Origin of the sequence: Streptomyces humi, from assembly GCF_001005085.2 — a bacterium.
In the GTDB taxonomy this organism is placed as follows: domain Bacteria; phylum Actinomycetota; class Actinomycetes; order Streptomycetales; family Streptomycetaceae; genus Streptomyces; species Streptomyces humi.
On record NZ_LBMU02000069.1, the window covers coordinates 1 to 56363 of the forward strand.

The 56363-nt window shown below is 72.7% G+C and carries 51 protein-coding genes and 2 pseudogenes (1 of these 53 running past the window's edge); 24 read left to right on the forward strand and 29 right to left on the reverse strand.

Features of this window, described 5'->3' with window-relative positions; translation table 11 throughout:
* The coding region (locus AAW13_RS27540) for a TerD family protein (RefSeq protein WP_167391739.1) at window positions 1–760 on the reverse strand (760 nt) is incomplete at its 3' end.
* Window positions 761–1038: 278 nt separating this feature from the next.
* On the opposite strand from AAW13_RS27540, the gene AAW13_RS27545 reads away from it, so the two are divergent.
* From AAW13_RS27545 to AAW13_RS27555, 3 genes are all read left to right on the forward strand, one after another.
* Entirely contained in the window at window positions 1039–1494 is a 456-nt protein-coding gene (locus tag AAW13_RS27545) for a DUF6643 family protein (RefSeq protein ID WP_046729273.1), read from the forward strand.
* Between the two features lie 890 nt (window positions 1495–2384).
* Window positions 2385–2990 (forward strand): Rv1733c family protein, encoded by a 606-nt coding sequence (locus tag AAW13_RS27550; RefSeq protein WP_046729274.1) that lies wholly within the window; start codon window positions 2385–2387, stop codon window positions 2988–2990.
* 172 nt (window positions 2991–3162) lie between these two features.
* Complete coding sequence (locus AAW13_RS27555) at window positions 3163–5601, forward strand: right-handed parallel beta-helix repeat-containing protein (RefSeq protein ID WP_046729275.1); 2439 nt, start codon at window positions 3163–3165, stop codon at window positions 5599–5601.
* Here AAW13_RS27555 and AAW13_RS27560 read toward each other — a convergent pair whose 3' ends face one another.
* Window positions 5602–7851 (reverse strand): hypothetical protein, encoded by a 2250-nt coding sequence (locus AAW13_RS27560; RefSeq protein WP_046729376.1) that lies wholly within the window; start codon window positions 7849–7851, stop codon window positions 5602–5604.
* A gap of 399 nt (window positions 7852–8250) precedes the next feature.
* On the opposite strand from AAW13_RS27560, the gene AAW13_RS27565 reads away from it, so the two are divergent.
* Together AAW13_RS27565 and AAW13_RS27570 are read left to right on the forward strand one after the other, a co-directional pair.
* Window positions 8251–9069: a DeoR/GlpR family DNA-binding transcription regulator gene (locus AAW13_RS27565; protein ID WP_046729276.1), complete on the forward strand. Its 819-nt coding sequence runs from the start codon at window positions 8251–8253 to the stop codon at window positions 9067–9069.
* 87 nt (window positions 9070–9156) lie between these two features.
* Window positions 9157–9633 carry an SRPBCC family protein gene (locus AAW13_RS27570; protein ID WP_046729277.1) on the forward strand — a complete coding sequence of 159 codons (477 nt, stop codon included), beginning with the start codon at window positions 9157–9159 and terminating at the stop codon, window positions 9631–9633.
* 3 nt (window positions 9634–9636) lie between these two features.
* Here AAW13_RS27570 and cds1 read toward each other — a convergent pair whose 3' ends face one another.
* Entirely contained in the window at window positions 9637–10761 is a 1125-nt protein-coding gene (gene cds1, locus AAW13_RS27575) for an L-cysteine desulfhydrase Cds1 (protein WP_046729278.1), read from the reverse strand.
* A gap of 389 nt (window positions 10762–11150) precedes the next feature.
* On the opposite strand from cds1, the gene AAW13_RS27580 reads away from it, so the two are divergent.
* Window positions 11151–11474, forward strand: a complete 324-nt coding sequence (locus AAW13_RS27580) for a hypothetical protein (RefSeq protein WP_046729279.1) — start codon at window positions 11151–11153, stop codon at window positions 11472–11474.
* Between the two features lie 181 nt (window positions 11475–11655).
* Window positions 11656–12091 (forward strand): annotated as a pseudogene (locus AAW13_RS47035) (ATP-binding protein); the annotation flags it as partial.
* Between the two features lie 335 nt (window positions 12092–12426).
* Here AAW13_RS47035 and AAW13_RS47665 read toward each other — a convergent pair.
* From AAW13_RS47665 to AAW13_RS27600, 3 genes and pseudogenes are all read right to left on the reverse strand, one after another.
* Window positions 12427–12792 (reverse strand): annotated as a pseudogene (locus AAW13_RS47665) (FtsX-like permease family protein); the annotation flags it as partial.
* A 277-nt stretch (window positions 12793–13069) separates the two neighbouring features.
* Window positions 13070–13996 carry an ABC transporter ATP-binding protein gene (locus AAW13_RS27595; RefSeq protein WP_240528756.1) on the reverse strand — a complete coding sequence of 309 codons (927 nt, stop codon included), beginning with the start codon at window positions 13994–13996 and terminating at the stop codon, window positions 13070–13072.
* Entirely contained in the window at window positions 13993–14283 is a 291-nt protein-coding gene (locus AAW13_RS27600; RefSeq protein ID WP_046729281.1) for an SHOCT domain-containing protein, read from the reverse strand. Before AAW13_RS27600 ends, AAW13_RS27595 begins: the two co-directional genes overlap by 4 nt.
* 164 nt (window positions 14284–14447) lie before the next feature.
* On the opposite strand from AAW13_RS27600, the gene AAW13_RS27605 reads away from it, so the two are divergent.
* Window positions 14448–15017 carry a TetR/AcrR family transcriptional regulator gene (locus AAW13_RS27605; RefSeq protein ID WP_046729282.1) on the forward strand — a complete coding sequence of 190 codons (570 nt, stop codon included), beginning with the start codon at window positions 14448–14450 and terminating at the stop codon, window positions 15015–15017.
* A 30-nt stretch (window positions 15018–15047) separates the two neighbouring features.
* Window positions 15048–15632, forward strand: a complete 585-nt coding sequence (locus AAW13_RS27610) for a DUF4865 family protein (protein ID WP_046729283.1) — start codon at window positions 15048–15050, stop codon at window positions 15630–15632.
* A 7-nt stretch (window positions 15633–15639) separates the two neighbouring features.
* On the opposite strand, the gene AAW13_RS27615 is transcribed toward AAW13_RS27610, so the two are convergent.
* Together AAW13_RS27615 and AAW13_RS27620 are read right to left on the reverse strand one after the other, a co-directional pair.
* Window positions 15640–16875 (reverse strand): ROK family protein, encoded by a 1236-nt coding sequence (locus tag AAW13_RS27615; RefSeq protein ID WP_046729284.1) that lies wholly within the window; start codon window positions 16873–16875, stop codon window positions 15640–15642.
* Window positions 16876–16987: 112 nt separating this feature from the next.
* Complete coding sequence (locus AAW13_RS27620; protein WP_046729285.1) at window positions 16988–17638, reverse strand: alpha-ketoglutarate-dependent dioxygenase AlkB family protein; 651 nt, start codon at window positions 17636–17638, stop codon at window positions 16988–16990.
* Window positions 17639–17705: 67 nt separating this feature from the next.
* Between AAW13_RS27620 and AAW13_RS27625 the strand changes: the two genes are divergently transcribed.
* Both AAW13_RS27625 and AAW13_RS27630 read left to right on the forward strand, forming a co-directional pair.
* Window positions 17706–18836 (forward strand): methyltransferase, encoded by a 1131-nt coding sequence (locus AAW13_RS27625; protein WP_046729286.1) that lies wholly within the window; start codon window positions 17706–17708, stop codon window positions 18834–18836.
* Between the two features lie 190 nt (window positions 18837–19026).
* Window positions 19027–19806 (forward strand): DeoR/GlpR family DNA-binding transcription regulator, encoded by a 780-nt coding sequence (locus AAW13_RS27630; RefSeq protein WP_046729287.1) that lies wholly within the window; start codon window positions 19027–19029, stop codon window positions 19804–19806.
* Window positions 19807–19821: 15 nt separating this feature from the next.
* Here AAW13_RS27630 and AAW13_RS27635 read toward each other — a convergent pair whose 3' ends face one another.
* From AAW13_RS27635 to AAW13_RS27645, 3 genes are all read right to left on the reverse strand, one after another.
* Window positions 19822–20217, reverse strand: coding sequence for a luciferase domain-containing protein (locus AAW13_RS27635; RefSeq protein ID WP_046729288.1), 396 nt, complete (start codon window positions 20215–20217; stop codon window positions 19822–19824).
* 183 nt (window positions 20218–20400) lie between these two features.
* Window positions 20401–21330 (reverse strand): carbohydrate kinase family protein, encoded by a 930-nt coding sequence (locus AAW13_RS27640; protein ID WP_046729289.1) that lies wholly within the window; start codon window positions 21328–21330, stop codon window positions 20401–20403.
* Window positions 21327–22004: a class II aldolase/adducin family protein gene (locus tag AAW13_RS27645; RefSeq protein ID WP_079178991.1), complete on the reverse strand. Its 678-nt coding sequence runs from the start codon at window positions 22002–22004 to the stop codon at window positions 21327–21329. The genes AAW13_RS27640 and AAW13_RS27645 overlap by 4 nt, the downstream gene beginning before the upstream one ends.
* Window positions 22005–22061: 57 nt before the next feature.
* Between AAW13_RS27645 and AAW13_RS27650 the strand changes: the two genes are divergently transcribed.
* Window positions 22062–22715: a TetR/AcrR family transcriptional regulator gene (locus AAW13_RS27650; RefSeq protein ID WP_046729290.1), complete on the forward strand. Its 654-nt coding sequence runs from the start codon at window positions 22062–22064 to the stop codon at window positions 22713–22715.
* Window positions 22716–22811: 96 nt separating this feature from the next.
* Window positions 22812–23963 carry an MFS transporter gene (locus AAW13_RS27655; RefSeq protein ID WP_046729291.1) on the forward strand — a complete coding sequence of 384 codons (1152 nt, stop codon included), beginning with the start codon at window positions 22812–22814 and terminating at the stop codon, window positions 23961–23963.
* Between the two features lie 178 nt (window positions 23964–24141).
* Here AAW13_RS27655 and AAW13_RS27660 read toward each other — a convergent pair whose 3' ends face one another.
* A complete protein-coding gene (locus tag AAW13_RS27660; protein ID WP_046729292.1) occupies window positions 24142–25845 on the reverse strand; it encodes an alpha/beta hydrolase in 1704 nt (567 codons plus the stop codon).
* A 328-nt stretch (window positions 25846–26173) separates the two neighbouring features.
* On the opposite strand from AAW13_RS27660, the gene AAW13_RS27665 reads away from it, so the two are divergent.
* Both AAW13_RS27665 and AAW13_RS27670 read left to right on the forward strand, forming a co-directional pair.
* Window positions 26174–26878, forward strand: coding sequence for a CPBP family intramembrane glutamic endopeptidase (locus AAW13_RS27665; RefSeq protein WP_046729293.1), 705 nt, complete (start codon window positions 26174–26176; stop codon window positions 26876–26878).
* 28 nt (window positions 26879–26906) lie between these two features.
* On the forward strand, window positions 26907–27641 hold the full coding sequence (locus tag AAW13_RS27670) for a maleylpyruvate isomerase family mycothiol-dependent enzyme (protein WP_046729294.1): 735 nt from the start codon (window positions 26907–26909) through the stop codon (window positions 27639–27641).
* Between the two features lie 9 nt (window positions 27642–27650).
* Here the strand turns inward: AAW13_RS27670 and AAW13_RS27675 are convergent, their stop codons facing one another.
* Window positions 27651–28043, reverse strand: coding sequence for a MarR family winged helix-turn-helix transcriptional regulator (locus AAW13_RS27675; protein WP_046729295.1), 393 nt, complete (start codon window positions 28041–28043; stop codon window positions 27651–27653).
* 86 nt (window positions 28044–28129) lie between these two features.
* Between AAW13_RS27675 and AAW13_RS27680 the strand changes: the two genes are divergently transcribed.
* On the forward strand, window positions 28130–29614 hold the full coding sequence (locus AAW13_RS27680; RefSeq protein ID WP_046729296.1) for an MFS transporter: 1485 nt from the start codon (window positions 28130–28132) through the stop codon (window positions 29612–29614).
* Window positions 29615–29804: 190 nt separating this feature from the next.
* Here the strand turns inward: AAW13_RS27680 and AAW13_RS27685 are convergent, their stop codons facing one another.
* The 3 genes from AAW13_RS27685 to AAW13_RS27695 all read right to left on the reverse strand — a co-directional run bounded on the left by AAW13_RS27685 (window position 29805) and on the right by AAW13_RS27695 (window position 32711).
* Entirely contained in the window at window positions 29805–30470 is a 666-nt protein-coding gene (locus tag AAW13_RS27685; RefSeq protein ID WP_046729297.1) for a response regulator transcription factor, read from the reverse strand.
* Window positions 30467–31801: a sensor histidine kinase gene (locus tag AAW13_RS27690; protein ID WP_107483423.1), complete on the reverse strand. Its 1335-nt coding sequence runs from the start codon at window positions 31799–31801 to the stop codon at window positions 30467–30469. Before AAW13_RS27690 ends, AAW13_RS27685 begins: the two co-directional genes overlap by 4 nt.
* 223 nt (window positions 31802–32024) lie before the next feature.
* Window positions 32025–32711: a TetR/AcrR family transcriptional regulator gene (locus tag AAW13_RS27695; RefSeq protein WP_046729298.1), complete on the reverse strand. Its 687-nt coding sequence runs from the start codon at window positions 32709–32711 to the stop codon at window positions 32025–32027.
* A 187-nt stretch (window positions 32712–32898) separates the two neighbouring features.
* Here AAW13_RS27695 and AAW13_RS27700 point away from each other — a divergent pair, with 187 nt between their 5' ends.
* Complete coding sequence (locus tag AAW13_RS27700; protein WP_046729299.1) at window positions 32899–33993, forward strand: medium chain dehydrogenase/reductase family protein; 1095 nt, start codon at window positions 32899–32901, stop codon at window positions 33991–33993.
* Window positions 33994–34091: 98 nt separating this feature from the next.
* Here AAW13_RS27700 and AAW13_RS27705 read toward each other — a convergent pair whose 3' ends face one another.
* Window positions 34092–35297 (reverse strand): GDSL-type esterase/lipase family protein, encoded by a 1206-nt coding sequence (locus AAW13_RS27705; RefSeq protein WP_046729300.1) that lies wholly within the window; start codon window positions 35295–35297, stop codon window positions 34092–34094.
* Between the two features lie 110 nt (window positions 35298–35407).
* Entirely contained in the window at window positions 35408–35980 is a 573-nt protein-coding gene (locus AAW13_RS27710; RefSeq protein ID WP_046729301.1) for a TetR/AcrR family transcriptional regulator, read from the reverse strand.
* 88 nt (window positions 35981–36068) lie between these two features.
* On the opposite strand from AAW13_RS27710, the gene AAW13_RS27715 reads away from it, so the two are divergent.
* Complete coding sequence (locus AAW13_RS27715; RefSeq protein ID WP_046729302.1) at window positions 36069–36569, forward strand: FBP domain-containing protein; 501 nt, start codon at window positions 36069–36071, stop codon at window positions 36567–36569.
* Window positions 36570–36635: 66 nt separating this feature from the next.
* Here the strand turns inward: AAW13_RS27715 and AAW13_RS27720 are convergent, their stop codons facing one another.
* Complete coding sequence (locus AAW13_RS27720; protein WP_046729303.1) at window positions 36636–37955, reverse strand: geranylgeranyl reductase family protein; 1320 nt, start codon at window positions 37953–37955, stop codon at window positions 36636–36638.
* Window positions 37956–38167: 212 nt separating this feature from the next.
* Between AAW13_RS27720 and AAW13_RS27725 the strand changes: the two genes are divergently transcribed.
* Genes AAW13_RS27725 through AAW13_RS27735 form a run of 3 tightly spaced genes read left to right on the forward strand, consistent with a single transcriptional unit; the run spans window position 38168 to window position 41111 of the window.
* Window positions 38168–39523 carry a dipeptidase gene (locus tag AAW13_RS27725; protein ID WP_046729304.1) on the forward strand — a complete coding sequence of 452 codons (1356 nt, stop codon included), beginning with the start codon at window positions 38168–38170 and terminating at the stop codon, window positions 39521–39523.
* Window positions 39524–39562: 39 nt separating this feature from the next.
* A complete protein-coding gene (locus AAW13_RS27730; RefSeq protein ID WP_079178993.1) occupies window positions 39563–40051 on the forward strand; it encodes an MBL fold metallo-hydrolase in 489 nt (162 codons plus the stop codon).
* 4 nt (window positions 40052–40055) lie between these two features.
* Window positions 40056–41111 carry a BUD32 family EKC/KEOPS complex subunit gene (locus tag AAW13_RS27735; protein WP_046729305.1) on the forward strand — a complete coding sequence of 352 codons (1056 nt, stop codon included), beginning with the start codon at window positions 40056–40058 and terminating at the stop codon, window positions 41109–41111.
* On the opposite strand, the gene AAW13_RS27740 is transcribed toward AAW13_RS27735, so the two are convergent.
* From AAW13_RS27740 to AAW13_RS27770, 7 genes are all read right to left on the reverse strand, one after another.
* Window positions 41084–42145, reverse strand: a complete 1062-nt coding sequence (locus AAW13_RS27740; protein ID WP_046729306.1) for an ABC transporter ATP-binding protein — start codon at window positions 42143–42145, stop codon at window positions 41084–41086. The genes AAW13_RS27735 and AAW13_RS27740 overlap by 28 nt on opposite strands.
* Window positions 42142–43257: an ABC transporter ATP-binding protein gene (locus AAW13_RS27745; protein ID WP_240528757.1), complete on the reverse strand. Its 1116-nt coding sequence runs from the start codon at window positions 43255–43257 to the stop codon at window positions 42142–42144. Before AAW13_RS27745 ends, AAW13_RS27740 begins: the two co-directional genes overlap by 4 nt.
* Complete coding sequence (locus AAW13_RS27750; protein ID WP_046729307.1) at window positions 43254–44174, reverse strand: ABC transporter permease; 921 nt, start codon at window positions 44172–44174, stop codon at window positions 43254–43256. Before AAW13_RS27750 ends, AAW13_RS27745 begins: the two co-directional genes overlap by 4 nt.
* Window positions 44167–45153 carry an ABC transporter permease gene (locus AAW13_RS27755; RefSeq protein ID WP_046729308.1) on the reverse strand — a complete coding sequence of 329 codons (987 nt, stop codon included), beginning with the start codon at window positions 45151–45153 and terminating at the stop codon, window positions 44167–44169. Before AAW13_RS27755 ends, AAW13_RS27750 begins: the two co-directional genes overlap by 8 nt.
* Before the next feature lie 73 nt (window positions 45154–45226).
* On the reverse strand, window positions 45227–47041 hold the full coding sequence (locus AAW13_RS27760) for an ABC transporter family substrate-binding protein (RefSeq protein WP_046729309.1): 1815 nt from the start codon (window positions 47039–47041) through the stop codon (window positions 45227–45229).
* Window positions 47042–47298: 257 nt separating this feature from the next.
* Entirely contained in the window at window positions 47299–48339 is a 1041-nt protein-coding gene (locus AAW13_RS27765) for an NUDIX hydrolase (RefSeq protein ID WP_046729310.1), read from the reverse strand.
* A gap of 145 nt (window positions 48340–48484) precedes the next feature.
* A complete protein-coding gene (locus AAW13_RS27770) occupies window positions 48485–48676 on the reverse strand; it encodes a hypothetical protein (RefSeq protein ID WP_046729311.1) in 192 nt (63 codons plus the stop codon).
* Window positions 48677–48946: 270 nt separating this feature from the next.
* On the opposite strand from AAW13_RS27770, the gene AAW13_RS27775 reads away from it, so the two are divergent.
* Complete coding sequence (locus AAW13_RS27775) at window positions 48947–50965, forward strand: NPCBM/NEW2 domain-containing protein (protein ID WP_206306286.1); 2019 nt, start codon at window positions 48947–48949, stop codon at window positions 50963–50965.
* 156 nt (window positions 50966–51121) lie between these two features.
* Here AAW13_RS27775 and AAW13_RS27780 read toward each other — a convergent pair whose 3' ends face one another.
* Window positions 51122–52075 (reverse strand): ROK family protein, encoded by a 954-nt coding sequence (locus AAW13_RS27780; protein WP_046729313.1) that lies wholly within the window; start codon window positions 52073–52075, stop codon window positions 51122–51124.
* 229 nt (window positions 52076–52304) lie between these two features.
* On the opposite strand from AAW13_RS27780, the gene AAW13_RS27785 reads away from it, so the two are divergent.
* Window positions 52305–53390 carry a LacI family DNA-binding transcriptional regulator gene (locus tag AAW13_RS27785; RefSeq protein ID WP_206306287.1) on the forward strand — a complete coding sequence of 362 codons (1086 nt, stop codon included), beginning with the start codon at window positions 52305–52307 and terminating at the stop codon, window positions 53388–53390.
* Between the two features lie 7 nt (window positions 53391–53397).
* Window positions 53398–54195: a hypothetical protein gene (locus AAW13_RS27790; protein ID WP_046729315.1), complete on the forward strand. Its 798-nt coding sequence runs from the start codon at window positions 53398–53400 to the stop codon at window positions 54193–54195.
* Here AAW13_RS27790 and AAW13_RS27795 read toward each other — a convergent pair.
* Window positions 54141–56144 carry a serine/threonine-protein kinase gene (locus AAW13_RS27795; RefSeq protein ID WP_046729316.1) on the reverse strand — a complete coding sequence of 668 codons (2004 nt, stop codon included), beginning with the start codon at window positions 56142–56144 and terminating at the stop codon, window positions 54141–54143. The two genes, AAW13_RS27790 and AAW13_RS27795, sit on opposite strands and share 55 nt — an antisense overlap.
* Window positions 56145–56247: 103 nt before the next feature.
* Window positions 56248–56363 carry the 3' portion of a DUF6986 family protein gene (locus tag AAW13_RS27800; protein WP_046729317.1) on the reverse strand. Its footprint extends 1189 nt past the window's final position, so 116 of the gene's 1305 nt are visible here — the last part of the coding sequence; its start codon lies off the right edge, out of view; its stop codon occupies window positions 56248–56250.

Genomic DNA, 56363 nt, shown 5'->3' on the forward strand with positions numbered 1-56363 from the left:
GTACGGGGGCGGCCGAGGGGGACGGCGGGACGGGCAGCCCCGCCGAGGTCGGCGCCGGGGACTGCGGGAAAGGGAGCCCTCCGGGCGGCGGCGGAACCGGGGCGGGGGCCGGGGGGACCGGAGCCGGGGGGACCGGGCTCGGGGCGACCGGGGTCGACGGGAGCGGGGCGGGAGCGGGGGCCGGTGGGGCGGCCCGGGAAACGGGGGGCTGCTGCGCATGCTGCGGCTCGTCCACCGTGATCCCGAAGTCGGTCGCGAGCCCTTCGAGTCCGCTGCCGTAACCCTGCCCCACCGCGCGGAACTTCCAGCCGCCCTGACGGCGGTACAACTCACCGAATACGAAAGCGGTTTCTACGGTCGCGCCGGAGCTGTCGAATCTGGCGGCCACATTTCCGGACGCCGCGTCCCGTACCTCGATGTAGAGACCGGGAACCTGCCCGAAGGTCCCGCCGTCGGCGGAGGCCGCGAGGACGATCTGCTCGATCGGGGCCTCCACGCGCGCGAGGTCGACGAAAAGCGTGTCGGTGACCTGGTCGCCGGAGCGCCGCTTGCCCTCGTGCCGGACCGCGCCGGAGGCGTGCGACGGCTGGTTGTAGAAGACGAAGTCCCCGTCGGAGCGCACTTTCCCGGCGACCAGCAGCAGCGCCGAGGCGTCCGCGTCGGGCACGCCCGGACCGGAGCGCCAGCCCAATTCGACACGCAGCGCCGTGGTCGGCACCGGCGTATTGGATCCTTTCGACATTGACATGTCCGCCCCCATCAGTGTCGGCATGCCGGGCGCACCCCGGCGGTCCCAGGTCATCCCTACCCGCACAACCTATTCCGGGGGACAGGGAACGCCCACGAACGGCACAGGAAGATCCCCCGCCAACTGCCGGTAACGGCCCCGGAACTCGGCCTTTACACGATCAAGACGCCGATTGCCGTCCTTTTTTGCCGAGTTCGCTCGGATTGGGGATCCGGCGTCACCGCCGACACGGAAAACAACCCTCTTATCGGTCTCCCCAACCAGCACATCGTGGGCTTACCTTATGTGCCATGACCTCCCCCCGCTCCACCTATGGCGGCGGCTACTACTCCGCCTCCTTCCCGGACACCCCGATCTACGACTCGCTCGTGGCCGAACGGGGCACCCCTCAGATCGCCCCGATCCGGGTCCCTCCCGCCTACGACACGAGCGGCGGCCTGAACCTGCCTGCCCTGCCGTCGGCACTGCCCGCCCTTCCGGCAGGCCCCTCCCAGGCCGCCCCGGGCTACGGCTACCCGCAGCAGATGCAGCAGCCCGCCCCGCTGCAACAGGCGCCCGCCGCGTACATCCCCCAGCAGGCGACTGGCCCGCGCGGCTACCCGGCGCAGCAGCCCCAGCAGCCCCGTCCCATGATGGGCGGCACGGGCTACGAGGCGATGCGCCCGGCGGCTCCGCGCCCCGCGCAGCCCGCTCCGTACCAGGACCCGTACAACAACCAGCAACAGCAGCAGTACCGCGGCTACTGACCGGCGACCCCCGGATGTCGGTGCCGGCCGGCACGACGACGTCATGGGGACGCCGGGCCGCGGTTCGTCCACGCTCACCTTGGTCAAGGCGCTCCGGGGCCGCCCGCCCCGGCAGGCCGTCCTGAGACCGTCGGCGCCGGCCGGTGAGCAGCGCCGGGCTCTGATCGACGACGGGGGAAGGGTCGTCAGTCGGCGCCGCCGGCCATGCCGTGCCGTCACGCCGCCGAACCGCTGTCCGGCGGCGATGTTCGTGTGCCCGCGTCCGGACGGCCGCCCCTGACGGTGCCCGTCCCGGAGCCGACACCCGCCCCGGAGCCGCCCCGGACCACGGCTCGGGCCCCCGGACACTCTTGACCGGGCAGCAACGCAGGGCGGTCACCCCCGCGAGGGCCCGCCGACCGCGCACCTTCTCGGACCGCATGCCGCAGCGCACCGCGCCGACGGCCGCGTACCGCAGCGCCCCCGCGCAGCGCTTACGGCCGCATGCCGCAGCGCCCCGCCGCTTACGGCCGCATGCCGCAGCGCCCCGCCGCTTACGGCCGCGTGCCGCGGCGCGCCCGCCCGCTCGCCTCGGCCCTCCGCCCCGCCCACCATCGGCGTCCTCGGGGACGGTCGGCGCCTTCTGGCCGCGCGCCGTCCGTCCCTGCTCCCACCCCTGCTCCCACCCCTGCTCCCGCCCCGGCCACCGCCCCGCCCTGCCTCGAACCCGCCGGTGACCCGGTCCGAGTGATCTCCGTCGCGACGGGAACCCGGGCCCACGGTCCGGTCGTTGACCGTCGTGAGAAGTCGACGAAAGTCCCGCCGGGGTGATTTCCCTCTCTCTTCGGCAGGGGTCCGCGGGTGAACGGTCCGGGTGGGGTTATCACGGAGCGGGAAGGGGGTGGTGGCCGATGCGAGCGATCCGCGGCCTGTGGCGCTGGCGGCGCAATCCGCTGCGCCGCTCGACCGACCTGATCGAGGCCTGGGTGGCCCTGGTGACACTGGTGCTGATCGCGGTGGCCGCACCGCTGTTGGGCGCGGTCGTCGGCGCCGCCGCCCAGGGCGCCCTCCAGCGGTCCGTCCGGCAGCAGCAGCACGACCGGCACCTCGTCGTGGCCACGGTGGTGCGCAGACTGGGCGGTGCCCCGGTGGAGCCCGATCCCGACACCACCAGCGCCCACGACACCCGCAGCCGGGTCCTCGCCGACTGGACCGGACCGGACGGCAGCCATCGGCACGGCCCGGTCCTCACGACTCTCAAGTCCCCCCACAAGGGCGACCACTTCGACGTCTGGACGGACCCGCACGGCCTGATAACGGCCCGCCCGCTGGACTCCACGACGGCGACGACACACGCCGTGCTGGCCGGCTTCGGCGCCGCCCTGCTCACCGCGGGGCTGGTCGACAGTGCCCGACGGCTGATCGTCTGGCGCATGGTCCGCCGCAGGTACGCGCGCTGGGACCAGGCCTGGGACCGGGCGGGTCCGGACTGGGGCAAGGCCGGCACGGGCAGCTGACGGCCTTTTGTCTCTGGTCAACCCATCGCCTCGGCGCACGCTACGGTGGACCGGCCGAAGCGCATTCGGCATCGACCCGCGCGCGAGCGAACCACAGGGGCGAGCACCGTCCGCGGTACCGCCCCGAGACGAGCGAGCGATCTGTACGACGAGGTGGGGGCACGGCAACGCCATGGCACAGGGCACGGTCCAGGTGACGCACACCGGCACATCGCGGTGGCGACGCCGCACGGGTGAGTACGCATCGCTCGCCGCCGCCCTGGAGGCCGCCGCCGACGGCGACGTCCTCACGGTCGCGCCCGGCACCTACCGCGAGAACCTCGTCGTCCAGCGCGCCGTGACGCTGCGCGGACCGGAGGGCTCGCCCGGCTCGGTCCGGATCGCGCCCGCGGACGGGGTGCCGCTGACCGTGCGCGCCTCGGCGGTCGTACAGGACCTGCACGTCGAGGGCCAGGACGCGGCGGCACCCGCACTGCTGGTCGAGGAGGGCACGCCCGAGCTGCTGGACGTACGGATCGTCACCCGGTCCGCCGCCGGGATCGAGGTCCGCGGCGGTGCCCGGCCGACCGTGCGGCGGTGCACCGTGGACAACCCGGCCGGCATCGGCATCGCGGTACTCGACGGCGGCGGTGGGGTGTTCGAGGAGTGCGAGGTGGTGGCGGCGGGCCAGGCGGGCGTGGCGGTGCGCGGCGGCGGCCACCCGCGGCTGGACCGCTGCCGGATCCACCACGCCTCGGGCACCGGTGTGACGGCCACCGGGGAGGGCTCCGCGCTGGAGGCGGTGGGGTGCGAGATCTACGAGGTGCGCGGCTCCGGCGTGCAGGTCACCGCGCGGGCCACGGCGCATCTGACCGACTGCGACGTGCACCGCACCACTGGCGACGGCGTCACGCTCGACACCGACGCGGTGCTCACCCTCGCCGACTGCCGTATCCACGACATCCCGGAGAACGCGGTCGACCTTCGTTCGCGTTCGGTGCTCACGCTGACCCGCACGACGGTGCGTCAGTTCGGCCGCAACGGGCTGTCGGTGTGGGACCCCGGGACCCGTGTCGACGCCAACCAGTGCGAGATCTTCGACAGCACCGGTGACTACCCGGCGGTGTGGGTGAGCGACGGCGCCACCGCCGTCCTGGACTCCTGCCGGGTGCACGACGTGCCGGACGCGCTGTTCGTGCTGGACCGCGGCTCCCGCGCGGACGTCGTCGACAGCGATCTGTCGCAGGTGCGCAACACGGCCGTGTCGGTGAGCGACGGGGCGACCGCGCAGCTGGACGACTGCCGGATCCGGGACGCGGCCACCGGTGCCTGGTTCCGCGACCACGGCAGCGGCGGCACCCTCAACAACTGCACGGTGGACGGCACCCAGACCGGGGTGATCGTCACCAAGGGCGCCGATCCCACCATCGAGCGGTGCTCGGTGGACTCCCCCGCGGAGGCCGGTTTCTACGTGTCGGCGGGCGGCCGGGGCTCCTTCCTGAACTGCCGGGTCACGGGCAGCGGCGGCTACGGCTTCCACGTGATCGACGGCTGCCGTACGACACTGCGCAAGTGCCGCACGGAGCGGTGCGCGCGCGGGGGTTACGAGTTCGCGGAGGGCGGGCCGGACGCGGACTCGGGCACCGGACCCGTGGTGGAGGACTGCACCAGCGACGAGAGCGGCAGCCTGCGGCCGTCCACCGCGCGGGAGACGGCCGTGCAGACGTCGTACCAGTCCTCCGGCCTGCTGGGGGCGATCCCCGGTCAGCGCAGCACCGAGCAGGAACCCCTGCTCACCCCGGCGGCCCCCGAGGAGCCGGCCCGGACCTCCACGGCCGTGCTCGGTGAACTCGACGCGCTGGTCGGTCTGGACAGCGTCAAGCGCGAGGTGCGGGCGCTGACCGACATGATCGAGGTCGGCCGCCGCCGCCGGCAAGCCGGGCTGAAGGCCGCGTCGGTCAAGCGGCACCTCGTCTTCACGGGCTCCCCCGGCACCGGGAAGACCACGGTCGCCCGGCTCTACGGTGAGATCCTCGCCTCCCTCGGCGTGCTCGAGAAGGGCCATCTGGTCGAGGTGTCCCGGGTCGACCTGGTCGGCGAGCACATCGGTTCCACGGCGATCCGCACCCAGGAGGCCTTCCAGCGGGCGCACGGCGGTGTGCTGTTCATCGACGAGGCGTACGCCCTGTCGCCGGAGGACGCCGGGCGGGACTTCGGCAAGGAGGCCATCGACACGCTGGTGAAGCTGATGGAGGACCACCGGGACGCGGTGGTGGTGATCGTCGCGGGGTACACCGCGGAGATGGAGCGCTTCCTCTCGGTCAACCCCGGTGTGGCGTCGCGTTTCTCCCGGACCATCACCTTCAGCGACTACGGCCCCGAGGAGCTGCTGCGGATCGTGGGGCAGCAGGCCGACGAGCACGAGTACCGACTGGCGCCGGGTGCGTCCGAGGCGCTGCTGAAGTACTTCACGGCGATCCCGAAGGGCCCCGCGTTCGGCAACGGCCGTACCGCGCGGCAGACCTTCGAGGCGATGGTGGAACGGCACGCGAGCCGGGTGGCCCAGCTCGCCGACCCGACCACCGACGACCTCACCCTGCTGTACGCCGAGGACCTGCCCGGACTCGCCTGATCACGTGGTCGGTCGCGGCCGTGGTCCGGGCAGGTCCGGACGCAGGCGCGCCAGCAGCCGTTCCCGTTCCTCGGCGAAGGCCGGGTCCGCCTGGTAGTCGGAGTGCCCCAGGATGGGGGCGGGCAGCGGATGGCCCGGCGTGCGTCCGTAGGCGAGCGGGTCCTTGAGGGGCGGGTGGTCGACCTCGGGGCCGTCGCCGTCGGCGATCCGGACGGGGCCGCCGATGGGGTCGGTGGGCCGGTAGAGGTTGCGCCAGCAGGCGACGTCGCGGTGCAGGGCATCGAGCTGGGCCGGGCCGAAGTGGGCCGGGAACCAGCGGCCGTACAACCGCTCCAGTGGGGAACCGTACGTCAGCAGGGCGACCCGCGCGCGTACCGGCGGGGTCAGCTGCCAGGCCGCGGCGGCCGCGAGGACGCTGCCCTGGGAGTGGCCGGAGAGGACCAGCCGGCCGCCGGTGCGCCGGGTCCAGGTGTCCATCCGCCAGGTCAGGTCGGGCACCGCGCGCTCGGCGTAGCAGGGCGGGGCGAAGGGGTGGGCGGCACGCGGCCAGAAGGTGCCGACGTCCCAGAGGATGCCGATGGTGCGCCGGGCGGCGGCGTCCTTGTAGGCGCGCCGGCCCCAGGTGACGAAGAGTATGAAGCCGAGGCCCACCAGCCAGGAGCCGAGCGCCTGTGAGGCCTCGGCCGCGCCGTGCACCGGCGCGTACATGCGGTCGGCGGCCCCGTCCGGTGTCTTCCCGGTGGTCAGGGCGCCCGCCAGCGCCCCGGCGCCCAGCACCAGCGTGGTCGCGCACAGCACGGTGACCACGGACGGCGTCCGGTCGGTGAGGGCGGCCATGGCCCGGACCCGGGCGATCCGGCGGGTGCGCGCGATGTCCTCCGGCTCACCGGGATGCTCCCGGTCCACGGCGGCCCGGTCGGCGCGGCTGAGCCGTGACGTGAGCCAGGACAGCCGGGCGACGGCGGCGAGGAGCACCACGAGGACGGGCGGGATCACCGAGGCCTGCCAGGTCAGCAGCACCGGCGGCCCGGGGATGGAGGCGCCCGTGCCGTCCAGCCAGTCGGCGACCCGCTGGGCGACCCCGCCCGACATCACCCCGCCCAGCGCGCAGGCCAGCAGGGCGACCGCGGGGCCGCCCAGGCCGCGCATCGCGGCGCGCGGGTCGGGGAGCCTGCGGTGCAGGTCGAGGGCGACGAGGCCGAGGGCGACCACCAGCGCGCCCTGGGCCAGGGCCAGGCCGCCGAAGGTGGTGTCCCCGGCGAGCCGCCCCGTGGAACGCCATCCCGGCCGGGACCAGGCGGCGTACAACGTGACCAGCACCAGCAGGGTGAGCGCGACCAGGGGCAGGCGTCGTACGAGGTGCCGGTCGAGTTCCTGGTCGGGGAGGTTCTCGGTGCGGCCCCGGCGGCAGACCACCCACACCACGGCCACCGCGCCGACGGCCAGCGCGCCGGTCAGCAGCCGGCCGAGCGCGTCCAGTACGGCGGCTCCGCCCGGCCGGCGGTCGAAGGCGGCCGCCGGTGCGAGGACGGCGGCGGCGACGGTGAGCAGGCCGGCGGTGGTGTGGGCGGCGCGCAGCCGGGCGACCAGCCGGCGCCCGTACCAGAAGCCCGGGCTGCCCAGCGAGGTGTGGCCGGGTTCGGCGTCGAGGGTGATGGGCCGGGTGGACTCGTAGGCGCTCCAGGTGCGGTGCGAGAGGTACCAGAGCAGGGCGGTCAGCGCGGTGGGCGCCAGGGCGGCCAGGGCGAGCCGGCGGCCCGGGAGGCTCCACCAGCCGCCGTGCGAACCGGCCGGGGAGAGGAAGCCGAGCCAGGTGTGCCGGCGGGCGCAGGCCGTGACTCCCGCGCACTGCCAGGCGGTGAGGTCGAGGGCCACCTCGCAGGCGGCGGCGACGAACAGCACCGTGAGGGTGAGCCCGGCGAGGCGGACCAGCAGGCCGTAGAAGCGGACGGTGCGCGGCCGGTCCTGGGCGGCGGGGCGCATCCAGTGGGCGAGGTTGACCACCATGAACGGCAGGAGCAGGAGCCACAGGGCGCGGGAGGCGTTGCCGGAGGTCAGGTTGCACCAGACGTAGGCCTCCGGCACCGGGCGGTCGCGGTAGTCGCCGGGCCGGGACTCGGCGTCGACGTCCTCGGCCCGGCGGAAGACGGCGGCGGTGGCGTCGCCGGTGATCCGGACCGTGCGCGGATCGTCGAGCATCTTCCCGGGCGTCGTACCGCCGACGCCGTGCACGAGCAGTTCCAGGTCGATCTCCGGTAAGCCGGCCGGGGCCGTGGTGGCCCGGCGGGCGGGCGCGGGATCCTTCGCTGTCGGCCGCCCGGCGGGATCGCCGGCGGTGCGTTCTGGCGCGCGTTCCACTCTTCTCGCACTTCCCCCGTGCCGAGCCGATGGTCTGTCCGTGCGCGTTCCAGGATCTCCGATCCGGGTGTGACGCACACCACTTCTTACGGAATCTCCCCGTTGTGTGTGACACCTGGTGCAACACGTGGTGACCGAATGACATGTGCGCAGCGACACAGGGAGTGGCGCAACCGGTGTGGTCCCGTGAAAGGATGGGGCGCCCGCGCACCGGAACCGAACGGAATCGCCTGGTCGGAGCTGGTACGCCGGACGTGTCGGACGGCTTGAGGCGAGAGGACCGGAGCGTACGTGAGTGAGAACCAGAACCTCCTCGCGGAGCAGCGCCGCGCCCTGATCCTGGACGAGGTCCGGCGCCGGGGCGGCGTACGGGTCAACGAGCTGACCCGCAAGCTCGGCGTCTCGGACATGACCGTGCGCCGGGACCTGGACGCACTGGCCCGCCAGGGCGTGCTGGAGAAGGTGCACGGCGGTGCGGTGCCGGTGGTCGAGGCGAGCACGCACGAGCCGGGGTTCGAGGCCAAGTCGGGCCTCGAGCTCACGGCCAAGGAGGACATCGCCCGGGCCGCCGCCGAACTGGTCGTGCCGGGGACGGCGATCGCGCTGTCCGGCGGTACGACGACGTACGCGCTGGCCCACCAGCTCCTGGAGGTCCCCGACCTGACCGTGGTGACGAACTCGGTGCGGGTCGCGGACGTGTTCCACGCCGCGCAGCGGGTCTCCGGACAGCGGCAGGGCGCGGCGACGGTGGTCCTGACCGGCGGTGTGCGCACACCCTCGGACTCGCTGGTGGGGCCGGTGGCCGACCAGGCGATCGCCGCGCTCCACTTCGACCTGCTGTTCCTCGGCGTGCACGGCATATCGGTGGAGGCGGGGCTGTCCACGCCGAACCTGGCGGAGGCCGAGACCAACCGCCGGCTGGTGCAGTCGGCGCGCCGGGTCGTGGTGGTCTCCGACCACACCAAGTGGGGCACCGTGGGGCTGAGTTCGTTCGCCAAGCTGGAGCAGGTCGACACGCTGGTCACGGATGCAGGGCTGCCCGCCGACGCGCGCGCGGAGATCTCCGAGCATCTGCGCCGGCTGGTGGTCGCGGGCGAGTCGGAGGACTGACCACCGGACGGGGCAGACTTCTGACGGCACGTCAGTTATCGTGACGGGTCCGGTCAACCGCCTTTCTGGCCAAGGGGGTTCACGCCCATGCCGCGTCGACTGCGCCCCGTGGGGCTCGACTTCGTCGAGACCGCGCCCGTACGCCTGGTGTTCGCCCGGGAGATGTCCGCGCCGCCCGACCGGGTCTTCCACGCGCTCAACGACGACGTGCCCGGCTGGGCGGAGTGGTTCGCCGCGGTGACGCACGCCGAGTCGCTGGACGACGGCGCCGGCCGCGCCGTCCGGCTCAAGGGCGGCGGCCGCTTCCGGGAGACGGTCATCGCGGCCGAGAAGGCGGAGGTGTACGCCTACCGGGTCGACCTGACCAACGTGCCCGGCGCCCACGCCATCGCCGAGGAGTGGCGGCTCGCCCCGTCCGGCGCCGGCACCCGCGTGCGGTGGACCTTCGCCGTGGCCGGCACGGCGCCGTTCCGGCTCGCGGTCCGGGCGGCACGCGCGGGCCTGGGCCGGGCGTTCCGGGACGCGGTCACCGCACTGGACCACCGGCTTTCGGACACCGGCTGACTTTCAGTCGGGCCAGACCCCCGTGCGCAGCAGCGACTCGATCGCCGTGGTGTACGGCGTGAGGTCCAGCCCCTGTTCCGCCACCCAGGCGTCCGAGTAGTACTTGTCCAGATAGCGGTCCCCCGGATCGCACAGCAGCGTCACCACACTGCCCGTGCGTCCCTGTGCCACCATCTCGGAGACGATCTTCAGCGCGCTCCACAGGCCGGTGCCGGTGGAGCCGCCCGCGCGGCGGCCGATCGTCCGCTCCAGTGCCCGTACCGCGGCCACGCTCGCCGCGTCCGGCACCTTCATCATCCGGTCGATGGCGCCCGGGACGAAGCTCGGCTCCATGCGCGGCCGGCCGATGCCCTCGATCCGGGAGCCGCAGTCACAGGTGACGTCCGGATCACCGGTGGTCCAGCCCTCGAAGAAACAGGAGTTCTCGGGGTCGGCGACACAGATACGGGTGTCGCGCTGGGTGTAGTGGACATAGCGCGCGAGCGTCGCCGAGGTACCGCCGGTGCCCGCCGTGGCGACGATCCACGCAGGTTCCGGGAACCTCTCCAACTCCAGCTGGCGGAAGATGGATTCGGCGATGTTGTTGTTGCCGCGCCAGTCCGTGGCCCGCTCGGCGTAGGTGAACTGGTCCATGTAGTGGCCGCCGGTCTCCGCCGCCAGACGTGCGGACTCCTCGTACATCTTCCGGGAGTCGTCCACGAAGTGGCACTGCCCGCCGTGGAATTCGATGAGCCTGCACTTCTCGGCGCTGGTCGTGCGTGGCATGACGGCGATGAAGGGCACGCCGATCAGCTTGGCGAAGTACGCCTCGGAGACGGCCGTCGAGCCGCTGGACGCCTCGATCACGGGGCGGCCCGGCCGGATCCAGCCGTTGCACAGGCCGTACAGGAAGAGGGAGCGGGCCAGCCGGTGCTTGAGGCTGCCGGTGGGATGGGTCGACTCGTCCTTGAGGTAGAGGTCGATGCCCCACGCCTCGGGCAGCGGGAAGCGCAGCAGGTGGGTGTCCGCCGAACGGTTCGCGTCCGCCTGGACCTTGCGGACGGCCTCTTTGAGCCAGTCACGGTAGGCGGGGTCACTGCGGTCGGCGTCGAGGGTGGCGCCGGTCTGGATCTGCGGGGTGGTGCTCACGACAGGGCTCCTCACACGTCGCGCCGACGACGCCCGAACGCGGCCGACGCATCGATCATAGACATCTTCCACACGCTTCTCACCTGCATAAACGCAACTTTGGGCGACTCAAAGGCACCCCTGGGGAACACCCGGGGCAAGCCGGCGAGCACCCAGGAGACCTGGCGCGATCTTTTCGGGGGGCGCATTGCGCCGAGTGCTCCGAGCGCCCCCCGCCCGGCGGTCCGTGCGTACTGGTGCTCCTCGCCGGGGGCGGGCAGACTGCGACCCGACGGGACGAACGTCCCGAACGGGGGCGCACACTGGGTTCACGACACGAGCCGGAGCAGGCCGGCCGGGGCCACAAGCCGCCGGGCCGGCCACCGAGGCAGTCGAAGGGGCGGGGCACGATGACGGAGCCGGAGTTCACGGCGACGGGCGTACGGATCGACAAGCGGCTGCGTTCGCTCACCCGGGCCGGACAGGTCCGGATAAGGGACGGCAGGCTGCAACTGCTGACGAGTTACGGCAGCGAGATCGACAGCGCGCCCGTGCAGGCGGTACGGGCCTCCAAGCCGTGGTTCGCGTCGGAGGACCGGGCCCTGGCCGACCTCAACGGCCAGCGCTACTCACTCACCCTGGGTGACCACGACCCGGCGCCGGGCGAGCCCGGGCCGCCCGCCGCGCGCCGCTTCATCGAAGCGGTACGACGGGCCGCGGGACGGGACCGCTGAACCACGGCGAGTTGCGGGACCGTACGCACTGGGTCACGCTTGTCACACGTCACTCTGGGTTTACCGGCGATAACGCTGCGAACCAGCCCGCCGGCCACGACAGCAGGCGGCCCCCTGGACGGCGCCTCGCTGGATCCGTTCTCCCGTGTTCTTCCGGACCTCACGTCGGGGAGTCGCAGCCGTGATCAAACACCCAAGCAGACACTGCTCGGTGGAGCTTCAAGCCTTGCCCTCGCGGATCGGTCAGGTCCGCAGAATCGTATCTGCGCAATTGCGCTACTGGCGTCTCGACCCGCTCATCGACCGGGCCGCGCTCGGTGTGACCGAGCTGCTCACCAACGTCCACCGGCATGCCCAGCCGGACAAGAACTGCACCGTGGAGATCGAGCTCCAGCTCGACCGGCTCACGGTGTCGGTGCGCGACCACGATCCGCGCCTCCCCGTGGTCGGGGAGGGCACGACCGCCACACCCATGGCCACCTGCGGCCGGGGGCTGGCGATGGTGGCCGCGGTCAGCGAGAGCTGGGGGGTGCGGCCGCACGACGACGGCAAGGTCGTGTGGTTCACCTTGCCGGCGCCGACCTCCACCCCGCAGGCGACCCGGCCGCCGCACCGTGCGGCCGAACCGGTGCCCCGCAGGATCGTGGCGGCGGAACCCGCGACCGCGGGCATGCCGGCCCCCGCCCACGCGATGGCCGGCTCCCCGGCCGCCGCACACGCGAGCACCGGCTCCCCGGCCGCCGCACACGCGAGCACCGGATCTCCGGGCGCCGCACAGGTGGCCGCCGGGGCTCCCGTCCCCGCTGCCACGCACACGGCCACCGGTGTCTCCGCCGCCGGACACGCTCCCGCCCGCTCGGCTGTCGTCAGTTGAGCGGGCGGTGAGGCTTCTCACCGGGGTGCCGCCGCGCGGATACTCCGTGGCGACGGCCCGCAGGACGTCCAGGCGCGCCGCCCGGCGGGCCGGGCGCAGGGCCGCGAGGGCGCCCGCCGCCAGTCCGACCATCGCCACGACCGCCAGTCGGACCGGCGGGACGGCGAAGGCGAACGCGGTGTCGCTCGCACCGTCCGAGGCCCGGACCAGGACCCAGCCGAGGAAGGCACCGAGGGCGATCCCGCCGGCGGTGCCGAAGGCGGCGACCAGGACCGACTCCCGGCGGACCATCGCGCGCAGCTGGGCGCGGGTCTGGCCGACCGCCCGCAACAGGCCGAGTTCGCGGGTGCGTTCGTGGACGGCCAGGGTCAGGGTGTTGGCGATGCCGAGCAGCGCGATGAGGACGGCCAGGGCCAGGAGCGCGTAGACGAGGGTCAGCATCATGTCGATGCCGCCCGCGGAGGACCGCGCGTACTCGTCCCGGGTCTGCACCCGCGGGTCGCCGTACCGCGCGGCCACCGCGGCGACCGCCGCCCGGCCCGCGGCCGTGCCCACCCCTGGTCTCAGGGCGACGGCCACCAGGGTGTCGGAGTCCTGGATCGCGTGCGGAGCCCAGGCCGCTCGGGTGATGACGTAGTCCCCGACGAGTTCGGACCGCCCGTACACCGCGCGGACGGTGAAGTCCTGCCGCCTGCCGTCGGTGAAGGTGAGGCGGGCGGTGTCACCGGGACGCAGGTGCTGCCGGTCGGCCTCCGTCCGGGTGACGGCGATGCCGTCGGCGCCGAGCCCGGTGAGGGAGCCCTGGACGGTGCCGAGGTCGAAGGTACGGGCCAGGGCGGCCGGATCGGTCACCGTCAACGCCCTTCCCCTGCCGTCGACTTCGGCGACGCCCCGGCCGAGTCCGACGCACCTCGAAGGCCTTCAGCCGGTCCAGCACCCGGTCGGCGGTCGGGGACTCCATGCGGTCCACCAGGCGTCCGTCGGCGAGGAAGACGACCTCGTCGGCGTGGGCGGCGGCCACCGGGTCGTGGGTGACCATCACGACCGTGCGGCCCGTCTCGCGTACCGCGTCACCGAGCAGGCCGAGGACCTCCGCGCCGGAGCGCGAGTCCAGGTTTCCGGTCGGCTCGTCGGCGAAGACGACCTCGGGGCGGTCCGCGAACGCCCGTGCCACGGCGACGCGTTGCTGCTGCCCGCCGGAGAGCTCGGCGGGCCGGTGGCGCAGCCGGTCGCGCAGCCCCACGACGTCGACGAGCGCGTCGATCCACTCCGGGTCGCCGCCGGTGCCCGCCAGGTCCAGTGGCAGGGTGATGTTCTCCGCCACGGTCAGCGTCGGCACCAGGTTGAACGCCTGGAAGACGAAGCCGATCCGGTCGCGGCGCAGCAGCGTCAGCCGCCGGTCGTCGAGCGGGCCCAGTTCGGTGTCGCCGATGTACGCGGCGCCCGAGGTGAGGGTGTCGAGACCGGCCGCGCAGTGCATCAGGGTGGACTTCCCGGAACCGGAGGGGCCCATGATCGCCGTGAAACGGCCCACCGGGAACGCCAGGTCCACGCCGTCGAGGGCGTGTACGGCGGTGTCGCCGCCGCCGTACACCTTCACGGCGCCCACCACCCGGGCGGCGGCCCGCAGTACGGTCGTCGTGCTCATGCGGCACCGCCCTTGCCGATACGGCCGAAGTGCTCCTCCAGGACGGACAGCCTGCGCCAGTACTCGTCCTCGTCGATCTCGCCGGAGGCGAAGCGACGGCCGAGGACCGCGAGCGGCGAGTCACCGGACGGGCGCCCGGTGTCCGCCGGGAGCCAGGGTGCGCCGCGCCCGCGCCGGCCGGTGCGGCGCAGGAAGGTGACGGCGCCGATCACGACGGCCGCCCAGATCAGCGGGAAGAACAGGATCCACGGGCCGGGTCCGCCGTCCCAGTTCGCCAGGGTCTGCATGTCGGTTCGACTCCTCCGTCGGCAGGTCTCGTGCGATGCCTGGAGCCTGGCTCCGGAGAGGGGCCCGGGTCGTCGTGCGGCCGACGACAGTGGCCGTACCTCCCGGGGAGTACGCGGCGGCGGCCGCTCTGCTCCCCGGGGCCTGGCGTTCTGTAACTACTGGTATGTACAGTCCTCGTGTGAGCACGTCGGAGCGGTTGATCGAAGCCACACGTGAGCTGCTGTGGGAACGCGGATACGTCGGCACCAGCCCGAGGGCCGTCCTGGAGCGCGCCGACGCGGGCCAGGGCAGCATGTACCACCACTTCAGGGGCAAGCCCGAGCTGGCGCTGGCCGCGATCCGGCGCACCGCCGAGGAGTTGCTGGCTTCCGCCGAGGGTCTGCTCACCGGGCCCGGCACACCGTACGAGCGGATCGAGGCGTATCTGCGGCGCGAGCGCGACGTGTTGCGCGGCTGTCCCGTCGGGCGGCTGACCATGGACCCGGAGGTCGTCGCCAGCGACGAACTGCGGGCGCCGGTCGACCGGACGCTCGACCGGATCCGGGAGCTGATCGCCGGGACCGTCGAAGAGGGCAAGGCGCAGGGGCAGTTCGGGCCGCACGTGGACAGCGGGGAGGTCGCCGCGACGATCCTCGCCACCGTCCAGGGCGGTTACGTCCTGGCCCGGGCCTCCGGTTCACCGGCCGCGTTCGACGCCGGGGTGCGCGGACTGCTGTCCCTGCTGAGGAGTTGACGTCACGACCACCGAGAGGAAGCCCCCGGTATGCATGCCCTTCAGTACGAGCTGACCCTCCCGGCCGACTACGACACCGGTGTCGTCCGCGACCGGGTGGCGCGCGTCGCGCATCTGCTCGACGACTGGGACGGCCTCGGCATCAAGGCGTACCTGCTGCGCGAGCGCGGTGTGCACGGCTCGCCGGTCAACCAGTACGCGCCGTTCTACCTCTGGGACACCGTGGAGGGCATGAACCGCTTCCTGTGGGGAGGCCCCTTCCAGGGACTCGTGAACGACTTCGGGCGGCCCGCGGCCCGGCAGTGGACGGGGCTCGCGTACGAGGAGGGCACGGCGGCCGGCGCACCGGCGGCGTTCGCGGTACGGCGGCGCGAACCCGTGCCCGACGGGGTCGAGTTGGCCGAGCTGATGGCGGACGTGGTGCGGGAGACGCGGCGGACCGCGGACGAGGACGGTGCCGTGCTGGCGGCGGCCGCCGTGGACCCGGGCCGCTGGGAGCTGGTCCGCTTCTCGCTCTGGACGCACGCCGCTCCGGAGGCCGAGGGGGACGTGTTCCAGGTGCTGCACATGTCGGCACCCGGCCGGCACCGGCTGCCACCCGGCCGTCAGTGGTGAGCGGCGGCTACCGCAGTGCCGCCAGTGGGTCGTCCAGCACCGGCTGCCAGGCCAACTCGGCAGCTCCCACGAGGCTGTTGTGGCTGAGCGTGCACGGCAGGATCGGCACGCTGCCGCTCTGCCCCCACAGACTGCGGTCGGCGACGACCGCGCGCAGCCGCTCGGGGTCGGCGTCCAGCAGGGTGCGGTGCAGGCCGCCGAGGATGATGCGGTCGGGGTTGAGGATGTTGACCAGTCCGGCCAGGCCCAGGCCGAGACGGTCGATCAGGGCCTCCGCGGCCCCGCGGACGGTGGGGTCGCCGTAGTGGTCGCGGACCAGGTCCTCGGCCTGCCGCAGCAGCGACACCTCGGGGCCGGGCTCGCGGCCCGCCTCGATGAGCAGGGCGAGGGGATCCGCCTCGACGTCCAGACAGCCCCGGCTGCCGCAGTGGCAGGGGCGCCCCTCGGGGTTGACGGTGAGATGGCCGACCTCCAGGGCCAGACCCGAACTGCCGGTGTGCAGACGGCCGTCCAGGACCAGCGCGCCGCCGACGCCGCGGTGTCCGGTGGCCACGCACAGCAGGTCCCGGGCGCCGCGGCCCGCGCCGTGCCGGTGCTCGGCGAGCGCGGCGAGGTTCACGTCGTTCCCCGCGAACGCCGGACCGGTGATACCGGCCGCGCGCACGCACTCCGCGAAGATCCGGCGTACCGGGGCGCCCACCGGCCAGGCCAGGTGCAGGGGGTTGAGGGCCAGGCCCTCCGGTTCGGCGACCGCGGACGGCACGGCGAGCCCGGCGCCGACGCAGCGCAGGCCGGTGCCGCGCAGCAGGTCCGCGCCCGCCTCGACGACCGAGCCGAGCACCTTCGCCGGGTCGGCGTCGACCGTCTCGCAGCCGGGGGCGGTGGCGACGATACGGCCGCCCAGTCCGACGAGCGCCGCGCGGAAACCGTCGGCGTGCACCTGGGCGGCGAGCGCGACGGGGCCGTACTCGGCGACCTCCAGCCGGTGCGAGGGGCGGCCCTGGGAACCGGCGGCGGCACCGGGGTGGGCGTCGACCCTGATCAGGCCGAGCGCCTCCAGTTCGGCGGCGACGGCGCCGGCGGTGGCCCGGGTGACGCCGAGTTCCGCGGTCAGGACGGCGCGGGTGGGGGCGCGGCCGGTGTGCACGAGTTCCAGGGCGGGGCCGAGTGCGCCGCGTCCTCTGTCCAACCGGGGTTTCGAGGTTCCGTTCCCCGTCGGGCCGGGGGACACCTTGCCGCTCATGAGAGGGAGTCTGCCATGATCCTCCGGAGGGGCCGCATCAAAGGTGCGGCGGCGTCGGGGCTGGTCGCGCGGTTCCCCGCGCGCCCGTGGGGCGCGCGCCGGCCGGGGTCGGTCACAAGCCACTCACTCTCAGCGTGACGTTCAACCGGCCGGTGAGGCCCAGCTCCGCCGGTCCCGTGCCCGGGTACACCCTCGGCACCCCGTGATAGGCGAGCCGCGACTCTCCCCCGAACACGAACAGGTCCCCGGACCTCAGCTCCACGTCCGTGTACGGCTTGCCCCTGCTCTCCGCGTTGCCGAAGCGGAAGACGCACCTGTCCCCCAGACTCAGCGACACCACCGGCGCGTTCGAACGTTCGTCGGCGTCACGGTGCATGCCCATGCGGGCGTCCGCGTCATAGAAGTTGATCAGTGCGATGTCGTACGACAATCCGCCGACCGCCGCCGGGCCCAGCGCGTCGGTGACCGCGCCGCGGGCCAGTTGGTCGAGCCAGGCCGGGAACGGCTTGACCGGGCTGCCGTCGCCGTCGACGACCGTGCGGGCGTAGGCGTACGGGTGCCAGTGCCAGCCCAGGCAGACCTGGCGGGCGGTCATGGTGCCGCCGCCGGGTGTGCGGACCGTGCGCAGTCCGGCGGGCGGCCGGGCCCAGTCACGGCAGGCGGCCAGGAGCTCACGCTGACGCTCCGCGCTCAGCCAGTCCGGGACGTGCACGGCGCCCGGCGCGACCTGGGCGCACGCCCTCGGGAACAGCTCGTCCTCCATGCCCCCATCCTGCCCGACCGGGCCTGAGCTGGGGTTCCGCTAGCCTGGACGCACGATGAGCGACCGTATGACGACTCCGTGGGGCGAGGTCGAACTGTCCCGCTTCCCCGAGGACCCGCGCGACCGGCTGCGTGCCTGGGACGCCTCCGACGCGTATCTGCTCCGGTATCTCGACCGGGAGCGGGTCCGCACGGACGGCACGGTCGTGGTGCTCGGCGACCGCTGGGGCGCGCTGGTCACGGCGCTGGCGGAGCACCGGCCGGTGCAGATCACCGACTCGTACCTGAGTCAGGAGGCGACCCGCGTGAACCTGGCGCGGGCGGGTGTCGAGCCGGGTGCCGTGCAGCTGCTCACCACCCAGGACCCGCCGCCGGACCGGGTGGACGTGCTGCTGGTGCGGGTGCCGAAGAGCCTGGCGCTGCTGGAGGACCAGCTGCTGCGGCTGGCGCCCGCCGTGCACGCGGGCACGGTCGTGATCGGCACCGGCATGGTGAAGGAGATCCACACCTCGACGCTCCGGTTGTTCGAGCGGATCCTCGGGCCGACCAGGACCTCGCTCGCCGAGCAGAAGGCCAGGCTGATCCACTGCACCCCCGACCCGTCGCTGGAGCGCCCGGAGAATCCGTGGCCCTACAGCTACGCACTGCCGGACGGCGTCGGCGCGGTCTCCGGGCGTACGGTCGTCAACCACGCCGGGGTGTTCTGCGCGGACCGGCTCGACATCGGCACGCGGTTCTTCCTGGGGCATCTGCCCGAGGGCGGCCGGCGCTTCGTGGACCTGGGGTGCGGCAACGGGGTCGTGGGAACGGCGGTGGCGGTGGCCGATCCGACGGCCGAGGTGCTGTTCGTCGACGAGTCGTTCCAGGCGGTGGCGTCGGCCGAGGCCACCTACAAGGCCAACGGGGTGCCGGGGCATGCCGAGTTCCGGGTCGGGGACGGACTCGCCGGGGTCGCGGCCGGCAGTGTCGACGTGGTCCTCAACAACCCGCCGTTCCACTCCCACCAGGCGACCACCGACGCCACGGCGTGGCGGATGTTCACCGGGGCGAAGCGGGCGCTGCGGCCGGGCGGCGAGCTGTGGGTGGTCGGCAACCGGCACCTGAACTACCACGTGGCGCTGCGCCGCCTGTTCGGCAACAGCCGACTGGTCGCGAGCGACCCGAAGTTCGTGGTGCTGAAGGCGGTCAAGCGGGGTTAGGCGGGCCGGTCGGCACGCCGGCGATCACCCCCGGCTGATTCCCCCGGTGCCCACCCGCCGCTGTTTCCCCCGCCGACCCCCCGTCGTGCGCATTCTTGCAAGATGGGGTCGCTTTTCGAGCACAATCAGGCATGTCGTCGGGATCCGGGTGCGCTAGGGTCGCCGGGAGGCCCAGGAACGGAGGCGGTGGATGTCGCGGGACGCCCGCTGGAAGGCGCTGCTCGAGCTGCTCGTGGAGCACGGTCGCCTCGAGGTCGAGGAGGCGGCGGCCGAGCTGGCGGTGTCGGCGGCCACGATCCGCCGGGACCTCGACCAGCTCGCCGAACAGCAGATGCTGGTGCGCACCCGGGGCGGCGCGGTGGTGCACGGGGTGTCGTACGAGCTGCCGCTGCGCTACAAGACCGCGCGGCGGGCCTCGGAGAAGCAGCGGATCGCCAAGGCGGTGGCCGAACTGGTCGCGCCGGGCGAGGCGGTGGGGCTGACCGGTGGCACGACCACCACGGAGGTGGCCCGCGCCCTGGCCGTGCGCGGTGACCTCACCTCCGGCACGCCGGCGCTGACGATCGTCACGAACGCGCTCAACATCGCCAACGAGCTTGCCGTACGGCCGCAGTTCAAGATCGTGGTGACCGGCGGGGTGGCGCGCGCCCAGTCGTACGAACTCGTCGGACCGCTCACGGACGGGGTGTTGGGTCAGATCACCCTGGATGTGACGGTGCTCGGAGTGGTCGCCTTCGACGTCGAGCACGGCGCCGCGGCCCATGACGAGGCGGAGGCCGCCGTCAACCGGCTGCTGTGCGAGCGCGCGGCCCGGGTGGTCGTCGCCGCCGACTCCAGCAAGCTGGGCGGCCGGGCGTTCGCCCGCATCTGCGCGGCCGAACTGGTCGACACGCTGGTGACGGACACGGCTGCGGCACCGGAGACGGTGCGCGGGTTCGAGGAGGCCGGGATCCGGGTCGTCACCGTGTGACTCGGCCGCGCCCCCTCACATACCGCTGGTCTGCGCGCTGACGAAACCGGCGCCCCGCTCGTCGTTGCAGCCGAACACGGGCCGGTCGGCCGGGTCCGGCCAGCTCTGCTGCGCCTGGAGGGCGACGCTCACCAGGGTCAGCAGCAGGTCGACGTCGCTCGCGGCGTCGAGCCGGATGGTCACCCACTGCGAGCCCGGGACGATCCGGATCGCTCCCGTGCTCTTGAGGTCCTTGGCGAAGTGCCGGATGGCATGGGTCGTCAGACGCAGGTCCACGTCACGGTCGGAGTGGAAGTGCGCGATCTCGCCCTGCGTCGAACTCACCGCCTGGCCCAGGCCGCAGCTCGGAACGGCCTGGGTCAGGTCGGGCCAGGTCGCCAGTTGCGCCAGAGCGCGCGAGGCCAACGTCATGGGCCCATCATGGCCCGCTCACTCTGTGGTAACCAACCAGCGAGCAGTTATTAACCGAGCTGTTGCCGGACCCGGTACGAACACAGACGCCCGGGGCGAGTGAATATCCGCAGGATTTCAGCGGTTCGAGGGACGTGGAGGCACCTCTCGGGCGTCCGGGACGGCCGTGGCCGACGTCACGCGTCACACACGCCTGGCGCCGCCGGCCGCGAACGCGTCGGCGGCGTCGAGGTCGAAGTCCCCGTGGTCGCTGCCGAGTCCCTGGGCGACCAGTGCCGCCACGGCGTTGCCGAGCACGGCGGACTCGGACGGCGTGCGGCCCAGTCCGATGCCGTAGACGAATCCGGCCGAGAACGCGTCACCGCAGCCGGTGGTGTCCACGACGTCGATCTCGAACGCGGGGACCGTCTCGGTACCGTCGGCGGTGACCAGCAGCGCCCCGTCGGCACCGCGGGTGACGGCTACCAGTCCGGCCCCGGCGCCGACCAGTTTCTTCGCGCCGGCCACCAGGTCGTCCTCCTCGGAGAAACCCAGTACCTGGTCGTCGTTGGGGAGCAGGAGGTCGATGTGCGGCAGCGCCGGCGCGATCTGCTCGAAGCTGCCGAACACACCGGGGGCGAGCAGGTCCACGGAAGTCGTCACACCGTGCTCCTTGGCGAAGTGCAGGATCCGCGCGGCGACTTCGACCCCGATCAACTCCGGTCCGCCGAGGTGCAGATGACGGGACTCGGCGATGGCGTCCCAGGGCACGTCGTCGAGGCCGTAGGTGACGTTGGCGCCGAGCAGGTGGAGGGAGGGCCGGTCGCCGGTGGAGCTGATGGGCAGCACGCTGGCCGAGGTGTTGGTGTCGGTGCGGCGGACCAGGAACTCGGTGCCGACGCCCGCCCCGCGGAGGAGCCGCACCAGCATGTCACCGGTGGCGTCGGCGCCGATCGCCCCGGTGGTCAGCACCGTGGCGCCGAGCTTGGCGAGCGTGAGGGCGGTGCCGCCGGCCGTCCCGGCGGCGGTCATCCTGATGTCCTCGACCAGGGTGGCGCCCTGGCCCTCGGGTATCGCGTCCACCGGCCGCACCAGTACGTCCAGCACGTGCACGCCCATCGTGACGACTCTCATGGCTTGCCCTCCTTCAGGGATCGGGTGGTGCCGTAGTTCCGTGCGATCGCGGCCTCGATCACCGCGAGTTGCTGGTGCTCGTCCAGGACCCGGGGCTTTCCGAGAGCCGCCGCGTGCTGGTAGACCCCGCAGGCCCATTCGAGCAACAGGGCGTTCTCGACGGCCTTGTCGAGGGTCGGGCCGACGGTGACGGAGCCGTGGTTGGCCATCAGGGCGGCGCTGCGGCCGTCCAGCGCGGCGAGCACCGACGCGGCGAGTTCCGGGGTGCCGAAGGTGGCGTACGGCGCCACCCGCACGGTGCCACCCAGTGCCAGCAACTGGTAGTGGATGCAGGGAAGTTCGTCGAGCACGCAGGAGAGGGCGGTGGCCATCGGGGCGTGCGTGTGGACGACCGCACCGGCGCCGTAACGCCGGTAGACCCCCAGGTGCAGGTCCAGTTCGGAGGTCGGTTGCAGGGTCCCGGCGACGACCTCGCCCGCCAGGTCGACCACCGTCACCTGGCCCGCGGTGAGGTGGGCGAGCACGGCTCCGGTCGCGGTGACCGCCACCCGGTCCCCCACCCGCACGCTGACGTTGCCCGCCGTGCCGACCAGCAGTCCCGCGGCGCCCAGACGGCGGCAGACGTCCGCCACCGCGGCCCGCTCCTGCACCAGCGCGGAGCTTGAGTCCGTCATGGCCGCGACGGTAACGTAAACCTGAAACAAAGTCACGTTCAGATTCGGGAGCCGTACGTGAGCGAGCCGACCGCCGACGAGACCGGGGCCGTCCTGCGCCGGACTCCTCAACAGGCGCGCAGCAAGGCGCGGTTGGCGCGGGTGCTGGAGGCGGCGGAGCGGGTGCTGGTGGCCGAGGGCGTCCAGGCGCTGACCACCACCCGGGTCGCCGCGGAGGCCGGGGTCTCGGTCGGTTCGCTGTACCAGTACCTGCCCGACCGGGACGCGATCATCGACGCGCTGGCGGCCACGTACTTCTCCCGGCTCGAAGCGGTGATGGCGGAGTTCGCGCACAGCGCGGCCACCGAACGCTGGCCGGACCCGGTCGGCGTGCTCATCGAGCGCTACGCCGGGCTCTACCGCGCCGAACACGGCTTCCGCGCCCTCTGGTTCGGCAGCGGCCTGACCGACCGGACCCGGGCGGCGGACCGGGAGCACAAGCACCGGATGGCCGACGGGGTGCGCCGGGTCCTGCTGGCGCTGGGCGTCGCCGACGACACGGAGGAGCTGGGCCGGGCCTGCCATGCCGCCGTCCTCGCGGCGGACGCCCTGGCCCAGGAGGCGTTCCGCCGGGACGCCGCGGGCGACACCGCCCTGCTCGACGAGGCGAAGATCATGCTGCGCGGCTACCTCACCGCCATCACCGCCCGCCGCCGGCACCACCGCGGCTGAGCGGCCGGTACGGCCGGCATCGCCCTTGCGGCCCTCGGCACACCCTTCTACGCTGACTTTGTGCCGCTAATAAACAAAACCCGTTCGCACAGTGTCGTGCCGGGTAGCCCCGTCGCCCTCACCCGTCTCCGCATCGCCATCACCGCCTTCTTCGCCATGGACGGGTTCGTCTTCGCGGGCTGGGTGGTCCGGATCCCGGACATCAAGCACCAGACCCATGCCTCGGTCGGCGCGCTGGGGCTCGCGCTGCTCGGCGTGTCGGCCGGTGCGGTGATCACCATGACGCTCACCGGCCGGCTGTGCCGCCGGTACGGGAGTCACCGCGTGACGGTGGCCTGCGCGGTCCTGCTCTCCCTGAGCGTGGCCCTGCCCCCGCTCACCCACTCGGTACCGGCCCTCGGCGCGGTCCTGCTCGTCTTCGGCGCCGCGTACGGCGGGTTGAACGTGGCCTTCAACAGCGCCGCGGTCGACCTGGTCGCGGCCCTGCGCAGGCCGATCATGCCCACCTTCCACGCGGCCTTCAGCCTGGGCGGCATGATCGGCGCCGGGCTCGGCGGCCTGGTCGCCGGCGCCCTCTCCCCCACCCGCCACCTGCTCACCCTCACCGTGATCGGCCTCCTGGTCACCGCGGTCGCCGGCCGCACCCTGCTCCGCCACGGCATCCCGGTCCCGCACCCCGAGGACCGTACCGAGGCCGCCCCGCGCCGACTGGACCGCCGTACCCGCCGGATGGTGTTCGTCTTCGGCCTGATCGCCCTGTGCACGGCGTACGGGGAGGGGGCGATGGCCGACTGGGGCGCGCTGCACCTGCGGCAGGACCTGGGCGCTTCCGTGGGGGTCGCCGCGGCTGGTTACACGTGTTTCGCACTGGCCATGACGGTCGGCCGGGCGAGCGGTACGAGGCTGCTGGAGCGGCTCGGGCGGTCCAGGACCGTGGTCCTGGGCGGCGGGACGGCGGCCGCCGGCATGCTCCTCGGCTCGCTCGCGCCCTGGGTGTGGGCCACCCTGCTCGGTTTCGCCGTGACGGGCCTCGGCCTGGCCAACCTCTTCCCGGTGGCGGTGGAACGGGCCGGTGCCCTGGCCGGCCCGTCGGGCGTGGCGACGGCGTCCACCCTGGGCTACGGCGGCATGCTGCTGGGGCCGCCGGCGATCGGCTTCATCGCGGACTGGGCGTCCCTGCCGACGGCCCTGACGAGCGTGGCGGTGCTGGCGGCGGTGGCGACGCTGATCGGCGCGGCGACGAGGTAGCACCGGGCGGAACCGGACACCGCGACGCCTCTCGCGGCGCGCAACGTCGCACGCCGCACGCCGCCGCACGTGGCATGCACCGCCGGACATGGCATGTACCACCGCGCTTCGCGTGCCACCGCAGGCGGCGTGCCGCCGCCGGTGGGGAGCCGCCGCTGGTGGGGAGCCCGCGCGTCCCTCAGTCCAGCAGTCCCGGCTCGGGTACCGACTCCAGCAGTCCGGCCAGTCTCGCCGTGTCGGCCGCCGTCCACCCCGGTGGGCGGGTGATCTCGGCCCACGCGCTCGTCGGCAGTGTCCCGTAGCGGTGTCCGAAGCCGTCCGGGACGCTGTCGGCGCCCGCCAGATCGCACGCCACCTGCCAGAACGTCAGCAGCGGATACCACCGCATCGCCGGCGACACGTCCCGGGCACGCGGCCGCTCCAGCCAGTCCGGTTGGTGCAGGGCCAGGTCGGGTGACCACCAGACGACCGGGTCGGAACCGTTCTGTAGATACACCGCGCGGGGCTCTCCCCACGGCGTCGCGGGGATGCCGTAGTCCTTCGGCACCTGAGCGAACCGCACGTTCGCCCCGTCGGCGACCACCGGCCGCCACTCGGGACTGCCCGGCCGGCGCTCCGCGGTGATCCTCTTCCACAGGGGGTTGTCGTAGGTCGGCCCCACGAAAAGCGCCCCGCCGGTCTCCGAGGTGAGCGTGGTCAGGGAGCCGTCGAGGGCGGACTCCATGGAGAAGGAGCCGAGACTCTCCCCGTACACGAGGAGCCGGGGGCGGGAGTTCGCGGGGAGGGTGCGCCACCGGTCGTGGACCGCGTGGAACAGGGCGCGGCCGGTGGCGGCGGCCTCGTCCTCGGTGAGCGCGGAGACCCAACTGGGCAGGTAGGAGTACTGCATGGCGACCTGGGCGGTGTCACCGCCCCACATGTACTCCAGGGGTTTGCTGCCCTGGTCGTTGATCCAGCCGGTGCCGGTGGTGCCCATGACGGCGAGGACCTGCCGGGAGAAACCGCCGGTGCGTTCGAGTTCCCGTACGGCGAGGGCGGCACGTTCGTCGAGGGTGTCGGCGGAGCGCAGGCCGACGTAGACGCGTACCGGATCCTGCGCCGGGCGGCCGGTGAAGGCGGCGATGTCCGCGCGTGGCGTGGCGGTGCCGACGAAGTCACGGCCCTTGGCGCCGAGCGTGTCCCAGGGCGCGGCGGAGTCGGGACCGCCGGAGAGGGTGGGCAGGTCCGGCCGGTGCACGCCCTCGGTGGTGCCCCGGTCGGCGAGGGAGGCGCCGCTCTCGATCGCGTCGAGTGCCGCCCGCAGCAGGAAGCCCTGGACGACTCCGACGATCACGAACGCGACCACGGCGGCTCCGGTGCCGTAGGCGACGCGGCGCGGCACGTGGGCGCCGAGCGCGTGGGCGAGGACGCGGGTGCCGAGTCGTACCGCGCGGCCGAGCAGGAGGAGCAGGGCGGCGACGCACGCGGCCACGACCGGGACCAGCGCCCACTGCCACCGGGCGAACTGCGGGGGCAGGGACACCGCGCGGCGGACCTCGCCCTCCCAGCGGACGCTCCAGGCGGTGACGGTGACGACCGAGGCGACCGAGAGCACCACCAGCGCCGGCCGGACGATCCTGAGGACGCGCGGGCGGACCCGGACACCGGCCCAGCGGAGCAGGAACCGGGCAAAGGTCTCCAGCACGGTGCCTACGGCGTAGCCGACGACCGCCGAGACCCCGGCGGCGAGCCCCTGGAGCCACCAGGCGCGGGGCAGCAGGGACGGAGTCAGGGACAGGCAGTAGCACAGCACCGCCACGGCGAGGCCGCCCCAGCAGGGGCGCCGCCGGACCACCCGGCCGGGTCCCGCGTGCCGGCGTACCCGCTCCCCCGTCCCGCGCACTCGCTCCCCCGTCCGGCGCGCCCGCTCCGCCGTCCGGCGGGTCCAGTCCCTCGTACGGTTCAGAGCCCTGCCCACACCACTCACTCGGCCACCTCGGGACCACGATCGGCCACCGCTCGCGGCCCCGCATCCGGAAGGTCCGCGAACCGGTCCGCCCGGTCGGCAAAAGGTGCGGAGCACCAGCGGGTGCCCGATGGTGGTGGGCATGGCCCAGGCGCAGACCACCGTCCGTCCCCACGCCGCCTCGCCCACGGCCGGGCCGAGGCTCCCCGCGACGACCACGCCGGTGCGCGTCCCGGTCCGGTTCTGACACCGGGCCGGGCGTGCCGTGCCGGTACCGAGGCTTCCCACCCGGACGGCCGTCGTGCTGGTGGTCGCCGTGCTGGTGGCGGTCAACCTGCTGGACAACCGGTGGGCCCGGTCCTGGATCCTGCTCACCGCGGTCGTCGCCTCGGCCGTGCTGGTGGCGTTGCTGTTCTGGGCCGGCGGCAGCTGGACGGAGCTCGGGCTGGGCCGCGGCTCCTGGTCCGACGGGGTGCGCTGGGCCTTCGCGCTCATCGGGATCGTCGCGGCCGTCTATCTGTGCGGGGCCCTGCTGCCGGTCACCCGCGGGCTGTTCGAGGACCAGCGGACGGACGCGTTGAGCGGTCCGGAGATCACGTTCAAGGCGCTGGTCGCGGTGCCCGTGGGGACCGTGCTCCTGGAAGAAGTCGCCTTCCGCGGCGTCCTGTTCGCACTGCTGTGCCGCCTGCGGACCGCGACGGCGGCGGCCGTGCTCTCCTCGGTGCTGTTCGGCCTCTGGCACATCCTGCCCTCGCTGAACCTCGGCGCGGACAAGCCGACGCTGGGTTCGGTGTTCGGACACTCGGTCACCGGGGTGGTCCTGGTGGACGTCGGCGCCGTGCTGTTCACGACCGTCGCGGGCTGCCTGCTGTGCTGGCTGCGCGACCGCAGCGGTTCCCTGCTGGCACCGACGGCCCTGCACTGGGCGGTCAACGCCCTCGGATACGCGGTGGGTTTCCTGTTGCGTTAGCGCCCACGTCGTCGTGCAGACTCACGGCATGGAGACTGCCGAGTTCCTTGAGACCCTGGACCGCGAGGGCCGGTCGCTGGCCGCTGCCGCCGAGGCGGCCGGGCCCGACGCCAAGGTACCGACCTGCCCCGACTGGCAGGTCCGTGACCTGCTGCGGCACACGGGCACGGTCCACCGGTGGGCCGCCGGTGTCGTCACCGACGCGCACCCCGAGCCCCGCCCGTTCCCGGGCCCTCCCGACCTGGACGGCGCGGAGCTGGTCGCGTGGTACCGGGACAGCCACCGCCGGCTCGTCGAAACCCTGGCCGACGCACCGGCCGGCCTGTCCTGCTGGACCTTCCACCCGGCTCCCGTCGCCTCACCGCTCGCCTTCTGGACCCGTCGGCAGGCGCACGAGACGACCGTCCACCGGTACGACGCCGAGTCCGCGCGCGGCGGCCCGGTGTCGCCCGTCGCCACCGAGTTCGCGGTCGACGGCATCGACGAACTGCTGCGCGGCTTCCACGCCCGGCCGCGCAGCCGGGTACGCACCAGCACGCCACGTGTGCTGCGAGTGCGCGCCGTGGACGCCGACGCGGTGTGGACCGTACGGCTCACAGCCGGGCCCCCGGTGGCCGAGCCCGGCGAGACGGGCCCGGCGGAAGCCGAACTGGCCGGTCCCGCCGATCTGTTGTACCTGGCGCTGTGGAACCGGGTGCCGGTGCCGCAGGTGACGGGCGACCCGGAACTGGCCGCCCTGTGGCGGACCGACTCCGGTATCTGAGCGACCGGTTCAGCCGGCCAGCAGCCGGCTCAGCACCGCGCGCTGCATGGGCAGCACCTCACCGTGCAGCGCGCGCCCTTTCCCGGTGAGCGCCACCCGCACGCCCCGCCGGTCCTCCGCGCACATGGTCCGCTCGACCAGGCCGTCCTTCTCCAGCCGGGCGACCAGCCGGGACAGCGCGCTCTGACTGAGATGCACCCGCTCGGCGATCTCCTGGACCCGGTAGCTGCAACCGCCGTCCGCGGCCGCCCCGTCGGAGAGCAGGTCGAGGACCTCGAAGTCGCTGGCGCACAGGCCATGATCGTGCAGCGTACGGTCGAGTTCGCACTGGACACGGGCGTGCAGGGCCAGAATGTCCCGCCATTGCTCCACGAGCGCCTGCTCGGGCTTCTTCGCCGCCATCTCGGCACCGTAGCAGAGAAACCGGATTGTTGCATCGTAATTAAATGCTCTTGCATTCGATGCATGTGCATGTAGTCTCTGGGGTCATGACCTCTCCGCTCACCGCCCCTGCCGCCGCGTCGTCGGCGGTCCGCTGGACCCCCCGGCTCTGGGGCACGCTGCTGGTGCTCTGCGCCGCGATGTTCCTGGACGCCCTGGACGTGTCGATGGTCGGCGTCGCCCTGCCGTCGATCGGCTCCGACCTGCACCTGTCGACCTCGACCCTGCAATGGATCGTCAGCGGTTACATCCTGGGGTACGGCGGCCTGCTGCTGCTCGGTGGCCGCACCGCCGATCTGCTCGGCCGGCGCCAGGTGTTCCTGGTGGCGCTCGGCGTCTTCGCGGTCGCCTCCCTGCTCGGCGGCCTGGTCGACTCGGGACCGCTGCTGATCGCCAGCCGCTTCATCAAGGGCCTCAGCGCGGCCTTCACCGCCCCGGCCGGCCTCTCGATCATCACCACCACGTTCCCGGAGGGCCCGCTGCGCAACCGCGCCCTCTCCATCTACACCACCTGCGCGGCCACCGGCTTCTCCATGGGCCTGGTGCTGTCCGGCCTGCTCACCGAGGCCAGCTGGCGCCTCACCATGCTGCTGCCCGCCCCCATCGCCCTGATCGCGCTGCTCGCCGGCCTCAGGCTGCTGCCGCGCAGCGCCCGCGAGCGGGACCACAACGGATACGACATCCCCGGCGCGATCCTCGGCACCGCCTCGATGCTGCTCCTGGTGTTCACCGTGGTGGAGGCCCCGCAGGTCGGCTGGTCCTCGGCCCGCACCCTGCTCTCGTTCCTCGCGGTCGCCGTCCTGCTGACCGTGTTCGTCCAGGTCGAACGCCGCTCCCCCGGCCCGCTCGTCCGGCTCGGCGTGCTGCGCTCGGGCAACCAGATCCGCGCCCAGCTCGGCGCCGTCGCCTTCTTCGGCTCGTACGTCGGCTTCCAGTTCCTGACCACGCTGTACATGCAGTCCCTGCTCGGCTGGTCGGCGCTGCACACCGCACTGGCCTTCCTGCCCGCGGGCGCACTGGTGGCGATCTCCTCGACCAAGGTCGGCGCGATCGTGGACCGCTTCGGCACCCCGCGGCTGATCGCGGCGGGCTTCGCGTTCATGGTCCTCGGGTACGCCCTGTTCCTGCGCATCGACCTGAGCCCCGGCTACGCGGCGGTGATCCTGCCGTCGATGCTGCTGATCGGCGCGGCCTGCGCCCTGGTCTTCCCCTCGCTCAACATCCAGGCCACCAACGGCGTCGACGACCACGAGCAGGGCATGGTCTCGGGGCTCCTCAACACCTCGGTGCAGGTGGGCGGTGCGATCTTCCTGGCGATCGTGACCGCCGTGGTCACCGCGGGCGCCCCCGCGCAGGCGGCCCCGCAGGCCGTGCTCGACAGCTACCGGCCCGGCTTCGTGGTGGTCGCGGGCGTGGCCCTGGCCGGACTGCTGATCACGCTCACGGGACTGCGCGCCAAGCGTGCCCGGCAGACGGTCGTGATCGCCCGGTCCACCTCCCTGGAGGCGGAGCGCGTGCCCGCACGCGACTGACGGGGCCGCCGCCAAGCCGGCGCCCGGCGGGGCCTGTTGCTCCGCCGGGCGCACGGCCGTGCTGCGGGACCGGCCCGGGGGACGGTGGCGGTGCGGGACCGGCCCGGGGGACGGTGGCGGTGCGGGACCGGCCCGGGGGCATGGCGTGATGCGGGACCGGCGGAGTGTGTGTCGTCGGCCGGTGTGCCGGTCAGCCCAGCCAGCCCGGGCGTACCAGGCCCGACTCGTAGGCCAGAACGACCAGTTGGGCCCGGTCCCGAGCACCCAGTTTGACCATCGTGCGGCTCACGTGGGTCTTCGCGGTGAGGGGGCTGACGACCAGGCGCCGGGCGATCTCCGCGTTGGACAGACCGATGCCGACCAGTGCCATCACCTCCCGCTCCCGCTCGGTGAGCCGGGAGAGGGCGTCGGCGGCGGCCGGTTCCTTGGAGCGGGCCGCGAACTCCGCGATCAGCCGACGCGTCACCCCCGGCGACAGCAGAGCGTCCCCGTCCACCACCGCCCGCACGGCCCGCACGAGTTCCTCCGGTTCGGTGTCCTTGACCAGGAAACCGGAGGCGCCGGACCGGATCGCCTCGAAGACGTACTCGTCGAGCTCGAACGTCGTCAGCATGACCACCTTGACGTCCTTCAGCTCCGGTTCACCGGTGATGCGCCGGGTCGCCGCCAACCCGTCGAGACGCGGCATGCGGATGTCCATGAGGACGACATCGGGGCGCAGTTCACGCACCCTGCCCAGAGCGTCCTCGCCGTCGGCCGCCTCACCTGCCACCTCGATGTCCGGCTGGGCGTCGAGCAACGCCCTGAAGCCGGCGCGTACCAGAGACTGGTCGTCGGCGAGCAGCACCCGGATCATCGGCCCTCCCGGTCGGTCAAGGGCGGCTGGATCAGAGGCGGTTCCGTCGGGGGCGGCTCGGTCAAGGACGGCTCGGTCAAGGGCGGCTCGGTCGAGGGCGGCTCGGTCAAGGGCGGCTCGGTCAAGGGCAGTACGGCCAGCACCCGGAAACCGCCGTCGGCGCGCGGGCCCGCCTCGATCGTGCCACCCAGGGCTTGGGCCCGCTCCCGCATACCGGCCAGCCCGTTCCCGCTGCCGCCCGCGTCCGCACCGCTCGCCGGTCCGTCGTCGTCGACCCGCAACCGCAGCTCCCCTCCCCCGTGTTCGAGCCGGACCCGCGCCCGCCGCGAACCCGAGTGCCGTACGACATTGGTGAGCGCCTCCTGGACGATCCGGAAGGCCGCCAGGTCGGCGCCCGGCGGCAACCGCGGCGGCTCCCCCTCCACCGTCACGGTGAGTCCGGCGGCCGCCGCCTGTTCGGCCAGCTCCGGCAGCCGGCCCAGACCCGGCGCCGGCGCACGCGGCGCGGCTCCCGGCGCGCGCAGGGTGTCCAGCACCTGGCGGACCTCGCCGAGCGCCTCCTTGCTGGCCGCCTTGATGGTGGTGAGCGCTGCTCTGGCCTGCTCGGGATCGGAGTCCAGGAGCACGAGCCCCATCCCCGCCTGGACGTTGATGACCGAGATGCTGTGCGCCAGGACGTCGTGCAACTCACGTGCGATCCGCAGCCGTTCCGCGTCCGCGCGGCGCCTGGCCGCCTGGGCGCGGTCCGCTCGCTCCCGCGCCCACTGCTCACGCCGCAGCCGGACCAGCTCGGCCACCGAGGCGATGATCAGCACCCAGGTGGCGATGATCACCTCCTGGCCCGGGTTCGCCCCCTTGTCACCCGGCGGTGGCAGCACGCGGTAGAGCCAGAGCGAGATCAGCAGGTGGCCGGCCCACAGCATCCCGAGGGCCGCCCAGGCTGCCCGGCGCCGCCCGGCCACCACGGCACTGAAGCAGGCCACGGCGACGGCCGCGAAGACCGGACCGTAGGGGTAGCCGGCCCCCACGTAGACCAGGGCGAGCCCGGCGGTGCCGTACGCCACCGGCACCGGATGCCGTTGCCGCCACAGCAACAGGGCACACATGGCGAGGAGCAGCAGCCGGGCGTAGACGTCAAGGGGTTCACGGTGGGGCTGCGCATGGGCCACGAAGTTCGAGCCCACCAGCACCAGGACGGTGAGCGGCACGGTGGAACGCCACGGCAGACGACCGGAGGCCGGTTCGGCGTCCGCCTCGTCGGCGTCATGCCACGGGGGCCCGAGACGCCACCACCGCGCCGGGCCGCGCTGCCGTACGCGCTGCTCGTCCATGCCCGCCACGCTAGACGCCGTCGGCCCACGCGGGCGTCAGCCCGGCGAGGTGATCACACGTACTCCGGGGGAAGTAGGCCGGCCGCGGTCCGTGCCCGCCGGCCGGGGGGACGGTCGGGAGTGACGGGCGGCGGGACGGTCGTGGGGGTTGATCCGGGGGACGGCCCGGGGGGACGGCCCGGGGGGACGGTCGGGGTTGGCGGTCGGGGCCGTGGGCCGGTCGTCAGCGGCCCGGGGTGAGCTCCGCCACCTCCGCGTCGAACAGCCGCTCCGGGCCGAAGCCCATGCCGGTGAAGTGCCCGGCCAGCTCCAGGGAGAGCACCCCGTGCATCCGGGTCCAGAAGGCGAGCGCCTTGCGCAGCACACCGGGCGGCGCGGGATGGCCTTCGGCCCACTGGCGGTGCTGGCTGAGATGCGCGGTGAAACTCGCGGAGGCCGGCGCGGGAGCCTCCAGCCCGGCCGACGCACAGACGTCGAGCAGGGCGCCCATGATCTCGCGGGCGATCGCGGTGATGTCGTCGGGCGCGTGGTAGCCGGGGACCGGCGTGCCGTAGACGAGGAAGTACCGCTGGGGGTCGTCCAGTGCCCAGCGGCGCAGGGCCTGCGCGAGGCCTTCGAGACCGGCGCCCGACTCGGCCGCGGCGCGGAAGGTGTCGGCCAGGCTGCGGTAGGCGTCGCGGATCAGCTCGGTGATCAGCTCGTCCCGACTGCCGAAGTAGCGGTAGAGGGCGGGGCCGCTCATGCCGAGTTCCTTGGCGATCGCGTTCAGGGACAGGCCGGTGGCACCGGATCTGGCGATCTGGTCCCAGGCGCGCGCCTTGATGTCCGAGCGCACCTGGGCCCGGTATCGCTCTCGTGGACTCGTCACGTCTACCCCGGCCTCTTCGCCTGCGCCCGCGTCCGCCGCCATCGCCGTCACGCTCCTCTCGCCTGAGCTGCTGGCTTGTTCGTCTCATTCCAACCTATCACTTTCGAGACAGCCTCTAACGACCAAGAGCCTCCTCCCTTTTCGCGAGAGCTTGACACTTTCGCGATGCTCAATCATGTTAGTTATAGCTTCTAACGCAAGCGACAAGCATTCACAGACGGAGGTCGTCATGGGAACCGCAGCAGCTTCAGGTACCGCCGGAGCCACCCGCCTCGTCGAGGTCGTCCTGCCTGGCACGGTGGAGCCCGAGGGCCTGGAGATCCGGCACCGCGAGATCCCGGTCCCGGGCCCCGGCCAGATCGTCGTCCGGATGGAGGCCACCGGGGTCTCCTTCGCCGAGCAGCAGATGCGCCGCGGCCGCTACTACGACCAGCCGCCGTTCCCCTTCGTCCCGGGCTACGACCTGGTCGGCACGGTGGTCACGGCGGGCGAGGGTGTCACGCCCGGGCTCGTCGGCGAGCGGGTGGCGGCACTGGTCAAGGTCGGCGGCTGGGCCAGCCACGTCCTGCTCGACGCGGCCGACGCCGTGGCGGTACCGGCCGGGATCGGCGCGGCGGAGGCGGAGACCCTGGTCGTCAACGGCATCACGGCCTGGCAGATGCTCCACCGCAAGGCCGGTGTGCGCGAGGGCGGCACGATCCTGGTGCACGGGGCCAACGGCGGGGTGGGCACCGTACTCGTGCAGCTGGCCCGCGCGGCGGGTCTGCGGGTGATCGGCACGGCCTCCGTCCGTCATCACGACGCGCTGCGCGAGCTGGGGGTGACCCCGGTCGACTACCGCGCCGCGGACGTCCCGGCCCGGGTGCGTGAACTGGCACCCGGCGGGGTCGACGCCGTCTTCGACCACCTCGGCGGGCGCAGCGTCGTCGACTCCTGGAAGCTCCTCGCGCCGGGCGGCACCCTCGTCTCGTACGGCAGCGCCACCACCCGGGACGACTCGGGTTCCAAGCAGTGGCCCGTACTGAAGATCCTCGGCCGGGTGTGGCTGTGGAACGCGCTGCCCAACGGCAGGCACGCCTTCTTCTTCAACGTCTGGGCGGGCCGCGCGTTCGGCAAGGACCGCTTCCGGGCCCGGCTGAGCGCCGACCTCACCCAGGTGTTCGAGGCCCTGTGGCGCGGCGAGGTCAGCGCGCACATCGCCGCGCGGCTGCCCCTCACCCGGGCCGCCGAGGCGCTGCGACTCGCCGAGTCGGGGACGGTGACGGGCAAGGTCGTCCTGGTCCCGGACGGCGGCGACGGCGCCACGGCCGACCCGGCCCGGTGAACACCGCAGGCTCACCCGGCCCGGTGAACACCGCAGGCTCAGCGGACCTCGGGTCGGTCACCGCAGGCTCAGCGGACCTCGGGTCGGTCGCCGTCGGGTCAGCGGACCTCGGGTCGGTCGCCGTCGGCCGCGAACGCGCCGGAGTCGGCGAAGGCGAGGCCGGCGAAGCGTTCGCCGATACGGCGGTGGGTGGGCGCGTCGGGGTGCAGCTGGTCGGGCAGCGGGAGTTCGGTGGCGTCGGCCTCGCCGTAGAGGGCACGGCCGTCGAGGTAGTGGAGGTGGGGGTCGTCGGCCGCGCGTTCGGCCACGATGCGGGCCAGCTCGTCCCGGATGACGTTCAGGGTGAGCTTGCCGCTCGCGCGCTCGGCCGGGTCGCCGACGGCCGTGAAGGTGAGCCGGCCCTCGCCGAAGGCGCTCAGGTCCATGGCGGTGGGACCGGGGGTGTCCTCGTGAATGGGGCACAGGATCGGCGACACGACCAGCAGCGGGGTGGTGGGGTGGCCCTCACGGACCGTGTCCAGGAAACCGTGTACGGCGGGACCGAAGGCGCGCAGCCGCATCAGGTCGGCGTTGACGACGTTGATGCCGAGTTTCAGGCTGATCAGGTCGGCCGGGGTGTCCCTGATGGCGCGGGCGGTGAACGGGTCGAGCAGGGCGCTGCCGCCCAGCCCCAGGTTCACCAGTTCCACTCCGCCGAGCGCGGCGGCGACCGCCGGCCAGACGGCCGTGGGACTCGCCGCGTCGGAGCCGTGGCTGATGGAACTCCCGTGGTGCAGCCACACCCTGCGGCCGTGGTCGGTTACGGCGGTGAGCGGGGCGTCGGTGCGCAGGGCGACCAGTTCGGTGGTCTCGTTGTGAGGCAGCCAGATCTCCACGTCCTTCTCGCGCTCGGGCAGGCCGGTGAAACGGAGGGTGCCGGGCGGGCCGGGGCGCACTTCCGTGGTTCCGGCACTCATGTCGATCACCTGGACCTTGCCGCCGGTGACCACGCCCTGGCCGCTCAGGGCGGAGTCGACGAGCAGGTCGTACGTCCCGTCCGGCCGGGGCGGGGCACCGACGTAGAGCCGCTTGGTGGGCAGGGTGTCAAGTTCCACGGCGGTGGCCCGGGTACGGAAGACCAGGCGTACGCCGGAGGGCTGGGCCTCGACCATGGCGAGCTGCGGGTCGGCGCACTGGGCGCGGGCCCGGGCCGGGAGCCGGTGCGGCAGCACGCCGTGCTCCGTGTGTTCCAGATCGAGGGCGCCGCGCAGCAGGTCGGCGGTGATGGGCGTGGTGATCCAGCGCTGGTCGTGCTCGGTGCTCAATGCCTCTGCCTCTGTCTCTGCGTCCGATTCTGTCTCTGTCACTGCGTCCGACTCCGCCTGCGCGTCTACCCCTGCCCATGCCTCCGCCCGGCCGGGATGGCGGGCGTCGGTCAGGCCGGCGCGGGCCAGTCGCGCAGCAGGGCGTCGAGGGCGTCGAGGATGCGGGTCCAGGACTCCTGGCTGTCGGGGGCGCTGTGGCTGAAGCCGCCGGCGAGTTCCAGGTCGACGTAACCGTGGAAGACGCTGCCGAGCATGCGGACGGCGTGGGTCTGGTCCGGTTCGCTCAGGTCGTAGCCCCGCAGGACGGCCCGGGTCATCTGGGCGTGCCGGACGCCGGCGCTGCGGGCCGCCGTCTCCGGGTCCAGGCGCAGCCGGGCCGCCGCGTACCGGCCGGGGTGGGCGCGGGCGTAGTCGCGGTAGACGCCGGCGAACGCGAGGAGGGCGTCCTTGCCGGCCCGTCCGGCCAGCGCCTCGGCCGCCCGGTCGGCCATCTCCTCCAGGGCGAGCAGAGCGATCCTGGTCCGCAGGTCCTGGGAGCTCTTGACGTGCGAGTACAGGCTCGCGACCTTCACGTCGAACCGTCTGGCCAGCGCCGAGACGGTCACCTGGTCGAAGCCGGCCTCGTCGGCCAGCTCGGCTCCCGCCCTGACCAGCCGTTCCGTGGTCAGTCCCGCTCGTGCCACCGCCACTCCTCCGCTCGACTCCCGCACGCCATCACCTGAATCGATTATGCATTTGCCTAATACCTTTAGGCAAATTAGCGTGCACTATATGAGACCGCTGAGTGAGCAAGAGATCCGTGCCGCGTTCGTGAACTGCACCAAGGGTGCCGCGAAGCGCCTGACCGTCCCGCACGACCTGGACGGACAGCCATGGGCGGACCTGGACTACTTCGGCTGGCGGGACCCGCAGGCCCCCGACCGCGCCTACCTGGTGACCGAAGTGGACGGCCGCGCGCTGGCCGTGGCGCTGCGCTGTCCGAGCCCGTCCTCCTGGACGGCCCGGCGCAGCATGTGCAGGATCTGCCTGACCACGCACTCCGGGGGCGTCTCGCTGATGGTCGCGCCGAAGGCGGGGAAGGCCGGGCAGCAGGGCAACTCGGTGGGCGCCTACCTCTGCTCCGACCTCGCCTGCTCGCTGTACGTGCGGGGCAAGCGGGACGCGGGCGTGGGCGGGCGCATACCGGAGTCGCTCACCCTGGAGGAGAAGATCGAGCGGACGACGGCCAACCTCGCCGCGTTCCTCGCCAAGGTGACGGACCGAGCCGGGTGACGGCCACGTCCTCCGACGCGGAACCCGGCTCGGCCGGCGCCGTCCACCCCGTCTTCCGGCTCGGCGTCACGAAGTGACGGCGTCCTCGTCGGATGCGTCCGTGTCCTCGCCGGCCGGCCGCTCCTTGGCCGCTGCCTCGGCCGCCGCCTTGGCCTTGGCCGCCGGGCCGGGGTCGAAGGCCGTGAGGGCGCGCTGGGCGAGCGGGTGGGAGCGGACGAGCTCGCCGAGTGAGGTGCGGCCCTGGGTGATCTCCTTGAACGCCCGCCAGGCCGGCCGGAACCCGGTCAGCGCGGCGTGGAAAAGCCCGGGACGGCGCTCGAACGCGGCGAGCATGCTCTTGCCGACGCTCATCTCGACGCCGAGCCCCGCCTTGACGGCGAAGGCGTAGTTCAGCGCCTGGCGGCGGGTGTCCACGGCGTCGTGGGCCTCGGCGATCCGCACCGCCCACTCCCCCGCGAGCCGTCCCGAGCGCAGGGCGAAGGAGATGCCCTCACGGGTCCACGGCTCCAGGAGGCCCGCGGCGTCACCGCAGACGAGCACCCGTCCCCGGGACAGCGGCGAGTCGTCGGCGCGGCAGCGGGTCAGGTGGCCGGAGGAGATGCTCGGCTCGAAGCCGGCCAGGCCGAGCCGGGCGACGAAGTCCTCCAAGTAGCGCTTGGTGGCCGCGCCTTCGCCGCGCGCCGAGATCACCCCGACGGTGAGGGTGTCACCCTTGGGGAAGACCCAGCCGTAACTGCCCGGCATGGGACCCCAGTCGATGAGGACGCGGCCCCGCCAGTCCTCGGCGACGGTCTCCGGGACCGGGATCTCCGCCTCCAGGCCGAGGTCCACCTGGTCGACCTTCACCCCGACGTGTGCCCCTATCCGGCTGGCGCTGCCGTCGGCGCCGACCACCGCGCGGGCCAGCAGGGTCTCGCCGCCCTGGAGGACCACGGCGACGGTGCGCCGGTCCGGGACGGCCGAGCCGTGCTGCTCGACCCGCTGCACGGCGGCTCCGGTGCGCAGTTCGGCGCCGGCCTTCTGGGCGTGCTCGACCAGTTGCTGGTCGAACTCGGGCCGGTTGATCAGCCCGAACATCATCTGCTTGGAGCGGCGGGTGCGGGTGAACCGTCCGTTGTTGGAGAAGGTGACGGCGTGCACCCGGTCCTTGAGGGGCAGCTCGAAGCCGGGCGGCAGCGCGTCGCGCGAGGGGCCGATGATGCCGCCGCCGCAGGTCTTGTAGCGGGGCAGTTCGGCCTTCTCCAGCAACAGCACGCGCCGTCCCGCGACCGCCGCCGCGTAGGCGGCCGAGGCCCCCGCGGGTCCCGCGCCCACCACGACGACGTCCCACACCCGCTGCACGTCGTCCGCCTGCACGTCGTCCGCCGAAGAATTCTCGCCGCTCACGATGGTCCGCTGCTCCGATCAAGCCGTAGAAGCCGTATCAAGCTGTGTCAAGCCATATCAAGCCATGGGCCAGGCACTGTCAGGTACCGCCCGGCCACGGGCCGGCACCTGTCACCTGTCCCCCCGCATCCTACGGCGGAGATCGCCGCAGGCCACTGTGGGAGGATCGGTGCACTCACCAGTTCAACGTCGCACCCACGAGGAGCGTGCCCATGTCGTCCAATCCGGTCGCCGAGACCGTCGCCGCCTTGCTGCCCAGGGCGAAGGCGGAGCTCGCCGAGCTGGTGGCCTTCAAGTCGGTGGCGGACTTCGCCCAGTTCCCGAAGAGCGAGAGCGAGGGGGCCGCGAAGTGGGTCGCCGACGCGCTGCGTGCCGAGGACTTCGTGGACGTCGCCGTACTGGACACCCCGGACGGCACGCAGTCGGTGTACGGCTACCTGCCGGGACCCGAGGGCGCCGAAACGGTCCTGCTGTACGCGCACTACGACGTCCAGCCGCCGCTGGACGAGGCCGCCTGGACGACCCCGCCGTTCGAGCTGACCGAGCGGAACGGCCGCTGGTACGGGCGCGGTGCGGCCGACTGCAAGGGCGGCCTGATCATGCACCTGCTGGCGCTGCGCGCGCTGAAGGCGAACGGCGGTGTCCCGGTCAACGTGAAGGTGATCGCCGAGGGCTCCGAGGAAATGGGCACCGGCGGTCTGGAGCGGTACGCCGAGCAGCACCCGGAGCTGCTGGCGGCGGACGCGATCGTCATCGGCGACACGGGCAACTTCCGCGTCGGGCTGCCGACCGTGACCACCACCCTGCGCGGCATGACCCTGGTGCGCGTCCAGATCGACACGCTCCAGGGCAATCTGCACTCCGGGCAGTTCGGCGGCGCCGCCCCGGACGCGCTGGCCGCGCTGATCCGCGTGCTGGACTCGCTGCGCGCCGAGGACGGTTCGACGACCGTCGACGGACTCGCGCCGGCCGCGGCCTGGGAGGGCCTGGAGTACGACGAGGCGCAGTTCCGCGCGGACGCGAAGGTGCTGGACGGCGTCGAGCTGATCGGTGACGGTTCGGTCGCGGACCGCATCTGGGCCCGTCCGGCGGTCACGGTGCTCGGCATCGACTGCCCGCCGGTCGTCGGAGCCACCCCGTCGGTGCAGGCCGGTGCCCGCGCCCTGGTCAGCCTGCGGGTGCCGCCGGGCATGGACGCGGCGGAGGCGAACAAGCTGCTCCAGGCGCACCTGGAGGCGCACACCCCGTGGGGTGCGCGGGTGCGGACGGAGGCGGTCGGCCAGGGCCAGCCGTTCCGGGCCGACACCACGAGCCCGGCGTACCGGGCGATGGCCGACGCGATGGCCGTCGCCTACCCCGGCGAGACCATGCAGTACGCCGGTCAGGGCGGTTCGATCCCGCTGTGCAACACCCTCGCGGGCCTCTACCCGCGGGCGGAGATCCTGCTGATCGGCCTGAGCGAACCGGAGGCGCAGATCCACGCGGTCGACGAGAGCGTGTCGCCCGAGGAACTGGAGCGGCTGTCCGTGGCGGAGGCGCTGTTCCTGCGCAACTACGCGGCGGGCTGACGTACCCGGCCTGACCGGTGCGGCGACGTACGCGGTGGGCTGAACCGCTCTGCCCACGGCAGAGGACCCTCGTCCGCGGACGGGGGTCCTCCCCAGGGTCGGACGCATGGACGTCGTCGAACTGCTCCCCCGGCAGCACCTGCTGCGCTTCCCGCTGGGCCAGGCCTACCTCTGGCACCGGTCCCGCCGGACCGGGTGACGGAGTTGTCCGACGGGGACGTCCTGGACTTCGGCGGCGGCGCGCGGATCGTTCACGCGCCGGGGCACACGGAGGGCAGTGTCGCGGTCCGTCTCCCCTCGTACGGCGTGCTGTTCACCGGGGACGCGGTGGCGACGGCGCCGGACGCCGACGGGGTGATCCTCGGGGTGTTCAACGTGGACCGCGACCGAGCCGTCGCGTCCTTCCGGCGGCTGGCAGCGCTGGACGCGGAGGTGGCCTGCTTCGGCCACGGCGATCCGGTCACCACGCGCGCGTCACACGTGCTGACGAGATCCGCGGACACCTACGGTCCACCACGGCGACCATGAGGGCATGACCGAGACCGAGCCTCGTATCACCGCGCACACCGGCATCGCGGCCTCCCTGGCCCGGCTGAGCGACGACCGACTGGCCGGACTGGTCGGGGCGGGCGAGGGCCTCGGCACCGGGATCGGCGGACAGGCGGTACGGGTCACGGTGGACGGCACACCCGTGTTCGTGAAGCGGATCCCGCTGACCGACCGGGAGCGGGAGCCGCGCCACAGCCGTTCCACCGCGAACCTGTTCGGGCTGCCGTCGTACTGCCACTACGGCGTCGGCGCCGTCGGCGGGCCGGGGTTCGGCGCCTGGCGGGAGCTGGCCGCGCACACCGTGACGACGGACTGGGTTCTCGGCGGCCGCTTCCCCGGCTTCCCGCTGCTGCACCACTGGCGGGTACTGCCACAGGCCCCGCTCCCCCTGCCCGCCGAACTCGCCGACGTCGACCGGGCGGTGGCGTACTGGGGCGGTTCCGCCGGCGTGCGGGAGCGCATCGAGGGGCTGCGGGACGCCACCGCGAGCCTGACCCTGTTCCTGGAACACTTCCCGTACACCCTGCACGACTGGCTGGACGCCGAGATCCGTACGCGGGGCGCGGACGCGGCGTGCGCGGCGACGGCCCGGGGTCTCGAGGAGCTGGTCGGGTTTCTCGAGAGCAGCGGGCTCCTGCACCTTGACGCCCACTTCCACAACATCCTCACCGACGGCCGGCGGCTGTACCTCACCGACTTCGGGCTCTCACTGAGCTCCCGCTTCCGGCTGGCCGCCGCCGAGCGGGACTTCTTCGGCGGGCACCGGCACTACGACCGTGCGTACACCGGCTACTACCTGGTGATCTGGCTGGTCACCGCGTTGTACGGGTACCGGGGCGAGGAGCGTGCGGAGTTCGTGCGCGCCTGTGCCGCCGGGCGACGGCCCGAGGGCATTCCTGGGACCGCCGCCGACCTGCTGGTCCGGCACGCGCCGCTCGCGGTGACCATGGAGGAGTTCTGCCGGCGCCTGGCAGCGGAGAGCCGGCTGACGCCGTTCCCGTACCAGGACGGTCAGAGCAGTTCCACGCTCTCCGCGTAGTGGCAGGCGACCGGGTTGCCGCCGCCCCGGTCGACCAGGTCCGGTGCCTGTTCGACGCAGACGGTGCGTTCGCTGTCGGTGAGCTGGTCGGCGAACTTGGGGCAGCGGGTACGGAAGCGGCAGCCGCTGGGCGGGCGGACCGGGCTCGGGACGTCGCCCTGGACCGTGATGCGGGTACGGGCACGCTCCTTGCGCGGGTCGGGCAGCGGGATCGCGGAGACGAGGGCCTGGGTGTAGGGGTGCGCGGGACGTGCGAACAGCTGCCGGGCCGGGGCGATCTCGACCAGCCGGCCGAGGTACATCACCGCGACCCGGTCGGCGACATGGCGCATCACGGAGAGGTCGTGCGCCACGAAGAGGAAGGACAGACCCAGTTCGTTCTGGAGGTCCATCAGCAGGTTGAGTACACCGGCCTGGATGGACACGTCCAGGGCGGAGACCGGTTCGTCCAGCACCACCACCTTGGGGCGCAGCGCCAACGCCCGCGCGATCCCGATGCGTTGGCGCTGCCCACCGGAGAACTCGTGGGCGAAGCGGTTGCCGTGCTCGGGGTTGAGGCCGACCAGGCGCAGCAGTTCGCGGACCTCGTCGGCGGCGCCCGGGCCGTAGCGGCCGTGGATGCGCAGGGGTTCGGCGACGATCTCGTGGACGGAGACGCGGGGGTCCAGGGAGGCGTACGGGTCCTGGAAGACGATCTGCAACTCGCGCCGCAACGGCCGCATCTGACGTCGGCTCAGTTCGGTCAGCGGGCGGCCGCGGTAGTGCACGGTGCCCGAGGTGGCGGTCTCCAGGTTGAGCAGGGTGCGGGAGACGGTGGTCTTGCCGGAGCCGGACTCGCCGACCAGGCCCAGCGTCTCGTTCTCGTGCAGGTCGAAGGAGACCCCGCAGACGGCGTGCACGTCGCCGACCCGCCGGCGGACCACGCCCTTCGACATCACCGGGAAGTGCTTGACGAGGTCGCGGACCTGGAGGACGGGGGCGCCGGTGCCGCCGTGGCCCGGCAGCGGGGGGAGCGAAGACGTCGGGGCGGTCATCGGGCATCGTCCTCCAGGTCCGCGAACCGGGCGAGGGCCTCGGCGTCGGCGCCGACCGCGTCGAAGACCTCGCCGGCCGCCGTGTCCACGAGTTCGTCGGCGAAGTGGCAGGCGCTGCGGTGGGCGTCGGATCCGACGGGGCGCAGGGCGGGTTCGGTGCCGTCGCAGGCCTCGCGCCGCATCGGGCAGCGCGGGGCGAAGGGGCAGCCCGGGGGGAGGTTCAGCAGCGAGGGCGGGGAGCCGGTGATGGGGGTCAGGCGCTCCTCCTCGCGGTCGAGGCGGGGCAGGGAGCCGAGCAGGCCGAGGGTGTAGGGCATGCGTGGGGTGTAGAAGATGTCCTCGACCGAGCCGGTCTCCACGATCCGTCCGGCGTACATGACGGCGACCCGGTCGGTGTGGCCGGCGACCACTCCGAGGTCGTGGGTGATCAGGACGAGCGCGGCGCCGGTCTCGGCGCGGGCGGTCTCCAGGGCCTCCAGGATCTGTGCCTGGACGGTGACGTCGAGGGCGGTGGTGGGTTCGTCGGCGATGATCACGTCGGGGTCGTTGGCGATCGCGATGGCGATGACGACGCGCTGGCGCATCCCGCCGGAGAGTTCGTGCGGGTAGCTGTCGACGCGCCGTTCGGGGCTCGGGATGCCGACCGTGCCGAGGAGTTCGACGGCGCGTGCGCGGGCGGGGCGTTTCCCGAGCCCGGGATTGTGCCGGAGCAGGGTCTCGGCGATCTGGTAGCCGACGGTGTAGACGGGGTTGAGGGAGGTCATCGGGTCCTGGAAGACCATGGCGACGCCGCTGCCGCGTACGTCCGACAGCCGGGCGTCGGACATCCCGAGCAGCTCGGCGCCGTCGAAGCGCACCGAGCCGCGCACCCGGGCCGAGCCGGGCAGCAGCCCCATCACGGCGAGGGCGGTGACGGACTTGCCCGAGCCGGACTCGCCGACGATGCCCAGCGCCTCGCCGCGCTCCAGTCGGTAGCCGACGCCGCGTACGGCCCGTACGGTCCCGTCCTCGGTCGGGAACTCCACGCTCAGGCCCTCGACTTCGAGGACGGCGCCGGACTCCTCTCCGCTGCCGGTCAGGTGGCCGATGCCGTTGCCGCTGGTGTGGGTCACTGTCGCACCCTTTGCTGCCGGGGATCGAAGGCGTCGCGCAGCCCGTCGCCGATGAAGTTGATGGTGAGGGCGATGGCGATGATGAAGGCGCCGGGGATGTAGAAGAGCCAGGGCCGGGTGTCGACCGCCGTCTGTGCCTGCGCGACCAGCAACCCGAGTGAGGTGTCGGGGGGTTGGACGCCGAAGCCGAGGAAGGAGAGCGCGGTCTCGGTGAGGATGCCGGTGGCGACCAGGATGGTGGCGTTGACGATGATCGGTCCGAGGGCGTTGGGCAGCAGGTGCCGGAAGATGATCCGGGTGTCGGACGCCCCGAGCGCCCGGGCCGCCTCCACGAACTCCTTCTCGCGCAGGGACAGTACGGTCGAGCGCACCACCCGTGACACGTACGCCCAGGTGAGTCCGGCGATCACCACGGCGATCCAGTACCAGGAGCCGCCGCTGCGCGAGGAGATCACCAGGGCGATCGCGAACAGCGGAAGGGTGAGGACCAGGTCGGCGACGCGCATCATCAGCGCGTCGACGAAGCCCCGGTAGAAGCCGGCGACGGCTCCCCACACGGCGCCGACCAGGGTGGACCCCAGGGCGATCAGGATGGCGATCTTCAGCGAGGTCTGGGTACCGCGCATCACCTGGGCGTAGGCGTCGTAGCCGGACGAGTCGGTGCCGAACGGGTGCTTCCAGGAGGGGGGTTGCGAGTTGTCGTTGGTGTACTTGGCGTACGAGTAGTGCCACAGGTGCGGGCCGACGAACGCCCACAGCACGATGAGCACGAAGACGACGAGGCTGATCATGGCGGCCCGGTGGCGCAGGAAGCGACGCAGGACGAGCTGGGTCTGGCTGCGCTGCGCGACGGTGAACTCGTGGTCGCTACGGGCTGGTTGGGTGCCGGTGGGCCCGAGCGCGCCGATGTCAGTCATAGCGGATCCTCGGGTCGAGAACGGCGTAGAGGAGGTCGGCGAAGAGGTTGAAGACGATGACGACGACGGCGGACAGCAGCAGCCAGGCCATCGTGCGGTAGACGTCGAGGGTGGTGGCGGCCTGGACGAGCATCTCGCCCATGCCGTGCCACTGGAAGATCGTCTCCGTGATGACCGCGCCGCCGAGGATGATCGCGATGTCGAGGGCGGTGACGGTGGCGAGCGGGATGAGGGCGGTCCGCAGGGCGTGCCGGGTGAGCACCGTGCCGCGGCGCAGCCCCTTCGCGCGGGCGAGGCGCACGTAGTCGCTGTCCAGGACCTCCAGCATGGAGGCGCGGGTGTAGCGGGTCCAGGAGGCGAAGGAGACCAGGGCGAGGGTGATGGTGGGCAGCACGAGGTGGCCGATGCGGTCGGTGAACTCGTTCCAGGTGGTGTCCACTTCGAGGTACGGCGACTTCTCGCCGATGGTGCCGAGGAACTGGCTGCCGGTCTCCTGGTTGAACCAGATCCCGGCCTGCTTGAGCAGCACCGCGAACCAGAAGACGGGCATGGCGAGGAACAGGAAGCCGAAGAAGGTGATGGTGTAGTCGGCCGCGCTGTACTGGCGGATCGCGCTGAACACGCCGAAGACGACGGACATCACGAGGGCGAGCAGCATGGCGGCGGCGACCAGGGTGACGGTGACCCGGAAGCGGGTGAACAGGTCGTGACCGATGTCCAGGTTGGTCTGGACGGAGGGACCCCAGTCGCCGTGCAGTACGCCGGTGATCCAGTTCCAGTAGCGCTCGACGACCGGCTGGTCGGCGTGGATGTGCCGGGCGAAGGCGGTCACGGCGGCCTTGCTGGGGGGTGGCTGCCGGGAGGTGGCGTAGTTGGCGACCGGGTCGCCGGAGTTGATGACGACCAGGAAGACGATGAACGTGGAGACGACGAGGACGGGTATGGAGACGAGGATGCGGCGCACGGTGTAGGCGAGCATGCGGTCTTCTCTCGCGGAGGCCCGGCCCCGGGGTCACCGGGGCCGGGAATCGGATCCGACGGGTGGCCGGGGGTTACTTCTTGAGGCCCCACTCGCCGACGTTGTACGGCGGTCCGACGTTGGTGGAGTTGTTCCGCATGTTGACGAACCGGCTCTGTACCGCGAGGAAGGTCGGCTTCTGGTAGAGCGGCAGCACGTAGGCGTCGTCCACCATGAGCTGGTCGGCCTGGTTGAGCAGGGCCGCGGCCTTGGTCGCGTCCGTCTCGCCGATGGCCTGGCTGATCAGGGAGTCGACCTTCTTGTTGCTGTAGCCGCCGTAGTTGCCGCCGGCCCCGGTGGTCCACAGTTGCTGCGCGCCGCTGATCGGGAAGGGCGAGGCGACCCAGGCGAAGACGATGATGTCGTACTGGTGGCCGGCGAGGACGGTGCCGAGGTCGGCGGCGCCGATCGGTTTGATCGTGACCTTGATGCCGAGGCCGGCGAGGTCGCTCTGGAGGATCTGGCACTCGCTCTGCCGGATCTGGTTGCCGGTGGTGTACCGGCAGTCGAAGGGGCCGACGGACTTGCCGTCCGGGGTCTTCAGTGCGGTGCCCACGCCGGTGAACTTGCCGTCGGTGAGGTACTTCCTGGCCTTGGCGAGGTCACCCGAGCCCTGGCCGCTCGCGCTCACCACGTCCTTGTAACCGGCCTGCCCGGGAACGAAGTTGTGGTTGTAGAGCTGCTTCACGCCGGGGTCGAACTGGGCGACCGTCTTGGCCATGATGTCCTTGACGCTGATCGCCGTGAACATCGCCTGCCGCAGGGCCAGGTACTTGCCGATCACCGGGTTGTGCAGGTTGAGGTCGAAGTGCTCCCAGGTGAGTCCGTCGCCGATGGTGTAGGTGACGTTGGGGATGGCCTTGACCTGGTTGACGAGGTCGACCTCGGGCTGCGGGTAGATGCCCTGGACCTCGTTGTTGCGCAGGGCGATCGGTTCCTGGGTGGCGTCCGAGATCACCTTGAAGATGAGGCGCTGAAGGCTCGCCTTCTGCCCCCACCACTTCGGATCGGGTTCGTAGGTGGCGTGGTCGTTGTCGACCCACTGGGTCATCTTGTAGGGGCCTGCGGTCGCGTACTTGGTGGGCGGGTTCTTCTGGAAGTACTGCCAGCCCTGGGTCATCTGGGCGGCCGTCATGTGCGCGGCGTCGCCGCTCCCGGCGCCGGACACCTTCTCGGCGACGTGCGCCGGGTACAGCGGGTAGCCCGCGCCGAACAGGGACTTCCAGTCCGAGTACGGTCTGTTCATCACCATGGTGACGGTCTTGCCGTTGTCGGAGCCGGTGACCGACCTGACGCGGTCGTAGCCGGCGGTGCTCTCCGGCAGACAGCCCTTGGTCTGGGTGGAGTCACTCGCGGGCGGCGGCGGGCAGTCCTTGCCGTCGTTGGTGCGCCAGTAGTAGATGAAGTCGTCGGCGGTGATGGGGGTCCCGTCGTTCCAGGACGCCTTGGGGTTGATCTTGTAGACGATGGTCTGCGGGCTTGCGCTCGTCTGGGTCGCGGAGGTCACCAGGTCGGTGTTGAGTTTGACGCTGAAGTCCGGCTGCGGGACGTAGACCTGGGGCAGGACGGGGCTCAGCGCCTCGGCGTTCTCGAAGGTGTTCCCGTTGGTGTCCTGCACGTTCCACTGCTGGACGTTCTTCTCGATGACGTAGGTGAACGTGCCGCCGGCCTTGGTGGCGGCGGAGTTGCAGGTGTCGGCCTTGCCCTCGGTGGAGCAGGACGTGAGACCGGCCGAAGTGCCCTTGCTGCCACTGCCGCCGCCTCCCCCGCTGCTACAGGCGGCGAGCGCCAGGACGAGCCCGGCGGTCAGTGCGAGGCCCCTTGTGAGGGCCGAGGAATGCGCGCGCATGTCCCTCCTTCGACCGGCGGATGTCCGGCCTGTGCACGGCGGCCAGCGGCCGCGAGGAAGTTTGAGCTGCGCACCGACGGTAGAACGTCTGTGTACCTCCTTCACGTTCTTGTTCATACCGGGACGGCGACAATTCACCCTCGTTTTCCCCTTGGGACCTTCCACCGCGGGCAAAAGGCCCTACCCATGCCCCCGTCATGTCAAAGTCCCCGCAACGTCGACTCGACGGCGAGGACCTGACGGGCTCTCAGACGGGGTCAGCCGACCGGGACTCCGGCCTCCAGATAGAGCGCCGCACCGCGTTCGCGGGCCCGCAGCGCCCAGCGCAGCCGTTCGTAGCGCACCGGCGGCAGCAGCTCGGCGGCCTCCTGTTCGGTGACGAAGCGCCAGTCGCGCAGTTCGGGCCCCGGCAGCACCAGCCGGCCGGCCTCGGCGGAGTCCAGCCGGCCGCCGTCGAAGAGCAGCCGCAGTCCGCCGTAGCGGGGCGGGGCGGGCTGCTCCCAGTCGATGACGAGCAGCCCGGGTGGCTCCTCCAGCCGTATTCCGGTCTCCTCCTCGACCTCACGGACGCCGGCCCGCGCCGGCGCCTCACCGGGCTCGACGACTCCGCCGGGGAACTCCCAGCCGGCCTTGTAGGTGGGGTCGACGAGGAGGAACCGGTCCTGTTCGTCGAAGAGGAGGACGCCCGCGGCGACGGTCTCGGCGGTGGGCTCGGGCGTCTGCACGATGTCGCACGCCGCGGCCTCGCCGCTGCCGACCGCCGCCGCTATCCGCACCGCCGTCTCGTACGGCGTGAGGTCGCTGGTGTCGACGAGATGGGCGTCGGCGCCGATCCAGGAGGCGAGGGCGGCGCGGTAGGCCTCGATCCGGTCGTACGACCACTGGCGGACGCGCATCTCGCCGTCGGGGAGGTCGGGCGGGATCTCCCGCCCGGCTATTCGCGCGCGCAGGATCGTTTCGGCCGGGGCCAGGCACAGATGGCGGACGGCGATCCGGCGGGCGGCGAGGCCGCCGAAGATCTCGTCGCGGTACTCCTGGCGCAGCAGCGTCATGGGGACCACCAGGGTCCCGCCCAGTTCGGCGAGCATCGCGGCCGCCGTGTCGATCACCAGCCGTCGCCAGATCGGCAGATCCTGGAAGTCGCCGACCTCGGCGAGGCGCTTGGCCGGCAACAGGTGTGTCAGCACCGCGCCGATGACCTCGGGGTCGAAGAGCGTGCTGTTCGGGATCAGTTCGATCAGTTCACGTGCGGTGGTGGTCTTACCCGCACCGAACGCGCCGTTGACCCAGACGATCACGGACTCCCCCTCTTCTGTTGGCCCCCTGTGGCTTGCCCGCTCCACACTGCCACGGAAACCAGTTCCCGTTGAGGGCGCCCATGACGGAGTGCCGGCGTCCCCTCCGCGGAACACCGGCACCGCTGTCCGCCCCTGCTCCGGACGGTTACTCCTGCCCCAGCAGGTTCTGGTCGACCTGGAAGCTGTCCTGGCTGACGCCGGGGTCGACGTGCTCCAGGGTGTCCGAGACGTTCAGGTCGCCGAGCGTTCCGTTGTCGGCCGAGTGGGACGGGGTGATGGCGGCCACGACGAATCCGGTGGCCAGGCTGGCGATGGCGAGCATGCTGCGCTTCTTCATGCCCGTTCCAACTGCGCGGACGGCGAGGGGTCACGGGAGACCGCGCGGGCGGAGCAACACGAAAGGGCGGCGGTGCGGCGCTTTCCGCCCGATCCCCCGGGAACATCGGATGACCTGCGGATATCCGGTCCAGACCAGAAACCCCCGGATCGAAATGCCGAACGATCGCTACCGCACTCTTTCCAACAGACTCCCACACGTCCTACCGTAACCGCGCAGAGCGACGGCGCGAACACGCCGTCGTCCCGTTTCGCGAGTCGGAGGAACGTAATGAGGCGTCACCCTCGCACCCGCAGGACCCGGCGAAGAGTGGTCGGAGCACTGACCGCCGCGTTGTTGTGTACGGCGGGCCTCGCGGGACCCGCCGTCGCCGGCACCGGATCCGGCTCCCCCGCGCTCGCCGACGGCCTGGCCCCCACCCCGCCGATGGGCTTCAACAACTGGAACTCCACACACTGTTCGGCGGACTTCGACGAGGCCATGGTCGAGGGGATCGCGGACCTGTTCGTGGCGAAGGGCCTCAAGGCCGCCGGGTACCAGTACGTCAATCTCGACGACTGCTGGGCCCTGCCGGCGCGGGACGCGGACGGCAAGCTGGTCCCGGACCCGGCGCGCTTCCCGCACGGCATCAAGGCGGTCGCCGACTACGTGCACGCCAAGGGCCTCAAACTCGGCATCTACACCAGCGCCGGCACCAAGACCTGCAACGACGCGGGTTTCCCGGGTGCGCTCGGTCACGAGTACAGCGACGCCCGGCAGTTCGCCGACTGGGGTGTCGACTACCTCAAGTACGACAACTGCAACAACCAGGGCGTGGACGCGAAGCAGCGTTACCGCACCATGCGGGACGCCCTCGCGGCCACCGGGCGCCCCATCGTCTTCAGCATCTGCGAGTGGGGCGAGAACAAGCCCTGGGAATGGGCCGCGGATGTCGGGCAGTTGTGGCGCACCACCGGGGACATCAGCGACAGCTGGGGCTCCATGCTGTCGATCCTCAAACAGAACCTGCCGCTCGCGCCGTACGCCGGCCCCGGCCACTGGAACGACCCGGACATGCTGGAGGTCGGCAACGGCGGCATGACCGACACCGAGTACCGCTCGCACTTCTCGATGTGGTCGATCATGGCCGCGCCCCTCCTGATCGGCACCGACCTGCGCAAGGCCTCCCAGGCGACCCTGGACATCCTGGACAACAAGGAGGTCATCGCCGTCGACCAGGACCCGCTCGGCAAGCAGGGCACGGTGATCTCCTCGACGGACGGACGCTGGGTCGTCGCCAGGCAGATGCAGGACGGCAGCCGTGCCGTGGCCCTGTTCAACGAGTCCGGCTCGGCACAGCGGATAGCGACCTCCGCGACGGCCGTGGGCCTGCCGAAGGCTCCCGCCTACACGCTGCGCGACCTGTGGCAGCACCGCGGTTACAACACGGCGGGCACCATCTCGGCGGTCGTCCCTGCCCACGGCACGGTACTGGTGCGCGTCGCCGCCGACCGGCACTGGGCGGCCAACCCTCCCGCCGTCGAACTCGGCCTGGACGGCGGCCGGTTCATCGAGCCGGGAACCCGGACCGCGCTCACCTCGGCGGTGACGGACCTGGGGCGCACCGCGGCCGAGCGGGTCTCCGTGTCGCTCACCGGCCCCGACGGCTGGAGGATCAGGGCGACTTCGCCGACGCGGGCCACCGCACTGCGGACCGGCCGTGCCCTGCACACGGGTTGGCAGGTGACGCCGCCCGCCGGGACGCCCCGGGGGTCGTACGACCTGCGGCTCAGGGCGAGTTACCGGTCACCGGGCGGAGTGCGGACCGAGAACACGGTGACGATCACGACGACCGTCGCGGACGCACCGCCCGCCGGCGGCTCCTACCTCAGCGACCTCCCCTGGGTCACCAGCAGCAACGGCTGGGGGCCGGTGGAACGCGACACCAGCAACGGCGAGTACGACGCCGGTGACGGGCATCCGATCACCATCGGCGGGGTGGAGTACGCCAAGGGGCTCGGCACGCACGCCGCGAGCGACGTCGAGTACTTCACCGGGAAGTCCTGCGAGAAGGTCACCGCCGAGGTCGGGGTGGACGACGAGGAGTCCGCCGACGGGACCGTGTCCTTCGAGGTCTGGGCCGACGGCAGGAAGGCCGCCGCCACCGGCGTGCTGACCACCGCCATGGCCGCCCAGCCGCTCACCGCCGACGTGACCGGCGCCGAGGTGGTCCGTCTCGTCGTCACCGACGGCGGCGACGGCATCACCTCCGACCACGCGGACTGGGCGGACGCGAAAATCACCTGCTGACCCCCGGCCCACCCCGGCGGTGCCGGCCGGTCCGGCCGGCACCGATCCTCCTGCGGGCCGGCCCCACCGCGGGCCGCCTCCGAGCGGCCCGGTCGGACGGACCTGAACTCCGGCCGACCGGGCCTGAACGTTCCTGCCGAGCGCGGCCGGGGTCTCTCAGACCCCGGCCGCCGTCGCGTCCGGCCTGCGGGCCAGTGCGGCGGCCGCGGCGCCCACCAGGCCCGCGTCCGTGCCCATCTGGGCCGGCACCACGGTCAGGCGCTGCACGAAGGAGAGCGTCGCGTAGTCGGTGAGCGCCTTGCGCAGCGGCGTGAACAGGATGTCCCCCGCCTTGCCCACGCCGCCGCCGATCACCGCTATGTCGATCTCGACCAGCGTCGCGGTGGCCGCGATCCCCGCCGCCAGCGCCTGCGCGGCCCGCTCGAAGGAGGCCACCGCTACCGGGTCGCCGGCGCGGGCCGCGGCCGCCACCGCCGCCGCCGAGGTGTCCCCGTCGGGGCCGGGCCGCCAGCCGCCGTCCAGGGCGCGCCGGGCGATGTTGGGACCGCTCGCGATCCGTTCCACGCAGCCGCGCGACCCGCAGGGGCAGGGGTCCCCGTCCAGGTCGACGCTGATGTGGCCGATGTGACCGGCGTTGCCCGTGGGTCCCGGATGCAGCTTGCCGCCGAGCACCAGACCGCCGCCCACACCCGTCGACACCACCATGCACAGCGCGTTGTCGTGGCCACGGGCGGCGCCCTGCCAGTGTTCGGCGGCCGTGATGGCGACGCCGTCGCCGATCAGCTCGACCGGCAGGCCGCCGGTCGCCGCGCGCACCCGTTCGACGAGCGGATAGTCCCGCCAGCCCGGCACGTTGACCGGGCTCACGGTGCCGGCGGAGGCGTCCACCGGGCCCGCGCTGCCGATCCCGAGCGAGCCGGCCCGCTCCCACAGAGGTGAACCGGCGAGCTCGCCGACCACCTCCTCGACGGCCCCCATGACCGTCTCGCCGTCCTGCTGGGCGGGTGTCGCGCGCTGGGCGCGCGCCTGGATCCGTCCGTGGCCGTCCACCAGCGCGCCGGCGATCTTGGTGCCGCCGATGTCGAGGGCCGCCACGAGGTCGGTGTGCATCAGAGTCAGATCTCCCCGTCAACCATGAGTAGCCGAGTGAAAATACAGGCCGGTCAAGCGGTGGGGACGCAGGCCGGAGATTGCGGTGGACAGTCTTCCTTGCATCTGACAACGTTGTCCAGGCTCTATGCTCGACGCCACATCCTCATACAAACGCATGAGCCTGTGTATCCCTGATACAAACCCATGAGCTACACACCCATGAGCCGGGCCACCGAGCCGTGGGCCCATGCCTCCCGTGGACGACAGGACAGGACGCCGTACCGTGCCCGAGACCTCCCGCCGCGCAGACCGTCCTCCCGGCTCCCGTTACGGGACCCGGCCGACGATGAAGGACGTCGCCGCGCGGGCCGGCGTGGGCCTGAAGACGGTCTCCCGGGTGGTCAACGGCGAGCCCGGGGTGACCCCGGACACCGAGCGCCGGGTCCAGGAGGCGATCGACGCGCTGGGCTTCCGCCGCAACGACAGCGCGCGGGTGCTGCGCAAGGGCCGCACCGCGAGCATCGGTCTCGTCCTGGAGGACCTCGCCGACCCGTTCTACGGCCCGCTGAGCCGCGCGGTGGAGGAAGTGGCCCGCGCCCACGGGGCATTGCTCATCAACGGATCCAGCGCCGAGGACCCGGACCGCGAGCAGGAGCTGGCGCTCGCGCTGTGCGCGCGGCGGGTGGACGGCCTGGTGGTGATCCCGGCCGGGGACGACCACCGGTATCTGGAGCCGGAGATCAGGGCGGGCGTGGCGACGGTGTTCGTGGACCGGCCGGCCGGGAAGATCGACGCCGACGTGGTGCTCTCCGACAACCACGGCGGTGCCCGGGACGGGGTCGCCCATCTGATCGCGCACGGCCACCGCCGGATCGGGTTCATCGGCGACATGCCCCGCATCCACACGGCGGCCGAGCGGCTGCGCGGCTACCGGGCCGCGATGGAGGACGCCGGGATACCCGTCGAGGAGGCGTGGACCTCCCTCGGTGTGACGGACCCCGAGCGGGTGCGCCGGGCCGCCGAGGAGATGCTGTCCGGACCCGCGCCGGTCACCGCGGTCTTCGCGGGCAACAACCGGGTGACGGTCACCGTGATCCGGGTGCTGGCGGAGCTGTCCCGCCCGGTCGCGCTGATCGGTTTCGACGACATCGAGCTCGCCGATCTGCTGAACCCGGGCATCACCGTCGTCGCCCAGGACGCGGCGCTGCTCGGCCGGACCGCCGCCGAGCGGCTCTTCCGCCAGCTGGACGGCACGCTCCTGGCACCGGAGCGGATCGAACTGCCGACCCGGCTGATCACCCGCGGCTCGGGCGAGCTGCCGCCGGCGGAGTGAGCCGGGCATGACGGGCGCCACGCTCGCGGAGCTCGGCCTCGACCGGGCGCCGCGCGACCATCCGCTGACCTATCCGGGCGACTGGCCCGCGGACTCCGGGCTGCTCGACGGCGACCGGCTGCTGCCGCTGGACCGGCTGGTGCACGACGACGGCCGGGTGCCGGTGCTCGCGGTCGGCTCCAACGCCTCCCCCGCCCAACTCCAGCACAAGATGGCCGAGTCCGGGGTCACCGGGGTGATCCCCATGGTGCGTGCCGGCGTGACCGGCCTCGCGGTCGGTGTCTCCGCGCATGTCAGCCGGCTCGGCTATGTCTCGGCGTCGCCGGTCGAATCCGCCACCTCCGTGAGCGAGTTGTTCGTGGTCTGGCTGGACGGGCGGCAACTGGAGGTGATCGACGCGAGCGAGGGCGTACCGCTGCCCGACGGCAACTTCGCCCGGGCCTGGCTGCCCGCGTCGGCCGTACGCGTCGGCCTGGCGGACGGCACCACGCTCCCGGGCGTGCACGCCTACGTCAACCGCCACGGCGTCCTGCACGACGGCACCGGCACCCCGCGGCGGCACCCCGGCGAGCGTGACCTGCTCACCGGACTCCTCGCGGGTTCGGCCGAGTTGAGGAAGCTGTTCGGTACCACCCCGGAGGAGTTCTGCGCGCGGGCGCGGGCCGACGCCGGACTCTGCCGGCGGGGCACCCGGCTGTTCGCCGAGCGGGGGTGGGCGGTCGCGTCGGGTCTGGAACGGTACCTGGGCGCTCAGCAGACGGGAAGCCCGGGGACCGGCTCGTCGTTGTCGCCGCCCGCGAGGTAGACGTCGCTGATGTACACACCGGTGTTGCCGTTGTCGTCGTCGGTCCTGGCCCACCAGACGTTGGTCCACCTGCCGTGGGTCTCACGGCGGCCCAGGTCGGCCTGGCAGTAGAACGCGTGGGCCCCGGGGTGGACCTTCCCGGCCTTCGTGCCCGAGGCGGTGTAGGACTTGGCGGCGCTGCGGACCTCGCAGGTGTAGGTGCCGCCGCCGGCGGACCGGCACGCAGAGGCGGGAGTGGCGGTGGCGCTCGCGGCCGCCGTGATGGTGGCCGTACTCGGGGACGGGCCCGCGCCGGAGGCGGTCGCCGAGGCCGGGACGGACGCGTGGGTCGTGGGCCTGCCGTCCGTGGGGCGGGTGGGGTCCCCGGTCGGTGCGGTGGTCGTCTCCTCGCCCTGCCCCTTGGGGTCCGGCTCGGCCGAGTGCCCGCTCGCAGCACCCCGGATGCCCTTCGAGGCGTTCGCCCGGGCCGAGACGGGTGGGGCCGCGTCCGGCTGCGCCGGGTGCCCCTTGTCGTTCAGCAGGGCGATGGTCAGACCGACCGTGGCGAGGACGGCACCGACGGCGACCGTGGCGAGCCGCCCGGCCCGACGGCGTACGCGGCGGCCCGGACCGGACGACGGGACGGGTCTCGCCCGGCCGGCCCCGTGCGAGCGGCCTAAACCGCCTCCGGACACCGCACCGGCGTCCTGGCCCCGCGCCCCGGAGCCGCCGCCCGACCGCACATCGGATGCCAGGACTTCGGGCGCCGGCGCCGCGCCCTCCCCAGCCCCGTCACGCGCCCCGCCCGCCCGGACTCCGCCCGCCCCGGCCTCCGCCGCCTCGCCTCCACCCGCCCCGGCCTCCGCCGCCTCGCCTCCGAGCGCGCCGCCTCCGGTCACCTCCACCTCGGGCACCTGGGCAGGCGCCTCGGTCTCCGCGTCGAGAGGCCGCTGAGCGGGCCGCTGCCCGGCTTCCCGTGCCGGCCCCTCGTCGGGTCCCCGGGGCGGGTCCGGAAGGGGCACGGGCGTGTCGGGCCCTGGTTCCACCGCGACGGCCGCCTCGGCCGCGGCCGGTGCCGGCTGTCGCAGTGCCGTCGTCGGTGTGTCCGCGCCGGGTTCCCGTGCCGCCGTCCGCAGGAGTTCGCGGGCTTCCTCGGCGGCCGGGCGGGCATCGGGGCGCTTGTCCATCAGGCGGCGCAGGACGGGGGCGAGGGGCCCGGCCAGGCGGGGCTCCGGGAGGGGTTCGTCGACGATCGCGGCGAGGGTCGAGAACGTGGACGTGCGGCGGAACGGCGAGGCGCCCTCGACGGCCGCGTAGAGGGCCGCGCCGAGCGCCCAGACGTCGGAGGCCGGGCCGGGATCGGCGCCCATGGCACGTTCGGGGGCCATGTAGTCGAGCGAGCCCACGAGTTCACCGCTGCGGGTCAGCTGTGCGGTGGAGCCGTCGCCGGGATCGTCCATGGTGGCGATGCCGAAGTCGGTGAGGACGACCCGGCCCGTGCGGTCGAGGAGGATGTTGCCCGGCTTGACGTCACGGTGCAGGACACCGGCCCGGTGGGCCGCGGCCAGGGCGTCCATCACCTCGGCGCCGACGCGGGCGGCCTCGCGCGGGTCCAGGGTGCCGCGTTCGCGCAGCACGTCGTCCAGCGAGGGTCCGTCGATCAGCTCCATGACGATGAGCGGCCGGCCCTCGACCTCGGCGATGTCGTGCACCACGATCACGGCCGGATGGCGCACCCGGGCCGCCGCCCGCGCCTCGCGCTGCATCCGCAGCCGCAGCTCGGCCAGTTCGGCTCCGGCGCTGTCCGTGTAGGCCCGCAGTTCCTTGACGGCCACCTCGCGGCCGAGGACCTCGTCGAGGGCGCGCCACACGACCCCCATCCCGCCACGCCCGAGCCGGGCCACGACCCGGTACCGCCCGGCCAGCAGGCGACCGGTCCCGTCAGCCTGTCCGTACCCACCCGACACCACAGCCCCGCTCCTGACGCCCGTCCCTGAATGGCGCACCAGAGTACGGGGCGGTGACAGGGACGGTTCAAGTGGCCTGCTGATGCCGTGACTTGGCCGCTACCGGTCAGTTGCCGGAGGCCGTCAGGTCGCCGCGCCGGGGCGCCGCGTAACCCTCCAGGTCGGCGCGGGTCAGGCCGGTCAGCCGGGCCACCTCGGCGATGTCGAGGGCCCCGCAGTCCA

Excerpts from the sequence above, each read along its gene's own strand:
- AAW13_RS27640 (WP_046729289.1), bottom strand. The coding sequence starts at position 21,330 with ATGAGAGTCGTCACGATGGGCGTGCACGTGCTGGACGTACTGGTGCGG.
- AAW13_RS27785 (WP_206306287.1), top strand. The coding sequence starts at position 52,305 with ATGCCTCCCGTGGACGACAGGACAGGACGCCGTACCGTGCCCGAGACC.
- AAW13_RS27595 (WP_240528756.1), bottom strand. The coding sequence starts at position 13,996 with ATGAGCACGACGACCGTACTGCGGGCCGCCGCCCGGGTGGTGGGCGCC.
- AAW13_RS27750 (WP_046729307.1), bottom strand. The coding sequence starts at position 44,174 with ATGACTGACATCGGCGCGCTCGGGCCCACCGGCACCCAACCAGCCCGT.
- AAW13_RS27685 (WP_046729297.1), bottom strand. The coding sequence starts at position 30,470 with ATGATCCGGGTGCTGCTCGCCGACGACCAGTCTCTGGTACGCGCCGGC.
- AAW13_RS27635 (WP_046729288.1), bottom strand. The coding sequence starts at position 20,217 with ATGACGTTGGCCTCGCGCGCTCTGGCGCAACTGGCGACCTGGCCCGAC.
- AAW13_RS27755 (WP_046729308.1), bottom strand. The coding sequence starts at position 45,153 with ATGCTCGCCTACACCGTGCGCCGCATCCTCGTCTCCATACCCGTCCTC.
- AAW13_RS27690 (WP_107483423.1), bottom strand. The coding sequence starts at position 31,801 with ATGGACGAGCAGCGCGTACGGCAGCGCGGCCCGGCGCGGTGGTGGCGT.
- AAW13_RS27680 (WP_046729296.1), top strand. The coding sequence starts at position 28,130 with ATGACCTCTCCGCTCACCGCCCCTGCCGCCGCGTCGTCGGCGGTCCGC.
- AAW13_RS27675 (WP_046729295.1), bottom strand. The coding sequence starts at position 28,043 with ATGGCGGCGAAGAAGCCCGAGCAGGCGCTCGTGGAGCAATGGCGGGAC.
- AAW13_RS27740 (WP_046729306.1), bottom strand. The coding sequence starts at position 42,145 with ATGACCGCCCCGACGTCTTCGCTCCCCCCGCTGCCGGGCCACGGCGGC.
- AAW13_RS27570 (WP_046729277.1), top strand. The coding sequence starts at position 9,157 with ATGCCGCGTCGACTGCGCCCCGTGGGGCTCGACTTCGTCGAGACCGCG.
- AAW13_RS27550 (WP_046729274.1), top strand. The coding sequence starts at position 2,385 with ATGCGAGCGATCCGCGGCCTGTGGCGCTGGCGGCGCAATCCGCTGCGC.
- AAW13_RS27780 (WP_046729313.1), bottom strand. The coding sequence starts at position 52,075 with ATGCACACCGACCTCGTGGCGGCCCTCGACATCGGCGGCACCAAGATC.
- AAW13_RS27630 (WP_046729287.1), top strand. The coding sequence starts at position 19,027 with ATGTCGCGGGACGCCCGCTGGAAGGCGCTGCTCGAGCTGCTCGTGGAG.
- AAW13_RS27620 (WP_046729285.1), bottom strand. The coding sequence starts at position 17,638 with ATGGAGGACGAGCTGTTCCCGAGGGCGTGCGCCCAGGTCGCGCCGGGC.
- AAW13_RS27600 (WP_046729281.1), bottom strand. The coding sequence starts at position 14,283 with ATGCAGACCCTGGCGAACTGGGACGGCGGACCCGGCCCGTGGATCCTG.
- AAW13_RS27760 (WP_046729309.1), bottom strand. The coding sequence starts at position 47,041 with ATGCGCGCGCATTCCTCGGCCCTCACAAGGGGCCTCGCACTGACCGCC.
- AAW13_RS27605 (WP_046729282.1), top strand. The coding sequence starts at position 14,448 with ATGTACAGTCCTCGTGTGAGCACGTCGGAGCGGTTGATCGAAGCCACA.
- AAW13_RS27615 (WP_046729284.1), bottom strand. The coding sequence starts at position 16,875 with ATGAGCGGCAAGGTGTCCCCCGGCCCGACGGGGAACGGAACCTCGAAA.
- AAW13_RS27645 (WP_079178991.1), bottom strand. The coding sequence starts at position 22,004 with ATGACGGACTCAAGCTCCGCGCTGGTGCAGGAGCGGGCCGCGGTGGCG.
- AAW13_RS27735 (WP_046729305.1), top strand. The coding sequence starts at position 40,056 with ATGACCGAGACCGAGCCTCGTATCACCGCGCACACCGGCATCGCGGCC.
- AAW13_RS27725 (WP_046729304.1), top strand. The coding sequence starts at position 38,168 with ATGTCGTCCAATCCGGTCGCCGAGACCGTCGCCGCCTTGCTGCCCAGG.
- AAW13_RS27715 (WP_046729302.1), top strand. The coding sequence starts at position 36,069 with ATGAGACCGCTGAGTGAGCAAGAGATCCGTGCCGCGTTCGTGAACTGC.
- AAW13_RS27625 (WP_046729286.1), top strand. The coding sequence starts at position 17,706 with ATGACGACTCCGTGGGGCGAGGTCGAACTGTCCCGCTTCCCCGAGGAC.
- AAW13_RS27775 (WP_206306286.1), top strand. The coding sequence starts at position 48,947 with ATGAGGCGTCACCCTCGCACCCGCAGGACCCGGCGAAGAGTGGTCGGA.
- AAW13_RS27790 (WP_046729315.1), top strand. The coding sequence starts at position 53,398 with ATGACGGGCGCCACGCTCGCGGAGCTCGGCCTCGACCGGGCGCCGCGC.
- AAW13_RS27700 (WP_046729299.1), top strand. The coding sequence starts at position 32,899 with ATGGGAACCGCAGCAGCTTCAGGTACCGCCGGAGCCACCCGCCTCGTC.
- AAW13_RS27555 (WP_046729275.1), top strand. The coding sequence starts at position 3,163 with ATGGCACAGGGCACGGTCCAGGTGACGCACACCGGCACATCGCGGTGG.
- AAW13_RS27610 (WP_046729283.1), top strand. The coding sequence starts at position 15,048 with ATGCATGCCCTTCAGTACGAGCTGACCCTCCCGGCCGACTACGACACC.
- AAW13_RS27580 (WP_046729279.1), top strand. The coding sequence starts at position 11,151 with ATGACGGAGCCGGAGTTCACGGCGACGGGCGTACGGATCGACAAGCGG.
- AAW13_RS27695 (WP_046729298.1), bottom strand. The coding sequence starts at position 32,711 with ATGGCGGCGGACGCGGGCGCAGGCGAAGAGGCCGGGGTAGACGTGACG.
- AAW13_RS27670 (WP_046729294.1), top strand. The coding sequence starts at position 26,907 with ATGGAGACTGCCGAGTTCCTTGAGACCCTGGACCGCGAGGGCCGGTCG.
- AAW13_RS27545 (WP_046729273.1), top strand. The coding sequence starts at position 1,039 with ATGACCTCCCCCCGCTCCACCTATGGCGGCGGCTACTACTCCGCCTCC.
- AAW13_RS27770 (WP_046729311.1), bottom strand. The coding sequence starts at position 48,676 with ATGAAGAAGCGCAGCATGCTCGCCATCGCCAGCCTGGCCACCGGATTC.